Raw genomic sequence first — 57546 nt, 5'->3', positions numbered from 1 at the left:
CACCTACCAAAACCTGCTGACCGACTTGCAGGACCTGCGCCTGAATGCCACCACCGTGCTAGAGCACAGCAACAGCACCACCCGCATTCTGAGCGACATGAAGCGGCTGCTGCGCGAGAAGTCGCGCGAGTTTCTCGAAACCGACCTCAACATCTTTGTGGAGAGCCGCTTGCGCACCGTGCAGCAGGAGCTAAAGTCGGAATATAAGAACTTGAACGTGCAGGTGAATACCCGGCTTAGTGCCGCGCCGCTGCGGGTGCGCCTGCTGCCCTTCGAGCTGGGCGAGGCGCTGCAAGTCATTATCAGCAACGCCTACTACGCCATGCAGGAAAAATGCCGCCGCCTGCCGGGCTACGGCCCGGTGCTGGAAGTGAGCACCAGCCGGCTGCCGGGCCAGGCCGAGCTGCGCCTGCGCGACAACGGCAAGGGCATTGCCCCTGGCGAGCGCGCCAAGCTGTTTAGCCCCTTTTTCACCACCAAGCCTACGTCCAAGGGCACGGGCCTAGGGCTATTTATGAGCAAGGATATTTTGGAAGCCCACGGCGGCACCATTGAGCTGCTATCGCAGGAAGGCGAGTTTACCGAGCTGGTGCTGCGCCTCCCCCTACTTGATTACTAACCAATACCTACTACCCTATTCCCATCCTCTACCTCGCCGCCCCATGGACCCCAACCAAGTACAAGTAGCGGAGCCGGCCCCGCCCCCCGGCGCCTCGCCGGCTGATATAGCGGCCCTGCAGGCCCAGGTGGCGCAGCTCGACCGGCTGGCGGCCATTGGCCAGCTCACGGCCGGCATTTTGCACGAAATCAAGAATCCGCTCAATTTCGTGAGCAACTACTCGCGCCTCTCGGCCGACCTGGTAACCGAGCTGGAGGAGCTGAGCGCCAAGTGGGCCGCCACGCCCGAAGCCGCGGAGCTGACCGACGTGCTGGGCATGCTCCGGGGCAACATCACCCGCATTCGGGAGAACGCGCAGCGGGCCGAGCGCCTCATCCAGAGCATGCTGGCCCAAACCCGCAACGAGCCGGCCCACTTCGAGCCCACGGCCCTCAACGTGCTGCTGGAGGAGTTTACCAAGCTGGCCTACCAGGGTATCCGGGCCGGCGACAAGGAGTTTGTGGTGTCGCTGGTGTTTCAGCTCGACCCCAACATGGGCGAGGTGCAACTGGCGCCCTACGAGTTCAACCGCGTGGTGCTCAACCTGGTGCTCAACGCCTGCTACGCCGTGAACGAGCGCCGCAAGAAGCTGCTCGACGGCAGCGCGGGCGCCTACAAGCCCACCATCACCGTGTCGTCGCAGCGCTTCGCCGACCACCTGGAGGTGCGCGTGCGCGACAACGGCGAGGGGATGTCGGCGGCCGTGCAAGCCAAGCTGTTCACGCCCTTCTTCACCACCAAGCCCGTGGGCACCGGCACCGGCCTAGGCCTGGCTTTGAGCCGGCGCATCGTGGCCGACCTGCACCGCGGCTCGCTGGCCGTAGCCTCGGAGCCGGGCAGCTACACCGAGTTTACCATTCAGCTGCCGCTGCTAGCCTAGGGCTGGCCGGCCACCCCCTTTTCCTCCTCCTACAACCTATTAGGGCCATGACTATCAAAATATTAAGCGTAGACGACGAGCCGGACATGGAAATGCTCATCACGCAGCGCTTTCGCCGCCAAATCCGGGACAAGAGCTTCGAGTTCATCTTCGCCACCAACGGGCAGGAAGCCCTCGATAAGCTCGATGCCAACGAGGACATCACCCTGATTCTCTCCGACATTAACATGCCCGAGATGGACGGGCTCACGTTCCTGACCCACCTCAACGACCGCAAGAACCCATTTTTGAAAGCCGTGATGGTGTCGGCTTTCAACGACATGGACAATATCCGCACGGCCATGAACCGCGGGGCGTTCGACTTCGTGACCAAGCCCATCAGCTTCGAGGACCTGGAGGCGACGCTCAACAAAACCATCGACCACGTGTCGATGCTGATGCTGGCCCAGCGCGAGCACGACCAACTGCTGGCCATCCAGAACGACCTCAACATTGCGCAGGAAATTCAGCAGGCCATGCTGCCCAAGGTGTTTCCGCCCTTCCCCGAGCGCACGGACTTCGACCTCTACGCCATGCTGCGGGCGGCCAAGATGGTGGGCGGCGACTTGTTCGACTACTTCCTGATGAGCGAAGAGCGCCTGTTTTTCCTCATCGGCGACGTGTCGGACAAGGGCGTGCCGGCCTCGCTGTTCATGGCCATCACCAAGGCCATTTTCAAGAGCCACTTCTCTAGTAAGGACTGCGCGCCCATCCAGGAGGAGGTAATGCGCATCAACGGCTTCTTGAGCGAGGAAAACTACTCCATGATGTTCGTGACGGCGTTTGTGGGCATCCTGGATATCAAAACCGGGGTGGTCGAGTACATCGACGCCGGTCACGAAGCGCCCCTGATTTTGCGTAAAGACAACACCGTGGAGTCCTTGCCCAAGCGCGGCGGCATGGCGCTGTGCATCCTGGAAGACTTCCCTTACCAGGCGCAAACCTTCCAGCTGCAGCCCGGCGACACGCTCTTCACCTACACCGACGGCGTGCCCGACGCCAATAACAAAGCCGGCGAGCGCTTTGGCATGGCCCGCGTGAAAGCCCTGCTGGCCGCCCAAACCTCGGCCGCCCTGCCCCAGGCTATCACCGAGGCTACCTACGACGCCATCAAGAATTTCATCGGCGACAACGCGCAGTTCGACGACATCACCATGCTCACGCTGCGCTACAACGGCGCCTAGGCCCCGCCAGCTTCTTCAAGTTTCTTACCCACCCTTAACCACTTACTTTTATGATGCTTGACGTAGTACGCCAGCACTACCCTAGGGCCATTGATTCGGGCACGTTTGTGCAGCGCACGCTGGACGTGCTGCGGGACAGATACCAGCTGGCGCCTCGCCAAGTGCTGCTGGCGCACTCCATCTGCTCCGACGACGTGAACGCAATTGCCTACCCCGAGGAGGGCCGCCAGATGCTGGGCCCCTTCAACCTGGGCGGGCTCGATGGCTACCCCTTCGTGGGGCTCACCGGCCTGCTGGCTTTCGCCCACCACGTGCCCGACGACGGGGCGGCGCTCATCTTCTACGCCCCGCACATCGGCGTGACGGCGCAGGGCGAGCTGGGCAAGATTTTGCGCGTGGGCCAGCAGGGCGCCTCGGCCTGCTGCGGGGCCGCCGCCCTGGCCCTGCAGCACGTGCGCGACGAGGTGCCGCTGCCCGCCACCCCGCCCGCCGACAACTACCAGCAGCACACCCTCACCAGCCTGCTGCACGGCCAGCGCGACCGGGTGCTGGCCGCCGCGCAGCCCCTGCGCGAGGCCACCGAGGTGATTCTGGAAGCCTCGGACAAGCAGATTGACCACCTCATCCAGCATACCTCCTTCCTGGGCAAGTACCTGTTCGTGGTGAGCGCCGTCATCATCAATACCGACCGCGACTTCACTTCCTTCCAGGAGCTGCGCCGCTTCCAGCGCCTCGACGTCGATACCAAGGAAGTGCTGGAAGAATTGACTTTTTGATTGCCGCGCCCGCCAGCGCCGGCCCTAGGGCAACTGGCCGGCGCCCCGCCTCCTGGTTGCCCTCCTTACCTCCTCGTTTTCACTCCCTATGTACGTTCGCCGTAATATTCGCTTCGGTGTGTGGTTCAGCTTCGCCTGGAAAAACCTCTTTCGCCTCACCCTCTGGACCGCCCTCGTAACCGGGGCCTTTCTGTGGCTGCAGCCCCACGGCATTGATATCCGGCTGCCCTTTCTGCCCTTAAGTACCATCGGTATTGCGGTGTCCTTCTACCTAGGATTCAAAAACAGCCAGTCCTACGACCGCTTCTGGGAGGGGCGCAAGCTCTGGGGCGTCATCCTCACCCAGTCGCGGGCGCTGGCGCTGCAGTCGTTCAGCTACCTGCGGGCGCGCCACCCCGGCGAGTTCAGCGAGGAGGAGGTGCAGGAGCGGCGGCGCGAGGTGCTGTACCGCCAGCTGGCCTGGGCCAACATGCTGCGCCTGCAGCTGCGGCGCTCCACCATGCACGACCGCGCCAACATTCACCACACCCCCGACCTAGGCACCACCGCCGCCAACCCCGACGAGCCGCGGGTGCAGGATTTCCTGAGCCCCGAAGAGTACGAGGCCGTGCTGCGCACCGGCAACCCAGCCATGCAGCTGCTTAAAAACCAGGCCATAGCCTTGGGCCACCTGCGCCACGATGGCCTGCTCGACGAGTTTTACCAGATAGACATGATGCTGGCCGTGCGCGAGTGCGGCGGGGCCCAGGGCGGCTGCGAGCGCATCAAAAACACGCCCTTCCCGCGCCAGTACGCCTACTTCGCCAATCTCTTCGTCTGGATTTTCGTGCTGCTGCTGCCCTTTGGCATGCTGGGCGAGTTCACGAAGCTGGGCACCACGGCGCTGGTGTGGCTCAACGTGCCGGTGTCGGTGCTGGTAGCCTGGATTTTTACCACCTTCGAAATCGTGGGCGACAACAGCGAGGACCCCTTCGAAAACTACGTCAACGACGTGCCCATGACGGCCCTGTGCCGCAACCTAGAGCTGGACCTGCGCGAGATGCTGGCCGAGGGCAGCCTACCGCCCCGCCTGCAGCCCGTCAACGACATCTTGCTGTAAGGCACCGGCCTGCGCTTGTTTTCACTTCTCACCTAGCCCCTGCATGAGCCCCGAACCAACCCCTGCCGCCGTCCCTGATACGGCCGACGACGACCTGGCGACGCTGGCCGGCTACCCGCTGTTTGCGCAGGTACCGCGGCCGCAGCTAGCCTGGCTGCTGGCCACCGCCGAGCGGCAGGAGCTGGCCGCCGGCCAGCAGCTACACGGCCTGGGCGACCCCGTGGACCATACCCACGTGGTGCTGCATGGCGAACTGCGGCTCTTCGACCCCCAGCACCCCGGCCACGGCATCATCCGCTACGAGCCGGGCCAGGTGTCGGGCTACCTGCCGTTTTCGCGCATGACCACGGCCAAGGGCGTGGCGCAGGCCGTGCTGCCCAGCACCATTCTGGCTTTGCCGCGCCGCCTCACCCAGCAAATGGCCGCTCAGCACTTCGAGCTGACCCAGGCCCTGGTGGGAGTGATGACCACGCGGGTGCGCGAAACCACCGCCGTGCACCAGCAAAACGAGCGCATGGTGGCCCTGGGCAAGCTCTCGGCCGGCCTGGCCCACGAGCTGAACAATCCCATTGGGGCCGTGGCCAGCGCCGTGGGCTACCTCAGCCGCCACACCCAGGCCCTGCCCGACCTGACGACCCAGCTGCTGGCCGCCCGCGCCGCGCCGGAGGCCCTAGGGGTGGCCCAGGCCCTGTTTGCCCCCGCCGCGCCGCCCGCGCCCCTGGGCCGCCTGGCCCGCGCCACCCTCGAAGAAGACCTGGCCGACTGGCTGCTCGACCACGACGTGCCCCAGCCCGAGGCCCTGGCCGAGCAGCTGGCCGAAGTGGGCTGCACCGAGGCCCAGCTAGCCGCCGCCGCCCGGCAGGTGCCCGCCGCCCAGTTGGCCCTAGGGCTACAATGGGCCTACCACGGTCAGCAATTGCAGCGCCTGGCCGCCGATGCCCGCGAAGCCGCCGGCCGGGTGGCCGAGCTGGTGCGCTCCATCAAAACCTACACCCACATGGACCAGAGCCCCGCCCCCCAGGCGGTGGACTTGAACGAGGGCCTGCGTACCACCTGCCGGCTGCTGGCCCACAAGTTTCGCGAGGCCGGCGTGCAGCTGCAGCAAGAGCTGGACCCCGCGCTGCCCCTGGTGCTGGTGCTGGCCGGCGAGCTAAACCAGGTGTGGACCAACCTGCTCGACAATGCCCTCGATGCACTGCGCGGCCAGCCCGGCGCGCTGGTGCGCGTGGCCTCGCGCCACGACCCCAACTTCGTGCAAGTCACCATTACCGACAACGGCCCCGGCATTCCCACCGAGCTGCAAAGCCAGGTGTTCATGCCCTTCTTTACTACCAAGCCCCCCGGCCAGGGTACCGGCCTGGGGCTCGATTTGGTGCAGCGCATTACGCGCCAGCACGGCGGGGCGGTGCGAGCCACGTCGCGGCCGGGTTACACCGAGTTTGAGGTATGCCTGCCCCGGCAGGCGGCCGTGCAGGCCTAGGGCCCCGCCAGCGCCACTTTTTCCTTTATTCCTTTCCCGATTATGGCTAAGCCCACTATTCTCTGCGTTGACGACGACCCGCACGTGCTGCGGGCCATCGCGCGCGACCTCAAAGACCACTACCGCGCCGACTACCGGGTGCTGAGCGCCGCCTCGGGGGCCGAGGCGCTGGAGCTGCTGGCCGAGCTGAAAAAGGCTGGCAACCCGGTGGCTTTGCTGCTCAGCGACCACCGCATGCCCGACCTCAACGGCGTGCAGTTTCTCGACCAGGCGCGGGCGCTGTTTCCGGAGGCGCGCCGGGTACTGCTGACGGGCTACGCCGACACCGAGGCCGCCATCAAGGCCATCAACGACGTGCAGCTGCACTATTATTTACTGAAGCCCTGGGACCCGCCCGCCGAAAAGCTCTACCCCGTGCTCGACGACCAGCTGGCGCTCTGGCAGTTCAGCCACAACGCAGAGCTAGTGGGCCTCAAACTCATCGGCCACGCGTTTTCGCCCAAGGCCCACGACCTCAAGGACTTCCTGGCTGGTAACCTCGTGCCCTACCGCTGGCTGGAATACCCCAGCAGCGAGCAGGCCCGCGAGCTGGTGGAGCTGAACGCCATCGACCCGCTGCAGCTGCCGGCGCTGTTTCTGGAGGATGGCCGCTACCTGCTCAGCCCCACCCCGGCCGCGGTAGCGGCCAGCATCGGGCTGCACGCCGACACCCCGGCCGACCTCTACGACGTGGTCATTATCGGGGCCGGGCCGGCGGGCCTGGCGGCGGCCGTGTACGGCGCCTCCGAAGGGCTCAAAACGCTGCTCATTGACAAGCGCGCGCCCGGCGGGCAGGCGGGCACCAGCTCACGCATCGAGAACTACCTGGGCTTTCCGGCTGGCTTGAGCGGCGCCGAGCTGGCCCAGCGGGCTTCCAGCCAGGCCACCCGCCTAGGGGCCCAGTTCCTGATGCCCCAGGAAGTAACCCGCATCGAGCTGCGCGACGGCTACAAAATCCTGCACCTGCGCGATGGCAGCAGCTTGCAGGCGCGCAGCGTCATCATCACCACGGGCGTTGACTACCGCAAGCTCGAAGCGCCGGGCGTGCACGACTTCACCGGGGCGGGCGTGTACTACGGGGCCGCCACCACCGAGGCCAACAGCTGCCGCGACCGGCTGGTGTACGTGAGCGGTGGCGGCAATTCGGCCGGGCAGGGCGCGGTGTACTTGTCCCAATTCGCGGCCCACGTCACCATCCTCATCCGGGGCGAGAGCCTGGCCGCCACCATGTCGGCTTACCTGATTGAGCAAATCCGCACCATCCCCAACATTACCGTGCGCAACTTTACGGAGGTAGTGGGCGCGGCCGGCACCGACCACCTCACGCACCTCACCCTGCGCGACAACCGCTCCAACACCACCGAAACCGTGCCCGCCGACACGCTGTTCGTGTTCATCGGGGCCCGGCCGTTTACCGACTGGCTGCCGGCCGAGGTGCTTAAAACGCCGCAGGGCTTCGTGCTCACCGGCCGCGAGGCCCAGCTGCACGCCGACTTCCGCCAAAGCTGGCTGCCCACCCGCGAGCCGCACCTGCTGGAAACGTCAGTGCCCGGCATCTTCGCCGCCGGCGACGTGCGGGCCGGCGCCATGGCCCGCGTGGCCTCGGCCACGGGCGAGGGCGCCACGGCCATCAGCTTCGTACACCGCTACCTGGCCGAAACCTAGGCGCAGCAGTTCAGATAGTTATTTTCTGGTCGAAGTACGGGTCCCACGCCTAGGGCGATTACGCGCACTAGGGCAGTTAAAAGTCGCTGGCGCTGCGCTGGATTCGCGCTTTTTGCAGCGTCATGGCGGCCTCTAGGCCAGCCACAAGGGTGCGGGCGTCGCGCAGGGCGTCGGTTTTCAGTTCCGTCCACGTCTGGTAGCTGCCCAGGCCCCCGTAGCCGAACAGGCTGGTCCGCTTCTGCTCTAGGGCGCCGCCTGAGCGCAGGTTGGGTACCCCTTTGGCATCGTGCACAAAGTCGGTCAGCACGTACTTATAGCGCCCGTCCTTCACGTAGATGCTGAGCGAGTGGCGCACCACACCGGCGTAGGTGGCGCGCGGTACCCCCTGGTAGTCCTGGTACACCTGCGCCAGGCGGGTGCCGCGCAGCTGCAGCAGGCCGCTGGCCGCATCTTCGCGCTCTACTTCGGCGTTTTGCTGGTTGTAGGTTTGGCTCACCCAGCGGCGGGCCCGGTCGAAAAGGTCGGCCTGGCTGGCGCCGGGCACCTGCACCACGCCCTCGTAGGTGATGCGGTGGGTGGTGGCCGAAAGGGGCGGCGCGTCGGCATCAGCGGGGTTGTAGCCCACCAGCGCGGCGGCTGGCGTCAGGTAGCGGAAGCCCTCGCGCGCCACCACCACCCAGCGGGACGACAGCTCGCCCACCACGCTCACGGCCGCCTGGCTGGGCGCAAATACCTCGGCGGGGCGCAGCGTATCGGCGGCCCGCCGATACAGGGGCGCTCGCCGCAGCCCCACGCGGTACGTGACGGGCGGGCGTGTGGCTTCGGGCTGCTGCGCCAGCGCCGCCAGGGGCAGGGCGCCCAGCAGCGTCAACAAGAAGGTCTTCATGGGGGGCAAAGGTCGGTAGGCCCGCGCGATTGGCCGCCTGCCTAGCCAGTGGCCTAGGGCCAGCGCGCGGGCTAGGCGCCCGCCGCCCAGGCCCGCGCCTGCCCTAGGTCGGTAAAATGCCGGAACTCGTAGGCCAGGTCCGGCAGGGCCGCGCGGTATAAGCCGTCGATGGTGAGGCGGTTGAGGGCTTCCAAGGACTCGAGGTGGGCAAAGCGGCGCACGCCCAGCGCGCTGAGCGGCCGCAGCACCTGCTCGTGGGTCCAGGCCAGGTCTTTGGGGCGCACGGCCCCCAGGCGGCGGTCGTCGGCCACCCAGCCCGTTACTTTGTGCAGCCGGGCCAGGCGCATCGCCTCTACCAAAGCCGTCCGGAAGTCGTCGCTGCCAGCAAAGCCCAGCCACTCGGTTTCGAGCACTGGTACGGGGCCGGGGTGAAGCAGCAAATTCAGAAACGGGTAGGCGGCGAGCGTTTGGGGCATGGGTGGGCGGCAGTGAGGAGCTATTCTTCGCGGTGTACGGTGGCCGGGCTAAAAGCAGGCACGCACACCGACCAGTATTCGCATTCCTCGGCAAAAGGGTTGGCGTAGCGCACCCGCGCCCCGGCTTTAATCAGCAGCGACTCGCCCGCGCCCAGCTCCACTATTTCGCCGTCAATTTCGAAGCGCTTGCGGCCCCGCACCACTATCGTCACCTCGTCAAACTCGGGCCGCTGGGGCGGCTCGCTCCAGTGGGGCGGGGCCACCATGTGGGCCACGCTGTACTGCCCGGTGCCGGTGCTGGCCAGGCCCACGTGCTCCTCAATGAGCTTGCCATCGGTGGTGGGCACCACGAAAGGTGCGGTGTTGCGAACGTAGTTTTTGGTAGCGGCCATGCGGCTAAATAAATAAGTAATAAGTTGAAATACAGCGTATAGCGGGCGCGCCTGCCCACTGCGGCCTAGGCCCGCCGGGCTAGCGCGAGGCCGGTGGGGTAGGGCAGGCGCCCGCCCGGAAGGTGCGCACGCCCGCGTGGCCAGCTACGCAGGCATTGGAATACGTTTTGCCGTCGCAGCCGCACACCGGCTCGTACACCATGGGGCACACGCCGGTGGGGTCTACTTTGGCGGGGTCGATGCAAGCGCTGGTAGTGGGCGCGGGCCGCTGGCAGGCAGCCAGGGCCAGCAGGCCGGCGGCCAGGCCCAGGCGGTGACCCCGGCAAACAAGGAGAAAAAGCATATAAAAAGGGCTAGGGGAGGGGTGGCAAGGTAGGGCTAGCGGGCCAAAACCCCGCGCCGCCCGCTTTTTTGCGGCCCCTGCCAACCCCCCCGCCGCTGCCGCCGTATAGCCGCCATACGCCGAGCCTAGCTGCCCCCTAGGGCAGCTATTCGCTTGAACTTCAACTCACCTTCATTATTTTTCTTTCTCATGGCTTACAAAGAAGACAACAGCGCTGGCAAAGTTCTGCTCGCCGCCTTGGCAGGCGCGGGTGCTGGTATCATTGCCGGCATTTTGCTGGCCCCCGATAAAGGCTCCGTAACTCTCGATAGCTGGAAAGAATCGGCCAAGGACCTGGGTGACCAGCTGGGCGAGCAATACAAGAAATACAGCGCCGACCTGGAAGAAAAATTCAAAGGCATCAGCGGCAAGGTGGACGAGCTGACCAGCAACCTGCAAATCAAGGGCAACTGGGATGAAATTAAAGGCAAGCTGAAGCAGCAGTATGCGCAGCTGACGGACGAGGACCTCAACTTCAGCGATGGCAAGATAGACGAGCTGCTCGGCCGCCTCGAGCAGAAGCTCGGCCAAAGCAAGTCGGATATTGTGAAGCTGCTGAGCGATTTTAGCAGCAAAGCCAAAGACGCTGTGAGCAAGGCAACCGACACCGCCAAAGACGCGGCCAACAAAGCATAGAACTAGCGCTCCCACTGGCCGCACTAAGGCCCTAGGGCTAATAGTAGACACCGCTAACCAAAAGCCACCTTCCACGGAGGGTGGCTTTTTTGTGCTGCTACAACTGGCTAACCGGCCCGCAGCTTTTGCCGTAGCAGCCTAGGCTACTGCCTTGCGCAGGTAGTCTGGGTACCTTCGGGGCGGGGCTGGCCCCCGCCCGTTGGTCGCGCCAATTTCACGCTGACCGTTCACTGACGGACGTAAGCTAAACCCCGCTCTGATGGTACCCCGGAATATAAATTCGCCGTAGTTGATTTTCTACCCATTTAGCTCCTTACCCACCATGCCTATTAAAGACAACAACGGTAAAGTCATCGTCTCGCTGCTGGCGGGCGCCACGGCCGGCATCGTGGCTGGCTTGCTGCTAGCCCCCGAAACCGGCGAGGACACCCGCAAAACCCTGGCCCAGGGCGCCGACAAGCTCTGGAGCGGTAGCCTGGGCGACAAGGTGAAGGGCGCCCTGGCCCGCTTTACCGGTGCCGCCGCCGCTACCCCCGCCCACAATGCCGATAAGCAAGCCGCCGACGAGCGGCTGCAGAGCCTGAGCGCAGCCGAGCCCGGCGACCTTACCGCCCCCGCCGGCGCCGGCAACGGCCGCTCGGTAGGCGGCGATGAGGTATGAGGCTGCGTCTATAAAAATATTTCTCTGTAAATAAGTAAGTTAAGCGATTTGTTGAAAAAATAACGGGCTCCTCGTAACCCTAGGCTACCCGCCCCGTTAAAGACCTTACCAAACGATGTTGGAATTGCCAATTTCGCTGCTGTAAAATTGCCGGACGTAGGAGCTTCTGGCGGAATTGGTTTATCATTCCGCGCAGTAAAATCAGACGACCCATCGCAAGCTTCTGTCAGTGAGTTGTTTTTCCCATCTTTGGTAAAGAAAAGCCCGCTACCCTATCGGTAGCGGGCTTTTTGACGTGTAAGACCTAGGCCTTCCCGGCGCCGGCAGCGGCAACCGCCTAAGTGGTGCAGAGCAAGGGACCCAGCGCCCGCTCGATGGCATCGACGGACACGACAATGTTCTCATCCAGAGGGTGGCTGTAGCGGCCGGGGGCCAGCGCTTGCCGGCAGCCCGCGTAGCGCACGCCCCGCAGCTGCGCCAGGTAGTGAAAGTAGTCGGGGGCGTAGCCGGGCGAAAAAATCTCAAATAGCTGCGTGCCCGGCCGGCACCAGATGATGTTGGTAAAGGAGGCGCCGTGCGGGCCCAGGATAAAGGAGGCGCCGTGGTAAAGGGTAAGCTGCTCGGCCAGGCTGCGCGGCCGGTCTTCCACCACCGTGAAGCCGTAGGTGAGCAGCATCCGAACGAGGGCGTCTTCGTTGCTGATGCGGCGGCGGCCCCTGCGGCTGATATAGAGGCGGGGAGCGGAGGAGGCGTTGGGGTTGATGAGGGGAGCCAGGCGGTCGTGCAGCAGGTGCACGTCTGTGGCGCTCGGGTAGTACCCCCCGGCACCATTGCCAAGCACGCACGTGCTGAAACCTACCCGGTGGGTGCGGCTGTCAACGAGCTGAGCGGGCCCTAGGCCCAGGGCCGCCGCCAGCTCCTGCTCGTAGGTAGTATGAAAGAGCGGGTAGCTGACCAGCGCCTGCGCGGCGGCCGTGGCCGGCAGGGCCGCCAGCAGGCGGCACAGCTTGGCACCCACCAGCAGCAGGTAGTCGTAGTAGCCCCATATCTGCAGCGGGTGCTGGTAGTGGCTGAACGGCGCTAGTAGTATATCGGCCGTGGCGGCGCGGGGCGGGGCCGGGCGCCAGCAGTGGCGCCCCAGCTCGTGGATGGCATAATCGGGGCAAAGTATCGTGCGGCCTACGCGCACGCCCCCGTTGCGCAGCAGGGCGGCCCCCGCCGCAGCCGCCAGCTGCCACGTGTACTGCGGCTCCGTGACAATGGTGCGGGCCTCGTGCAGCAGCTGCGAACTTGCTACGGCGTCGGGCACGGCTGGTAGCGCCAGCTGCTGCCCAGGGTACTGCCGCAGCACCTGGGGCCGCAGGTAGTCCACCGTCTGCGCCTTGCTCAAGAAGCGCACACCCGCCGCGCTGGCCGCCAGCCGGGTGCCGCGGCGCAGGGCATTCAGCAGCTTCGCGCGGGCGTACTCCATGTGCTAAATCTACTAAGCCTACTAAGTTGAAAAGAAGCTAAAAGCCGCTTACTAGCTCAGCCTTTAGCAAATATAAAATACTAAAGTAGGGTCGATTATACACGTTGGCAAGTTCACGCGCCTCAGCCCGGCCTAGGGCCCATAAGCAAAGCCAGGCGCCGCGGCTTGCACCGCCACACCTGGCTTGGTTGGGTAGCGCGGAGCCTGGGGGTTTCGCGGGCGCCCAGGCCCTAGGCTGCGCTTATAGCGCCTCGGGCCGCATTTGCGGGAAGAAGAGCACGTCTTGGATAGAGTGCGAGTTGGTCATAATCATGCTCAGGCGGTCGATGCCGATGCCCAGGCCCGCCGTGGGCGGCATGCCGTACTCCAGGGCGCGCAGGAAGTCCTCGTCGAGCACCATCGCCTCGGTGTCGCCGCGCTTGCCCAGCTCCAGCTGATCTTCGAAGCGCTGGCGCTGGTCGATAGGGTCGTTCAGCTCCGAGAAGGCGTTGCAGATTTCCTTGCCGTTGCAGATGGCCTCGAAGCGCTCCACCAGGCCAGGCCGGTCGCGGTGCTTCTTGGCCAGCGGCGACATCTCCACTGGGTAGTCGGTGATGAAAGTGGGCTGGATGAGCTTGGGCTCGACATGCTCGCCGAAAATCTCGTCGATGATTTTTGATTTGCCCATGCTCGGGTCGAGGTGCACGTGCAGCTTGTCGGCCACCGCGCGCAGGCCGGCTTCGTCCAGCTCGCCGATGGCTTCGCCGGTGTACTTCTCGATGGCCTCGAACATGGTGTAGCGCTGCCAGGGCCGCTGGAAGTTGATGAGGTTGTCGCCCACCTGCACCTCGGTTTTGCCGTGCAGGGCCAGGGCCACGCGCTCCACCATCTCCTCCACCAGGTCCATCATCCAGGCGTAGTCCTTGTAGGCCACGTACAGCTCCATCTGGGTGAACTCAGGGTTGTGAAACCGCGACATGCCCTCGTTGCGGAAGTCCTTGGAGAACTCGTACACGCCATCAAAGCCGCCCACAATCAGGCGCTTGAGGTACAGCTCGTTGGCAATGCGCAAGTACAGCGTCATGTCCAGCGTGTTGTGGTGCGTGGTGAAGGGCCGCGCCGCCGCGCCGCCGTAGAGCGGCTGCAAAATGGGCGTTTCCACCTCCAGGTAGCCCTTGTCGTTGAGGTAGTTGCGCATGGCCTGCACCAGCTGCGTGCGCTTGATGAAGGTGTCGCGCACCTGCGGGTTCACCACCATATCCACGTAGCGCTGGCGGTAGCGCTGCTCGGGGTCGGTGAAGGCGTCGTAAACCACTTTCTCGCCGGTGGCTTCGTCTATCTTTTCCTTCACCACCGGTAGCGGGCGCAGGGCCTTAGCCAGCAGCTTTAGCTCGGTGACGTGCACCGAGATTTCGCCCACCTGGGTTTTAAACACGTGGCCCTTCACGCCGATGAAGTCCCCTAGGTCGAGCAGTTTCTTAAAGACGTTGTTGTACAAGGTCTTGTCTTCGCCGGGGCAAATCTCGTCGCGGTTGACGTAGAGCTGAATGCGGCCCGACGAGTCCATCAGCTCGGCAAACGAGGCCTTGCCCATCACGCGCACCGACATAAGGCGGCCGGCCAGCGCCACCTCCTGGAAGTTGTTCAGCTCGGGGTGGTAGTTGTCCAGAATCTCCTGGGCCGAGAAATTGACATCGAATAGCTCCGACGGGTAGGGCTCAATGCCCAGGGCGCGCAGCTCGTTGAGCTTGTGGCGGCGCAGTTGTTCTTGTTCGCTAAGGACCACAGATTTAACTGATTTAACGGATTTCGCAGATACGCCCCGCTGGTGCGAGGCTGACTATGCTTATGGCGCGGGCTTATTGAGGAATGCGCCTGGTTATGGAGTAGTTGCAGCATTCTCCTAGGCATCCTGTAGACTCCCTACCAGTAAGCGAGCCGCAAAAGTACGTGTAAAAAAAGGCCACCCCGAAGCGAGGTGGCCTTTAATACAAACTGCGTAGCCGGCTTGTCAAGCCAAGCATATCGGCGCAATCCGTTGAATCTGTTAAATCTGCGATTTAAGCGGCCATGCGCAGCTCGGGCGTGGGCTCGGCGCCCAGCAGGGTAGGCTGCACGCGGGTGCGCAGGCGCTCCTGCACGAAGCCACCCTGCAAGTGCAACGGCAGCTCGCGCACCAACTGCTCGTAGCGCGCCAGCCCTAGGGCCTTGGCCACGTAGGTTTCGTGCACGCCGTTGAGGTAGCTCACAATGTTGAGCAGCGAGGTGTGGAAGAGGCGGAAGTCGATGTCGGCCTCCACGTAGCGCTCAATCTCGCGGCTGGTTTGCGAGATGCGCAGGCGGCCCAGCAAATCGAAGATGGTGGTGTAGCCCAGGCGCCAGGTAATCTGCTGCCAGTGGCTGGCGGTCCACTTATCGAGCGGGCGGCCGGTTTTCTGGCTCCGAATGGCGGTATTGGGGTTGGCTTGCACCTGCTGGCGCACGCCAATGGCGCGCTGCTTGCGCGTAGTGCGCAAAAACTGGCCAATCTGGGCCTGCGCATCAATCTCCTGCGCCGCAATGTGCAGCCCCGCCTTGTAGCCGGCCAGCGGCAGGCGGTGGATGCTGAAGTCACCGTAGGCCCCGGCGGCGTAGAATGATACCGGGCGTGGGTAAGCGTTCTTCACCACCAGCCGGCCCACCTCGCGGCGCACCACCTGCGCATTGGTGGTGCGCACGCCGGTGGTGTACAAAAAGGCCTGCAGGCCCGACAGGATGGTGTGGTAGGCCTGCGGGAAGGTCCAGTGCAGGGCGTTGCGCAGGAAGTTCTCATCGCCCAGCTCGGCGGTGGCGCGCAGGGCGTACTCGGTACTCCAGCAGGTGTGCAGCAGCTTGGTGAGGGCGGCCACGTCGGCGTCGCCCAGCTCGGCTTGGTGCTGGCGGAAGTACGGCAAGTTGCCCAGGCCGCCCTGGGGGGCGCCGGCCTCGTCCTGCAAATGGTAGTTGATAGCGAAGAAGTAGTTGAGAAACACCTGCGCCGGAATGCTGCGGCGCCAGGTTTCGTCGGCCTGGCGCTGCTGCTCCTGCTCCTCGGGCGTGAGCATGGCTTCCGCCAGGGTCGAGGTGCTCTCCACGGGGGCCGAATACATTTCGGCCGGGATGAGCGGAATAATGCGGGCTTCGGGTTTCGTCGTCATACCAGGATAACACCTAGGCCAAGGTTTTTAGTTCTTGTTTGCTAAAAATAATCGCAGATTTAACGGATTTAACGGATGGCGTAGATACGCCGCTGGCGCGGCTGGCTACGCGGTTTTGGGCGTGGCTGAGCCTAGGGCCGCCCGACGCGGGAAAGGGAGAAAGGTATGGCTATTTGCTAAAGTGAATGGCTAAAAAAAGAGCCACCCCTAAAGGTGGCTCTTGCTACTCGCTCGCAAAGCGGCGTATCCGTTAAATCCGCTTAGTTTGCGGTCTGGTCCTTCACCACGTTCACGGCCTCGTTCACGGTCAGGTCCTTGTTGAGGCCTCTGGTGAAGCGCATGGCGCGGCTGATGTTGGTCGTGTCGCTGCCCAGGGCCTGGCGGTCGGCGGCCAGGGGCTGGATGGTGAGGGGCTTAGCTGCCTTCTGGATGGTGTCGTACTTGTCCGACTCTTCCTTGAGCTGGTGCTGCGAGGCGCGGTAAGTGGTCAGCTTCAGCGACACTACCGTTTCGTCCTTGCGCTTGCGCAGGGTTTGCACAATCTCAGCCAGCTGCTGGAAGGCCGGGTTGGCCGCCACGCGGGCTTTGCTGTTGGCTTCGAGCTTGGCGTAGTTGGGCTGGTCGTCCCAGGGGCGGTAGCTGGCGGGCTTAATCTCGTCCCACTTCAGCGGGTAGTCCGACTCTTTCTCGCCCCGGTCGAGGTAGGAGAGGGCGTCGGGAAGCACGATGTCGGAGGCCACGCCCTTGAACTGGGTCGAGCCGCCCGTCACGCGGTAAAACTTCTGCATCGTGAACTTCAGCGAGCCGAAGGGCTTCAGCGAGTTCAGCTCGGTAGGCAACGTTTCGTCGAGGTCGATGATGCGCTGCACCGTGCCCTTGCCGTAGGTGCTGGTCGAGCCCATAATCACGCCGCGCTTGTAGTCCTGAATGGCGGCCGCCAAAATCTCGGAGGCCGAGGCGCTGTAGCGGTTCACCAGCACCACCAGCGGGCCGGTGTATTGCACCCTAGGGTCCTTGTCGTTCAGCACGTTGGTAATGCCCTGGCTGGTGCGCACCTGCACCATGGGGCCGCTGGGCATAAAGAGGCCCGCCATTTCCACGGCGTCGTTGAGCGAGCCGCCGCCGTTGTTACGCAAGTCGAAGATGACGCCCTTTACGCCCTCGGCGTTCAGCTTGGCCAGCTCCTTCTTCACGTCTTCGGCCGACGAGCGCCCACCGTTGTCGTTGAAGTCGGCGTAGAACGTCGGCAGGCGCAGGTAGCCGATTTTCACGCCGCTCGGGTCGTTAATCACCGCCGACTGGGCGTAGGTTTCGGCCACCACCACCACGTCGCGCACGATGGGAATAACCTTGGTCGAGCCGTCGGGCCGCTTCACCGTCAGGCGCACTTCCGAGCCCTTCTTGCCCCGAATGAGCGTCACGGCCTTGTTGGTGTGCCAGCCCTCGATGCTCACGGGCTCGGCCGCGCCCTGGGCCACGCGCAAGATGGCGTCGCCTTTTTTCAACTCGCCCTGGCGGTACGAGGCCGAGCCGGGCACGATGTCATCAATGTAAATCAGGCCATCCTTCTCGCGCAGCGTGGCCCCGATGCCCTCGAAGCGGCCGGTGAGCTGAATATCGAACTCCTCCTTGTCCCGAGGGGCAAAATACTCGGTGTGCGGGTCGTAGGTGTTGGCGATGACGTTGGCGTAGCTGGTTAGCACCTCGCTGGCGTCGGGCTGGTCGGCAAACTGCTCGTCGTAGAACTTAAGCACGCGCTTGCGGGCTTCCTCCTCCATCTGGGCGGGGGTGCGGTCGGGCTCGGCCGTGGCGGGCTCTTTGCTGAGGCTGGCTACCCGGCTGCGGTCGTGGCGCTTGTCCTGCTCGTCCATCATCTCGGCCACGCGCACCAGGGTCTCGTATTTCAGCAGCTTGCGCCACTGCTCGCGCTGGTCGGCGGCGTTGGTCGGGAAGGTCGCCTTCTCCCAGTCGCTCTGGAAAGTTTCCTCGTTGTCGAAGGTGAAGGGCTTGGCCAGCAACTCGTGGGCGAGCGCCTGCATCTGCTTGGTGCGCTCGGCCATCAGCTTGGTGCTGAGGTCCAGAAACTCGTGGGTGCCGCGCTTGGTTTCGTCGTCAATATCAGTCTGATACTTCATCAGCTGCGCGATGTCGGACTGCAGCAAAAACTTCTTGCGGTAATCTAGGCGCTTGAGTGAGAGGTCGAACACGCGCTTGCTAAAGGCATCGTCGATGCGCTCGGGCTGGTAGTGCGCCTGGGTGAGGCCCTGCACGATGGTGCCCACCAGCACCTGCTCTTTGCCGGGCACGGCTTCGGGCCCGCTGCGTTGGTAAAACCGGTACGACGCCAACCCAAACACGGCAGTTACCAGGCCGGCGTAGGTGCTAATTTTGAGGCGGGAAGGAGACATTCGGAAGGGAGAGAGTAAGAAAGTCAAATGTAGGGGCCGCGCGCAACAAGAACTATCGCCCCGGCCAACATACGAGAAAAACACCGACTAGGCGCGGAATAGTGCCGCCCAAAACCCCTGGTTGGTCGGTAAAGTATGGCTGCTTATACGGAATTACCCGCAAAAGAGTAGCCCGGCCCAGCCGGCCCCTATTTTTGGGTTCCTTCACGCCCCGCTACCCTGCCGCCTATGCCCGCCACTGCCACCGCCGCCCGCGCTGCCCTGTTGGGTTTGGCCGTGGGCGATGCCCTAGGGGTGCCCGTCGAGTTTGCGAGCCGCGAAGCCCGCCGCCGCGACCCGGTGCTCGGCCTGCGCGCCTACGGCACCCATCACCAGCCCGCCGGCACCTGGTCCGACGATTCTTCGCTCACCTTTTGCCTAACCGAAACCCTGGCCCGCTCCGGTGGCCTGGCCGGCGCGCCCGACCTGGCCGACTTCGCCCGCCGGGCCATCAACTGGCTGGATAACGCCTACTGGACGGCCACCGGCGAAACCTTCGACGTGGGCAATGCCACCCGCGCGGCCATCGACCGCCTGCGCCGGGGCACGCCGCCCACCCAGGCCGGCCCCCGCTCCGAGCACGACAATGGCAACGGGGCGCTCATGCGCATCCTGCCCCTGGCTTTTCACCGTGCCTGGCAGGCCGCGCCCCTGGACCTGGCTGCTGCCTGGGCGCTCACCGAAGCTGTGGCGTGCGTCACGCACGGCCATCCGCGCTCCACGCTGGGCTGCTTCTTGTACCTGCTGGTGGCCCGCGGGCTGCTGCAGGGCCTAGGGCCGGCCGAGGCCTACGCGCAGCTGCGGGCGCTGGCCAACGAGTGGCTGCAGACGCAGGCAAAGGCACCGGTATTTTATGAGTGGCCCAAGTATGGCCGCGTGCTCGACGGCAGCCTGCCCATGCTGCCCGAAAGCGAAATCAGCTCTAGCGGCTACGTGGTGCATACTCTGGAGGCAGCCCTGTGGTGCCTGCTGCGCCACGATAATTACCCCGCTACCGTGCTGGCCGCCGTGAACCTGGGCGACGATACCGACACCACCGGCGCGGTAGCCGGCGGCCTGGCGGGCCTGGCCTACGGCGAGGCCGGCATTCCGGCCGAGTGGCGGGCCGGGCTGGCCCGCCGCCCCGATATTGAGGCGCTGGCCGAACGGTTGGCCCACGCCGCCACGACCTAGGGCGTGGCTACCCAAGCGGCCGGAAAAGCAGTGGGGCCGCGCCGGCAGTCGTGAACAACTGCTGGCGCGGCCCCGTGGATTGGTGCTGGTGGCCCTAGGCGGGCTGCGGACTGGCGGCCGACGAGGCCAGGGTCAGCGTCAGGCCCAGGGTGCGGAGCTGCTCGTTGGCTTGCTGCTGCGTGAGGTGGCCGAGCACGTACTGGGTCAGCACCTGCAGCTCGGGCGGAGTGTAGGCGGTGCGCGCACGGCGGGCCAGTGCTTGGCGCACGGCCGTGGCGCGGGTCGTTTGCGATTCCATAAAAGAGAAGGGGTAGAGGGTAAAGTAGTAAAGAGCGAAAGGCAGCAGCAAAGTAAGCGGCCGGCCAGCACTCATGTAGCTACATTCGTTTTAAGTACGCCGGATTCTAGTTAAATGCCCTGCTTACCTAGCTGAAGAAGCGGGCGCGCTACCGCCGAGCTTAAACGCCCCTGCCCTCAGCCGGGCCCCTAGGGCCGCTAGTGTGGCCCCGCCGGGATGCGGGGCGCCCGAAAAAACGTATCAACCTGGCGGTTAAACTCCCCTGCGTGCTCCTGCAGCGTGGCGTGGCCGCTGTGGGGCACTATCCAGAGCCAGGCCCGCGGCAGGTGCCGGTAAATGGCCAGCGTGTGCGCCAGCGTAATCACGTCGTGGTCGCCGGCCACCACCAGCGCTGGGGCTCGCACCCTGCGCAGCGCCCCTAGGGGTACGTTGGGCTGAAACACGTCCAGCTTAAATACTTTCCACTCGTTGCGCTTAACCGGGTCGGTGAAGACGCGGTTTTTGTTTTCGAGGTAGCCGCGCTGCTGCTGCTGCCACAGCGCGGGCGTCAGGGCCAGCGAGTCGGGCGAAAAGTTGGCGCCCGTGGCCACCAGGCGCTTCACCTTTTCGGGGTGGCGCAAAGCCAGCAGCACCGCCCCAATGCCGCCGTCGCTCCAGCCCAGCACGTAGGCCGAGTCGAGGCGCAGGTGGGTGAGCAGGGCGGCAAAGTCGTCGGCCAGCTGCTCGAAGCTCAGCGAGTCGGCCGGGTCGGCCGAGCGGCCGTGGGCGCGGCTGTCCACGGCGATGACGCGGTAGTGGTGGGCCACGAAGTAGGGGATGTTCTGTTGAAAATCGCCCATGCTGCCCCCGTTGCCGTGCAGCAGCAGCAGCGGCGGGCCCGCCCCGTAGCTCTCGTAGTACAGCCGGATGCCGCGCACCGCCGCGTAGTGGCCGGCCGCCGGGTTGTGGCCGTAGGGCACGGGCTGCCCCAGGGCCGCCCGCCCGGCCAGCAGCAGAGCCAGCCAAAAAAGAACGTGTTTCATAGCGCGTTAGCTTTCACCAAAAGCTTGTCCCAAAGCTAAGCCAGGGCCCGGCCGGTTTGGCAGGGCCTCCGCGGGTACGTCAGCTTGCACCCCGGCGGCCAACGACGGGTAGCTAACGGGCGCGGCCCCTAGGGCAGCCGGACCAGCCAGCTGCCCTAGGGGCCGCGCGTTCGTTTTGGGCGAGCGCAGCGGGGGCAACCCGGTTAGTCGCCCAGCGCCTCTTGCAGGGTCATGCGCTCGCGCCGCTCGGCGCGGCTGCTGGTGCGCAGGCTGTCCACCAGCAGGTTGCTGATGTATTCGGCCGACTCGCCCTCGGCAAAGCCCATGGCCTGGGCCAGGCGCGTGGCCTGGGTGGCCAGCTGCAGGTAGCGCGGCCGCAGCGTGCTGGCCGGCTCAAAGGCCTCGGGCTCCAGGCCCCGGTCGCCCATCTCCTGAATCAGGCGCGTGAGGCGTTGCAATAAAATAGTAAGCTCAGATTTGGTTCGTTGCGTAGCGGATGGTACCATAGAGAGAAGTAAATAGACTAAAAAAAGGCAGATGGTGAGTGAGTTAGGCGTTAGGTTATTCTTGAGGTAAAAGTAAGAAATAGCGCTTTAAACTCGGCTATTGGCTGCCGTTTTTTCGCTCCCAAAAAAGCCCCTGCCCGCCGCCGCCAGGTAGGGGCGCGGCGGCGGGCAGGGGCTGGGCCAGGGTAGGCGCGGGCCGGGGTGACTGGGGTGCCGCTGGCGGGGCCTAGGGCCTGGGCTGCGGCGTGAGGACGCGGGTGGGCTACTGCGCCAGGACTACTTGCAGGGGCTGCTGGTCGGCCACGTCTTCGCTGCCGACCTTGAGCACCACGTCGCCGGCCTTAAGCGGGCCGAATACCTGCACCTGGCCGTTGTTTTCGTCGCCCACCTGCACGTCTACCAGCGCGGTGCGCCCGCCCGCCACCCGAATGACGTAGGTGCGCTCGGAGGTGGTGACCACGGCCGTTTTGGGCACGAACAGGCTGCTCTGGGGCCGGGTGATGGGAATGTTGGCCGAGGCAAACATGCCGGGCTTTAGCTCCTCCTGCGGGTTGGGAATGTCGATTTCGACCTGCTCGGAGCGCGTGGCGGCCTGCACGCTGCCCGCCAGCCGGTTGATGCGGCCGGTGAAGGTGCGGCCGGGATACGACTTGACCGTGAACTGCACCGGGCTGCCCGGCCGCAAGTCGGCCACGTAGGCTTCGGGCACGGCCACGCGCAGGCGCAGCCGGCTTAGTTGCCGCAGCCGCAGCAGGGGCAGCGCGCCGGGCGTGCCCGCGCCCACGGCCGCGCCGGGCGAGATGTTGCGCTCGGTGATGACGCCGGCGAAGGGCGCGGTGAGGTGCAGGTAGGCCCTCATTTGGGCGGCGGCGCGGTAGTGGGCGCGGGCGGCCAGCACGTTGAGGCTGTCGGAGGTGGCCTGGGCGCGGGTTTGGTCGAGCTGCAAGGGCGACACGGCGCCGGCCGTGCGGGCCGTTTGGCGCAGGCGGCGGTAGGTGCCCCGGCTGGCTTGAAACACAGCCTCGGCGGCCCGTTGCTTGGACTGGGCCTCGTTGAGGGCCGCCGTTATTTCGGGGGCGTCGAGGTCGGCCAGCACCTGGCCCTGGCGCACGTGCGAGCCAATATCGACATAGAGCTTCTTGACGTAGCCCCCCACGCGGGGCAGGATGTCGGTTTGGTAATAGCTTTCCAGCTCGCCGGGCAAGCTCAGCGACTGCGCTGGCTGGCTGGCCGTTACGCGCACGGCCGCGGGGCGGCTGGCCGCCGGGGCGGCGGTGGGTGCGTCGGGGCCAGTGGCGGCGTCCGCCGACGAATCGGACGACGAGCAGCCGGCCAGCACGGCCGCGCCCAGCAGTAGGCCAGTGAAAGAAAGAGAGCGGGAAAGCATAACGAAGAGAGATTATAGACTAGGTGTTTGGTGGTGGCCCGTTACACCAAGCTCCTGCTTGGTGCCTCGTTGAGCAACTTGTTCTGGCGGCGCACCAAGCCGGAGCTTGGTGTTACGGGCCTTTTAGTGCGCCACCAGCTCGCGCTCGGCGGTGGGCACGGCGGCCCCGTCGTAGGTGGCGCTGGCGGCATCGTCGGGGTCGAGCGAGACGGATACGAAGCTGGTTTTGCGCTGCACGGCGGCGAACACGACCGGCAAAATGAACAGGGCGGCCACCGTAGAAGCCAGCAGCCCACCAATGACGGCGCGGCCTAGGGGGGCGGTTTGCTCGCCGCTCTCGCCCAGGCCCGAGGCCATGGGCAGCATGCCGGCAATCATAGCCACCGAGGTCATGAGGATGGGGCGCAGGCGGGCGGCGCCGGCCACGCGGGCGGCGGCCACGGCGTCGCGGTAGCGCAGGCGCAGGCTCTCGGCGTTGGTGACGACCAGCACGGCGTTGGCCACCGACACGCCCACCGACATGATGAGGCCCATATACGACTGCAGGTTCAGGGTTTGGCCCGTGGCTAGCAGCAGCGCCAGCGAGCCCGCCAGCACGGCCGGCACCGTCACGAGCACCACCCCGGCTACTTTAAACGACTGGTAGTTGGCGGCCAGTAGCAGGAAAATGACCACGATGGCCAGCCCTAGGCCGGCTTGCAGGCTGCTGAGCGTTTCTTGCAGCAGCTGGGCCAGGCCGCGCATCGTCACCACCGTGCCCTTGGGCGGCGTGCCCAGGTGGTCGATGGCGCGCTGCACGGCTTTGGTGGCCGTGCCCAGGTCGCGGCCCGCAATGTTGGCCGATACCGTGACGATGCGGCGCGGGCCGATGCGGTCGTACTCGCCGGGCACGGTGGTGGTGCGCAGGGTGGCCACGTCGCCCAGGGTGGGGCGCAGCTGGCCCGGCACCAGCGGAATGTTCAGCATGTCGGCCTTCGAGTTCATATCGCGGGCCGCCAGCTGCACCTGCACCTGGTACGAGAAGCCCTTGCTTTGGTCGAGCCACAAGTTCTTGGCCGTGAAGCGGCTGCTGCTGGTGGCGGCCACCAGCGAGCGCGAAATCTGGTCGGGCGTGAGGCCAAACTGGGCGGCGCGCGCGCGGTCAATCTGCACCTGCACGGTGGGGTAGCTCAGGGGCTGGTTGATGCGCACGTCGCGCAGGTACGGAATGCGCCGTAGGCTGGCCACCAGGCGCTCGGCGTAGGCCTCGCCCTCGCCCAGGTCTTTGCCGCCCACCAGCACCTCAATGGGCGTTTGGGCGCCCTGGCTCATGATTTTGTCGGTCAGCTCAATGGGCTCGAAGCTGAGCTGCACGTCGGGCACCTGCCGGGCCACGGCCTGGCGAATCCGGTCCTTGAGCGCGTCGAGGTTCTGGACGTGGTAGTGCTCGGCCAGGTTCACTTGCAGGTCGGCCTCGTGGGGGCCGGCGTTGAACACGTAGAGCGCGCTGGTGCCGTAGCTGCTGGGCGTCATGCCCACGAAGGCCGAGGTGATGGCCACGTTCTGCGGCCCTACCAGCTGGTTGATGATGTTGATTATCTGTTTGGTGCGCGCCTCGGTGCGCTCGAGGCGCAGGCCCTGCGGCGCCACGATGCGCACCTGAAACTGCTTGGAGTGCGTGATTTTGGGCATCATGTCCTGCCCAATGAAGTAGAAGCACAGCCCCACCGTGGCGGCGCACACCGTGCCGTACACTGCCAGCACCAGGGCCCGGCGGGCCAGCAGCTTATCCAGCAGGCGCAGGTAGCCCAGCTTCACCCGCTCGAAGCCGTCCACCTTTTCGGGGTGGGTGGTTTCGTAGGCTTCTTCTTGGTGCTCCGTGCTTTCGGACAAGTCAGGCAAAATGCTAGCAGCGTGCGGCGCGGCGTGCGCGTGGCCCTTCAGCCACCAGTTGGCCACCACCGGCACGAAGGTTTGCGAGAGCAGATACGAGACGATGATGGAGAAGCCCACCGACAGCGAAAGCGGAATAAACATGCCCCTAGGCACCCCCGTCATCAGAAAGGAGGGCGCGAACACGGCCAGGATGCTGAGCGTGATGAGCAGCAGCGGAAACGACACCTCCTGGCTGGCGTCGAGGATGGCGCGGGCCTTGGGCTTGCCCATTTCCAGGTGCTGGTGAATGTTCTCAATCACCACCGTGGCCTGGTCAACCAGGATGCCGATGGCCAGCGACAGCCCCGAGAGCGTCATCAAATTGATGGTTTGCCCGGTGAGCTGCAGGAGCAGGATGGCGGCCAGAATGGAGGCCGGAATGGTGAGAATAACGATGAGCGACGAGCGCAAGTCGCGCAGAAACAGCAGCACCACCAGGCCGGTGAGCAGCGCCCCCAGGCCCCCCTCGAAGGCCAGGCTGTGCACGGCCTGCGTCACGTACACCGACTGGTCGAACTCGTAGCTCAGGTGGATGTTGTCGGGCAGCAGGGCCTGCATTTCGGGCAGCTTGGCGCGCAGGGCCGCCACCACGCTCATGGTGGAGGCGTCGGCCGACTTGGTGACGGGGATGTAGACCGAGCGCTTGCCGTTGATGAGGGCGTAGCCCACGGGCGTATCGGTGGCGTCTTCCACCCGCGCCACGTCGCGGATAAACACGGTGGGCCCCACGCCTTGGCGCAGCGGAATATTGAGGAAATCCGGCACCTGGTTGATGGTGGTGTTGCTGGGCGTCAGCACGGTGTAGTTGCCCATGCTCACGGCGCCGGCCGGCGACACCTGGTTGCTGCGCACGATGGCCGCCACAATCTCGTCGGGCGTGAGCTGGTAGCTTTTCATGCGCTCGGGGTCGACGCGCACCACGATGGTGCGCTCGTTGCCGCCGAAGGGCGAGGGCGCCGAGGCCCCCGGAATCTGCGAAAACAGGGGGCGCACCCGCGTCGAAGCCAGGTCCTGCATCTGCCCTAAGGTGGCGGTGCTGCTGCTAAACACCAGCTCGCCCACCGGCAGCGACGAGGCATCGAAGCGCACCACGATGGGCGGCACCGTGCCGGGCGGGAAGTAGTTGAGTACCCGGCTCACCTGCGAGGCCACCTCGCCGGCCGCCTGGGCCATGTTGGTATCTTCGTAAAACGTGCACTTGACCAAGCACAGACCCTGGATGTTCTTCACCTCCACGTTCTTAATGCCCGACACGTAGAGCATCTGGTTTTGGTAGCGCGTGGCGATGAAGCCCTCCATCTGGGCCGGCGTCATGCCGCCGTAGGGCTGGGCAATGTAGATGGTGGGCAGGTTGAGCCGCGGAAAAATATCCACCGGAATGCGCGTGAGGGCCAGCCCCGCAAACACGAGGATGCTCAGCAGGGCCACCACTACGGCAATGGGTTTAGTAAGCGCGGCTTTTAACATGATAATGGCAGGTTTAGTAGCTTATAATGGAACGTCATGCTTCGACTCCGCTGCGCTGCGCTCAGCATGACCGCCTCTTTTCATTTATAGTAGCCCTAGGGTAGCTGGCTGGTAAACTCGCCTAGGTCGCCGCTGGTGGCGGCGCGCAGCACTAGGGCGCGCCACACGTTGCTGGTGGCAATGGCCTGGTCGGTTTCGGCCCGGTTGAGCACCAGCGTGGCTTGCGTGAGCACCACCAGGTTGTCGAGGCCGGCGTTGTAGCGGGCCTGGGCCTGGGTGTAGGCCCGCTGGGCGGCGTCGAGCTGGGCGGGCGCGGCCAAGGCGCTTTGCTGGGCCAGCTCGAGCTGCAGGCGGGCATTTTGCTGCTCGGTGCGCAGCTGCAGGGCCTGCTGGCTGTAGTCGGCGCGGGCCTGCTCGGAGCGGGCCAGCTGGGCGGTGGCGGCCCGGTGGCTGTGAATCAACTCGGTGAGGCGCCAGGTCAGGGCCGCCCCCACGGCGTAGTTATACACCTTGAAGGGCAGGCCCGCCCCTAGGCCGGGGTCGATGGCGTAGGTGCCGTCGGGGCGGGCGGCGCTGGCCGCGCCCGAGCCCCGGCCCCAGGTGGCGCCCACCACCGACAGCGTGGGCCGGTTGCCGGCGGCCAGGGCGCGGGCCAGCGCGTCGCTGGTGGCCACGCGCCGCTGGTAGGCCAGCAGGGTAGGGTGGCGCAGCAGGCTGCCGGTATCGGCGGCGGCGGGCAAGGCGGGCAGGCGCGTAAAAAACCGGGTGGAGTCGGTGAGGGTGAAGGACTGGGTGGGCACGCCCAGCAAACCCGCCAGGCGCACGCGCTGCTGCTCGGCCTGCTGGCGGCTGGCCAGCACCTGCAGCCGGGCCCGCGCCGCCTCGGCGTTGGCCGTCGAGCTGTCGATGCCCGCCTGAATGCCCGCCCGCGTGCCGGCCAGCACAATGCGGCGCAGGGCCAGCGAGCGTTGCAGGTTGGCGGCTTGCAGGGCCACGGTTTTTTGGGCGGCCAGGGCCAGCAGGTAGGCGTCGGCCACCTGCACCTGGTGGGTAAACAGCTCCTGGTCGTAGGCGGCCTGGGCCTCGCTCACGCTGGCCTCGGCCCGCTGCACGTCGGCCCGGTAGCGGCCAAACGTGACGGCCGGCCAGTCGATGTAGAGCATGCCCTGGCTGGCCCACGAGGCCTGGTAGCTGGTATAGTCGCGCACCCCCGACACGTTGGGCCCCACGCCGCCCAGCAGCGCGCCGCGGGCTTGGTTGCTGGTGCCATCCAGGGCCTGCGCCTGGGCCGTGAGCTGGGGTAGGTAGTTGGCGCGCACGGTGCGCACGTCGGCCGCGGCGGCGGCCACGCCGGCCTGCCGGGCCCGCAGCGCGGGGTAGTTGGTGCGGGCCAGCTGCAGGGCCTGGGGGAGGGTGAGCGGTGCGGCCCCCTGGCCCCAGCCCGCGAGCGGCAGCCCCAGCCACCCCACCAAAAACAAACGGAATACGCGCATGATGCCGCAAAGCTCCCCCGGCGGTATTAACCTGGCATTAGCAGTAGATTAGAAGTTATTAGAATGGCCCCACCCCCGGCACTAGTGGCAGCTCTACTTCAGCCACGGTGCCGCCGCCGGGCCTGGGGCGCAGCCACAGCTGGCCCTGGTGCAGCTGCACAATCTCGCGCGCCAGCGTCAGGCCGATGCCGAAGCCGCTGATGTGCTGCACGTTGCTGCCGCGGGTGAGGGGCTGGTAAATGCGCTCGGCGTCGGCCGGCACGATGCCAATGCCCTGGTCGGCGATGGTGAGGCGAATGGCCTGGTCGGTGTGCATTTCGAGGCCTAGGGCCACCGGCTGGCCGCCCGAGTACTTGCAGGCGTTGTCCACCAGGTTGGTGAGGGCGGTGCGCAGCAGGTGCCGGTTGCCCAGCAGGGTGGGGGCGGCGGCCTGCTGCTGCACGCCTTCGCCCACCGCCAGGGCCAGGCGCTGGCCCGGCCGCTGATGCTGCACGGTATCAATGACGTCGAGCAGCACGTCCATCACTTCCAGCGGCTGGCGCTCGAGGCGAGTGCCTAGGCCCTCCAGCCGGGCCAAGTGCAGCAGCCCGTTGGCCAGGGCCGTGAGCTTATCCAGCTCCTGGGCCGCCTGGCGCATGCCCTCGCGCAGGCTGGCGGCGTCGGCGTCGTAGGTGAGCGAGGTTTCCAGCCAACCCTTAATGGTGGTGAGCGGGGTGCGCAGCTCGTGCGAGGCCTGGGCAATGAACGCCTGCTGGCTTTGGGCCAGCGCCTCCTGGCGGGCCAGCAAGTCGTTGAAGGCCTGGGCCAGCACCCCGGCTTCGTCGTGCGGGTGCAGCGGGCGCAGCCGGAAGGTGCGGGCCGCCCCCGGCCGCCGCAGCTGCCCAATCAGCCGGTCGAAGGGCAACAGCGCCCAGCGCGCAAACAGCAGCCCTAGGCCTACCACCACCACCACGGCCCCCAGGTAGCCCGAGAGCAGCGTCCACCACAGCGTGCGCTGCCGCTCCAGGCCCGTTTGGTCGTAGGCCGTTACCAGGGCCACGTAGGTGCCCGGCTGGCCGGCCCGGCGGTAGGCCAGGGCCACGCCCGCCTTGTCGTAGGCGTGGCCAGGGCTGGCAAACTCAAACGCCACCTGGCACTGCTGCCGGGCCTGGGCCAGCAGGGCCGGGGTAGGCTGAAAATCACCGGAGTTGTCGCTGGCGTAAAGCGGCTGGTTAACTGGGCCGTATACGTAGCCGGCCTGCTCGGGCAGGGTAGCCAGCGCCTGCGCCACTCGGCTGTCGTCCAGCACCTGGTTCATGAGCGCCACCTTGCGCACTAGCCGCTGCCGAAAGGCCTGCTCCCGAAACTCGGCGTAGTTTACGTACACGTAGCCCGAAAAAGCCAGCAGCAGCCCGCTCATCAGCCCCGCGAACCAAAGCAGTAGTTTATGGCGAATTTGCATTTTTAGCGAGGGGCAGTGAGCAATAAAGCCCGTCATGCTCATCTGGCGTCCGCTTGTCGAAGCATCTCTCCCGAACGATACCCTAGGGGCGTGGTAGAGATGCTTCGACAAGCGGACGCCAGATGAGCATGACCGCCTGTTTTACTCCCTGCTCCCTGTTCATTTATAGTTGCTAACGCTAGCCCTGCAGCAGGTAGCCCATGCCCACTACCGTGTGCAGCAGCTTCTGGTCGAAGTTCTTATCAATTTTTTTGCGCAGGTAGTTGATGTACACGTCGATAACGTTGGTGTTGGTGTCGAAGTGCAGGTCCCATACCTTTTCGGCAATGTCGATGCGGCTCACGGTCTTGCCCTTGTTTACGAGCAGGTATTCGAGCAGGGCGTACTCGCGGGTAGTCAGCTCGAGGCGCTGGCCGGCGCGGGTCACGGTGCGCGCGTCGGTGTCCATCACCAGGTCGGCCACTTGCAGCAGGGCGTGCTGGCCGGCGTAGGCGCTGCTGCGCCGCGCCAGCGCCCGAATGCGCAGCAGCAGCTCCCGAAACTCAAACGGCTTCACTAGGTAGTCGTCGGCGCCCGCCCCGAAGCCGCTTTCCTTGTCGGGCAGCCCATCCAGGGCCGTAAGCAGCAGCACCGCCTGGCGCGGCGAGTGGCGCTTGATGTAGCGGCACAGCTCAAAGCCGTTCAGGCCGGGCAGGTTCACGTCGAGCACTACCACGTCGTAGGGCTGCTGCGCAAACAGGCGCTGGCCCATCACCCCGTCGTAGGCCACCTTGATGTCGTAGCCCTCGGCGGCCACGCCCTTCTGAATAAAGGAGGCCAAACTGGCTTCGTCCTCAACCAGTAAAATCGTCATGCCGCAAAAGTCGGCCCACCAAGACGGTTATTGAATGAAGGCCCCTAGGGCTGGCGAGAAGCACCAGGGGCCGGTACGCCGCCCATTGGTGCAACGTGCGGGCAGCCCCCGCATCCTTGTTAGCCCAGCTTGGCCCCTAGGGCCCCGGCCGGCCCGGCAGCCCGGCGCCGCACTAAAGAGCTGGCCCTTACCTTCGCTGCTGTACAATTCCCACTTCTAGTATCATGAAAGGTTTCTTTTTGACGGCCCTGGCGGTTGGCGCGGTGTGCAGCCAGGTAGCTACCGCCCACAAGCCCCTGGCCAAGCCCGCGCCGCAGTCGCTCTTCGACGGCAAAACCACCAAGGGCTGGCACACCTACCTCAAGCCCACCGCCGAGCCCGCCTGGACGGCCGTTGATGGCACGCTCCGGCTCGACCCGAAGGCCCCCGGCCAGGGCGACCTGGTGACGGACAAGGAGTACGAGAACTTCGAGCTGGCCCTGGAGTGGAACATCTCGAAGGGCGGCAACAGCGGCATCATTTTCGGGGTGCACGAGGACCCGGCCTTCCACGCCACCTACGAAACGGGGGTGGAGATGCAGGTGCTCGACAACCAGGAAGCCGAGGACAACAAGAAGCCCACCCACCTGGCCGGCTCGCTCTACGACATGCTGGCCCCGGCCAAGGACGTGGCCAAGCCCGCCGGCCAGTGGAATGCCATTAAGCTGCGCAAGCAGAACGGCCACCTCACCTTCTTTATGAACGGCACCCAGACGGTGGACATCCAGATGGGCGGCCCCGAGTGGAACAAGCTGCTCGAAAACAGCAAGTTCAAGACCTGGAAAAACTTCGCCGCCTACCCCAAAGGTCACATCGCCTTGCAGGACCACAACCACGAAGTAGCGTTCCGCAACATCACCCTCACGCCGCTCTAGGAATAATAAGCCGCCCCTAGCGCGGCTTTTTTGCGGCAATTTGCTTAAACGTTTAAGCAGAGCGATTGACTTGTCGGCGGTGGGCAGTAACTTGCCAGGCCGCCGTTCATGGGTTGGCCCGTACACTCTTTTTCCCATCCCCTAAGTACCTGATGAGCACTTTTGAAATCAAGAAATCACCTACCGTTTACGACGCCATCATTGTGGGCTCGGGGGCGGGGGGCGGCATGGCGGGCTACGTGCTGGCCCACGCCGGCCTGAAGGTGCTGATGCTGGAAGCCGGCCCGTTCTTCGACCCGGCCAAGGACGCGCAGCAGCTCAAGTTCCCCTACGAGTCGCCGCGCCGGGGCGCCTCCACGGTGCGGCCCTTCGGCGACTTCGACGCCGCCTACGGGGGCTGGGAGCTGGAGGGCGAGCCCTACACCACCGCCGAGGGCACGAAGTTCGACTGGTTTCGGGCCCGCATGCTGGGCGGGCGCACCAACCACTGGGGGCGCATTTCGTTGCGCATGGGCCCCAAGGATTTCAAGAGCCACGACATCGACGGCCTGACCGACGACTGGCCCATCACCTACGCCGACGTCAAGCCGTTCTACGACAAGGTTGACCGCCTGATTGGCATTTACGGCACCGTGGAGGGCCTAGAGAACGAGCCCGACGGCATCTTCCTGCCCCCGCCCAAGCCGCGCCTCAACGAGCTGTTTATCAAGCAGGGCGCCGAGAAAGCGGGCGTGAAGGTGATTCCGGGCCGCGGCTCGGTGCTGACGGAGGCCCTGCCGGGCAACAAGGACCGGGGCGCCTGCTTTTTCTGCGGGCAGTGCGGGCGCAGCTGCAAGGTATATGGCGACTTCTCGGCCTCGTCGTGCCTGGTGATTCCGGCCCTCAAAACCGGCAACCTCAAGGTGCTGCCCAACGCCATGGTGCGCGAGGTGCTGACCGGGCCCAACGGCTTGGCCACCGGCGTCTCGTACGTGGATAAGAACAACCTGCAAGAGTACCAGGTGAAGGGTAAAATGGTTATCCTAGGGGCCAGCGCCGGCGAAAGCGCCCGCCTGCTGCTCAACTCGGTATCGAGCCAGCACCCCGGCGGGCTGGCCAACAGCAGCGGCGTGGTGGGCCGCTACCTGCACGACTCGACCGGCGCCAGCGCGGGCGGCTTCCTGCCGCAGCTCATGGACCGCAAGCGCTACAACGAGGACGGCGTGGGCAGCGTGCACATCTACACGCCCTGGTGGCTGGATAACAAGAAGCTCGACTTCCCGCGCGGCTACCACATCGAGTACGGCGGGGGCATGAACATGCCCTCCTACGGCTTCGGGCGCGGCATCCAGAACCTGAACGGGCTGGTACCCGGCCGCGACGGCAAAATCAAGGAAGCGGGCGGCTTCGGCGCCTCGCTCAAGGACGATTACCGCCGCTTCTACGGCACGCAGGTGGGCATGGCGGGCCGCGGCACGGCCATTGCGCGCTACGACAACTACTGCGAAATCGACAAGGACGTGGTGGACAAGTATGGCATTCCGGTGCTCAAATTCCACTATAACTGGACCAGCGACGAAATCAAGCAGGCCAAGCACATGCAGGAAACCTTCCAGTCCATCATGCACGAGATGGGCGCCATCGTGACCTCAAAGCCGCACGGCGCCGACACCAACTACGGGCTGGAAGCGCCGGGCCGCATCATCCACGAGGTAGGTACGGTGCGCATGGGCGACGACCCCAAGAAGTCGGCTCTCAATAAGTGGTGCCAGGCCCACGACTGCAAAAACCTATTTGTGGTGGATGCCGCGCCGTTTGTGCAGCAGGGCGACAAAAACGCCACCTGGACCATCCTGGCCTTGGCCATGCGCACCAGCGAGTACATCCTAGACCAGCGCAAAAAGCTTTCCGTTTAAGTGCCCGCCTAGCCCTATTCTAGCCATGAAAAGACGCGAATCCCTCAAGGCCATCGGCCTTACGGCCCTCTCGACGGGGCTGCTGCTCGACGCCTGCAAAAGCGAGCCCGCCCAGCAAACCGAGCAGGCGGCCGTTATCGAAGCGCCCACCGAGACGGCCGGGCGCCAGGCGTTTGAATTAGAGCGCGACAAGAAGCTGCACGCCGAAACCTTCTTCACGCCCCACGAAATGGCCACCATCACGGTGCTGGCCGATATTATTATTCCCAAAGACGAGCACTCCGGCAGCGCCTCCGATGCCAAGGTGCCCGCCTTTATCGAGTTCATCGTCAAGGACATTCCCGAGCACCAGCTGCCCATGCGCGGGGGCCTGCGCTGGCTGGACTTGCAGTGCGCGGACCGCTACGGCCACGCCTTCGTGGACTGCCCGGCCCCGCAGCAGCTGGAAATGGTGACGGCCATTGCCTACCCGGCCAAGGCTAAGCCCGAGCTGAAGCAGGGCGTAAGCTTCTTCAATCGCATGCGCGACCTGACGGCCTCGGGTTTCTTCACCAGCAAAATCGGCATTGCCGATATTGGCTACGCCGGCAACGCGCCCAACCGCTGGACGGGCGTGCCCGCAGACGTGCTGAAGCAGTACGGCATGGAAAACGTGACTGTATAGCGCCGGCTGCTACTGGCAAATCAGCCCTAGGGCACCCACTGGCCAGTGGGTGCCCTAGGGCTGATTTGCTACCGCAAACACGGGCCGGGCGGGCTGCCCAAGCACCCAGCGCGTGAACAGCCGCACCGCCTGCAGCAGCTGCGCCTCGGCCCCGGCCGGGCGACGGGGCGGGCGGCCCGGCCGCGCCAGCCGGCTGCGCTGCAGCCAGTCCACGGCCATCTCCACATCGTCGAAGAAGGTGATAGGCACCGGGGGCAGGCGGTAGAGCAGGTCGTGCACCACGTCGTGGCCCCTGGTCGAGCGCCCGCTCACCCAGGCCACGCGCTCGATGCCGGCCGTCACTAAGTAAGGCAAAAAGTAGCGCGCCAGCCAGGCTGAGGCATCCCAGCTGATGCTGGTGAGCTGCGCCTGGCTGTTGAGCACCCGCGGGTAGTGGCGCGGCAAACACACCAGGGCCAGCTCGAGGCAGGCGAGCTGCAGGGCGGGCAAATCCAGCTCACCCTGCCAGTCCAGAAAAAGCCAGTCGTTGCAGCTGTCGTAGTAAATAGAAATTTGGGGCGTAGCGCGGAGTAACTGTAGCGGCATTAAGCGAAGAAGGATAACGGACGGATAGCGAACAAACCAGAATAGTGTAGTAAGATTTAGAGGGTTAGCAGCGTGGCGGGCACGGGCAGGGGCAGGTGCTCGCGCAGCAGCTTCAGCTGCTGGCTGATGCCGGCCTGCTGGCTGCGCTGCTGGCGCAGGGCAAAAAAGCTGAAGCAGAACTGCGCGTAGGCCTCAAAGCTGAGCAGCTCGGTAAGCTCGGGCGACTCGGTGGTGAGCAGCGAGTACTCTAGCAGGAAGCCGTTGAGGAGGTCGCGGCGTTCGGGATAGTGGTCGAGGGCGTGACTGGTATCCATGAAAGTTGCTTTAATAGGTAGAAGGTAAGAGAGCGTAGACGGCGGCAGTAACGCCGCGCTGGCAAAGCCGGGAGGCCTGCCAGAAATAAAAATAAGCTCTGCAATTTATTTGCAAGCAATTGATAAATAAAAAAGTAAATAAATACAAAAGGCCCTTGCTATTAGCAGCAAGGGCCTTTTTGGGGGCCGTACGAACTAAAAGACTCGCCGAATGAACCAGTATTGGTGGTAAGCGCCTCCTACAGTTGGCCGCTGGCAGGGGGCCTAGGGGGCCGCAGCTGCCCAAACCGATACTGCACACCCGCCAGCAGGTGCGAGGATAACTGGCTGCTGAGAGGCGCGGCCAGCGTGTAGGGAAAGCCGGAAAGGTAGAGCTCCGCCAACGCATTGGCCGCCAGCTCCAGGCGGGGCGTCAGGGCGTAGCGCACGCCCGGCCCGAGGGTAAGGCTGGCCTGCGTTTCTACGTAGCTATCGGTGCCGCTGCGCGTGATTTGCCCCTGGGTGGTTTGCAAATAATTGCGGTGCGTAACGTAATAGTAGATGGTAGGGCCAGCTAGCCCGTCTACGTGCCAGCGGCCAGCGGGCCTGGTGAGCGTGGCGCGCAGCAAAATAGGGACGGTGAAGGTGTGGAGCCGGGTGTCGTTGTCTTCCACCACCAGCCCCACGTTGGTGGTGTAGGCGCCGTGGTAGGCATCGCGCCGCCAGACGTAGGCACTACCAAGCTGCAGGGCCAGCCGCGGGTTAAGCTCGGCGCCCACCGTGAAGGCGGGGCCCAGCCGGGTGCTGGAATAGGCGTTAAAAGGCTGGCTGGTTTGCACCGACAGGCTGGCGCCCACGTAAGGAATGACCGCGCGGGGAGCTGCCTGCGCCCAGCAAAGAAGTGGCGAGCCAGCCCAGCCAGCTAGTAGTAAGGCGCTGCGCATGAGGGAAAACGAAAAGTTTCGCGAACTTAAGCAATTCTTCATGCGCTACGCACCCCTAGGGGCCGCCGCCGGGCAGTGAGGCCCGAGCGGCCGCGTGATGATGGCTAGCAGCTACTATTAGCTGGGCGCTTGCCTACCGCGCAGCCTCGCGCCAGGTGGCCAAATAGCACCAGCGGCCGCCGACTAGCTTTAAAAGGTCGCGCTTGATTTCCACCCGCTTCAGCTCAGCGCGTAACTGGTTGGTTTCCTCGCGCTCGGCGCTGCTGGATACGGTCTGCTCCCAGGCGCTACGTACGCTGCCAGCGGCCAAGCAGGGCGGGCGCGATGCCCGGCGCACGGGCCCCGGCGGCTTGCCGCGCCCCGGCGACTTCCTGGCGGACGCACTTGGCCTTGGAAGCCGGCGTGTAATTCTTGCGCGTGACGGACTGACCGCCAACGGATTTCTTTTCGGGCATAGACAAGGGACGTTAAGACTGCTCCTTGTCCGTTGCTACTCGACCACTTCCTCGTACCCGAAGACTGCGCGATGATTTAGGTAGCGCTGGTGGCGCCTAAGTTTTAGTTGTTCTTTTCATAATCCTAAAGCATAACCCTAGGGTCATACTCCGATAATAAGCCTGCAAGTGCTTTGTGGTGCCAAAAACAGGCACTCCCGCTAAGGATTTGCGCTTATGAAAAACGAGTATTCTATTGTGTGCCCCGCGCCCGCGGGCTGGCGCCCAGGGGCCCTAGGGCTGGGTATGCTACTGGCCCCCACGCTGGCCCTGGCCCAGCAAACCATCAAGGGTACCGTCACCGACGAGCGGAACGCGGCGCTGCCCGGCGTGACGGTGCGCATTAAGGACAGCAGCGTGGCCACCGCCACGGCTAACGACGGCACCTACAGTCTGAAGACGAACAGCTCGGCCGACGTGCTGGTGTTCTCGTTCGTGGGCTCGGTGACCAAGGAAGTCATTGCCGGCACCCAAACTACGCTCAACGTGACGCTGCTGCCCAATGCGCAGGAGCTGAAGGACGTGGTGGTAATCGGCTACGGCACCCAGAGTAAGAAGGACGTGACGGGGGCGGTGACGTCCATCAAGGCCGACGAGTTTAACCCCGGCGTGCTCACGACGCCGGCCGAGGTGCTGCAAGGCAAGGTGGCGGGCCTCAACATCACCAAGAGCGGCGACCCCAATCAGCGGCCCTCGGTGGTGCTGCGCGGCCCCAGCACCATCCGCACCCTCAATGGGGGCGTGACGGAGCCGTTTTACGTGATTGACGGGGTGCCGGGCGCGAGCATCGACCTGCTGGCGCCCGACGACATCGCCAGCATCGACGTGCTGAAAGATGCTTCGGCCACCGCCATCTACGGCACGCGGGCGGCCAACGGCGTGATTATCGTGACTACCCGGCGGGCCAAGGCGGGCCAGACGCGCCTCACCTACAGCGGCTACGGCGCGGTGGCTACCGTGTCGAAGCGCATCGACATGCTGAGCGGCGACGAGTTGCGCCAGTACCTGGCCACCAACAATGCCCGGCCCCTGACCAAGCCCACCGACGACGACGGCTCGAACACCAACTGGCAGGACCTGGTAGAGCGCACCAGCTACTCCACCAACCACAACGTGTCGTTTAGCGGGGCGGCCAACGCCACCGACTACGGCGCTAGTATCAACTACTTCCGCAACAACGGCGTGCTGCGGCGCACCTCGCTGGAGCGCGTGGTGACGCGCGGCTTCATCAACCAGAAGTTCTTCGACAACCACCTGAAGCTGGGGCTGAACATCATCAATAGCTCGACCACCAGCAACGACATTCCGCAGACCAACGTGCTGCAGAACATGCTGTTTTACCTGCCCACGGTGAGCCCCTACAACGCCGACGGCAGCTACAAGGAAAACTACACCCGCACCGGCAGCGGCCCCCTGAACCCGCTGTCGCTGGTGAACAACAACACCTACGTTACCAAGGACAACAAAACCCTGCTTAACGGCCTGGTGCAGCTCGACGTTATTACGGGCCTGCGCCTGACTTTGAGCGGCTCGAGCCAGCGCACCCAAACCAACTCCAACAGCTACTTCAACAGCCAGTCGGGCCTGGCCGTGAACCTGGGGGGCGTGGCCCGCCGCGCCGAGTACGAGAACACCAACACCGTGCTGGAGGCCTACGCCAACTACGACCGCGCCTTCGGCCAGCACAACGTGCAGCTGCTGGGCGGCTACTCGTACCAGCAAGACCGCGTGAACGATGGCTTCGGCATCACGACCCAGGGCTTCGCCAACGACGCCCTAGGGTACAACAACCTGTACCTGTCGAACCCCTCGTCGCTGGCGCAGATTGCCTTCGACAACAACCCGATTTCGACGCTGCGGCTGGCCTCGCAGTACGCGCGGGCGCAGTACCAGTACGCCGACCGCTACCTGGCGCAGGTGTCGCTGCGGCGTGATGGCTCGTCGGCCTTCGGCGTGAACAACCGCTACGGCTACTTCCCCACGGCGGCCCTAGGGTGGCGCATCATCGCCGAGCCGTTTATGCAGAGCCTGCCGGCGGTGAGCGACCTGAAGCTGCGCGCCGGCTACGGCGTATCGGGCAACAGCCAGGGCTTCGACGCCTTCTCATCGGTGCTCATCTACGGCACGCCGCCCGGCAGCAGCAAGTACCTCAACAACGGCACCATCGCCAACGTGGTGAACGCCGTGCGCAATGAAAACCCCGACCTGAAGTGGGAAAGCACCGCCACCACCAACATCGGCGTGGACTTCGGCTTCTTGAAGAACCGCATTTCGGGCTCGGTGGACGTGTACTATAAGAAAACCAGCGACTTGATTGACGACGTGCTGCCGGTGTCGAGCACCGAGTTTCAGTACACCACCTACACGGCCAACGTGGGCAGCATGAGCAACCGCGGCATCGAGGTGGTGCTGAACGTGGTGCCGGTGCAAACGGGCAGCTTCACCTGGCGCTCGTCGGTGAACTTCTCGCACAACACCAACCGCATCGAGAACCTGAGCACTGACCGCTTCACGATTCCCTACATCCAGACGGCGCAACTGGGCGGCAAAGGCCAGAGCGGCAACTACAGCCAGATTGTGCAGCCCGGCTCGGCCCTAGGGACGTTTAAGCTGTGGCACTACCTGGGCAAGAACGAGGCCGGCGTGAGCACCTTCCAGAAGGCCGACGGCAGCGTGACGGCCACCCAGCCGCTGACCACCGACATGGTGGAAGTGGGCAACGCCCAGCCCAAGCTGATTTACGGCTGGGTCAACAACTTCAGCTACAAGGCCTTCGACCTCAACTTTTTGGTGCGCGGCGTGCTAGGCAATAAAATCCTGAACGCCACGCTGGCCGGCCTCAACAACCCGGCCGATGCGCGCCTACAAAACATCCCGCGCTTCACCCTGGGCGAGTCGCCCAACGACATCAACGCTTACCTGATTTCGGACCGCTTCCTGGAGAGCGGCTCGTACCTGCGCCTCGACAACGCCACCCTAGGGTACACGCTGCGCCCCAGCACCCAGTTCGTGAAGAGCATCCGCCTCTACCTAACCGGCAGCAACTTGTTCGTGCTCACTAAATACCGCGGCATCGACCCCGAGGTGAACATCGGCGGCCTTACCCCCGGCATCGACAACAACAATTACTACCCCAAGACACGCACCTTCACCCTCGGGCTGAACGCGACTTTTTAGGGGCGTGGACCCCACCCCCGGCCCCTCCCCTCCGGGAGAGGGGAGCCACGGCAGCGCTGCCGTATGCAGTCGTCAGGCTCCCCTCTCCCGGAGGGGAGGGGCCGGGGGTGGGGTCCACGCCTGGGCATCCTCTCTAAATAACCATCATGAAAAAATATATCCTCTTCGCCCTCAGCACCCTAGGGCTCGCCACGTTCTCGTGCAACGTGCTCGACGTGCCAGTAGAGTCGCAGTTTGTGAGCAGCAACTTCCCCAAGACGCTCAGCGACTACAACGCCTCGGTGGGCGCCATCTACTCCAACCTGTCGTCGCAGTTTGCCGTGCCCTACTGGCGCATGCAGGAGCTGAGCACCGACGAGGCCATTTTGCCGGCCCGCGACGGCAACTTCGACGACGGCGGGCAGTACCGCCAGCTGCACTACCACACCTGGACGCCCGACCATCCCAACGTGCTCACCATCTGGCAGTGGGCCTACGGCGGCATCCAAACCTGCAACCGCCTGCTCAACATCACCAGCTCGTTTGGTTTCTCGGACCAGGAAAAGGCCAACCGGCTGGCCGAAATCCGGGCCATGCGGGCGCTCTACTACTTCTTTTTAATGGATTTGTACGGCAACGTGCCGCTCATCACCGACTACCCGGCGCCCGCCTCGCCCGCCACCAAGCCCCGCGCCGAGGTATACAAGTTCATCGAGAGCGAGCTGACGGGCCTGACGGGCAAGCTGCCGGCCAAGTCGGGCAACAGCGCCACCAACATCCAGCAGTATGGCCGCCCCACCAAGGGCATGGCCTACGCGCTGCTGGCCAAGCTCTACCTCAACTCGGAGGTGTACACCGGCACCCCGCGCTACCCCGACGTGGTGCGCATGGCCGACAGCGTGCAGGCCAACGCCAACTACAGCCTCGACACCCGCTACCGCGACATCTTCCTGCCCAATAACGGCCCGCAGATTAAGGAAACCATTTTCGCCATTCCCTACGACCAGCAGATTCCGGGCAACCAGTTCACGCGCTTCGGCTTCTTCTACTACCTCACCCAGGCCTACGGCTTCAACGTGGGCCTGAGTATCGCCATGAGCACCACGCCGGAGTTCTACAACCGCTTCAACCTGCCCGGCGACTTCCGCACCACCACCTGGCTGGCCGGCCCGCAGTACGTGCCCGATGGCAACGGCGGCTTCACCAACACCCCGGTCTACTACCCCAACTCGACCACCCAAATCAACATCAACCCGGTGCTGACGCTGGTGCCGCCCAAGCCCATGGACCTGGGCAACACCCAGGCCAGCCAGGCCTCGGGCGTGCGCTCCATCAAGTACTACCCCGATGCCAACATCATCCAGGCCACCCGCCTCAACAGCAACGACGTGCCCCTGCTGCGCCTCGCCGACGTGCTGCTGATGAAGGCCGAGGCCGTTTTGCGCGGCGCACCGGCCACCAGCGTAGGCGGCGAGCTGCAAACCCCGCTGGTGCTGGTCAACAAGGTGCGGGCCCGCGCCGGCGCCCAAACCGCCACCAGCATCACCCTAGGGAGCATGCTCGACGAGCGCGCCCGCGAGCTAAGCTGGGAGGCCTGGCGCCGCGACGACCTGCTGCGCTTTGGCCAGTTCGAGGCGGAATACCCCCTGCCCAACGACGTGCTAAAGATGGACAAGAGCAGCTTCCGCCGCCTCTACCCCGTGCCCACCATCGAGCTGCGCCTCAATACCAACCTGGTGCAAAACCCAGGCTACTAACCCTAGGGCTCTTGTGCATTACACAACGTTCTAAAAAGCAGTCACGCTGAGCTTGCCGAAGCATCTCTACCGCGTAAGCACTTCTAACGATTGTACTTAGCTGCGCGGTAGAGATGCTTCGGCAAGCTCAGCATGACGTTCTTTCAGTATCCTTTTCCTATCCTATGAAAATCCTGCTCCTCCTCGCCGCCGGCGCCGCCAGCCTGGCCCTGCGCCCCTTAGGCCCCCCGGCGCCCCCCGAGCTGCTGCTCAACCAGATTCAAGTCATCGGCTCGCATAACAGCTATAAGCAGGCCATCGACCCTCGGCTGTTCAAGACGCTGCAAAAGGCCGATTCGGTAAGCATGAGCCGCATCGACTACGAGCACCAGACCCTGAGCCAGCAGCTCGACCGGGGCCTGCGGGCCCTGGAAATCGACGTGTACGCCGACGCCCAAGGCGGCAAGTACGCCCACCCCAAGGGCCTGGACCTGGCTCCCGGCCAGCCCGCCTACGACGCGGCCGGCCTCATGCGGAAGCCTGGCTTCAAGGTCTTTCACATCCAGGACCTGGACTTCCGCAGCAACGCGCCCACCTTCCAACTGGCCCTGCAGGAGCTGAAGCGCTGGTCGGCGGCGCACCCCACGCACGAGCCGGTATTCATTACCATGAACGCCAAGGACGAGCCCCTCAAGCAGCCCGGCCTCACGGTGCCTGAGCCCTTCACGGCCGCCGTGTTCGACGCGCTGGACAAGGAAATCCTGGGCACCCTAGGGGCCGACAAGCTCGTCATGCCCGACCAGGTGCGCGGCTCCTACGCCACTCTCGAAAGCGCCGTGCTGCACCGTCACTGGCCCACGCTACGCGCCGCGCGGGGCAAGTTCGTGTTCGTACTCGACGAGAAGGGCGACAAGCGCGCCGCCTACATTCAGGGCCACCCCTCGCTCAAGGGCCGCGTGCTGTTCACCGACTCGGAGCCGGGCACGCCCGAGGCCGCCATCCACATCCTCAACAACGCCAAGCAGGACCAGGCCGCCATCAAGGCGCTGGTGGAGAAGGGCTACATCATCCGCACCCGCGCCGACAGCGACACCCAGGAAGCCCGCCGCAACGACCGCAGCGCCTTCGAGGCCGCCGAGCAGTCGGGCGCCCAAATCATTAGCACCGATTACTACCTGCCCAGTACGCACTTCCAGTCGCCCTACGCCATCAGCTTCCCCGGCGGCACCTACTTCCGCTCCAACCCGGTGCTGGCCAAGCAGTAGGGCGTTGCTGAGAAGTAACAAAAGCCCGTCCTGCTCATCTGGCGTCCGCCTGCCGAAGTATGACGGGCTTTCTACTACTTTCCTCGCCCCTGACGCTCTGAAAAGTTGCTTCCCGTTATGCGTATGTAGTTGAGAAATCTTTGCCGGCCCGGCCCGCTAGGCCTGCTCATCGGCGCCCGCCTGTCCGCCCTGGGGCAAGCCCCTCATACCAACCCCTGGGTGCCCGCCGCGCTGGCGCCGCTGCCTTCCGTGGCCAGCCTCAGCGGCGGCGTGTGGCTGAAAGGCGACTTGCATCTGCCTTCGCCTCACAACAAGGGTGCCTCGAATAACCCAATGAGCAAGATTATCGCCTTTGCACAGGCGGTGGGCATGGATTACTTGGGAATTACCGACCACGACAACCACGTGAGCAGCGACGTGGCGCACCACAACCGGGTAGAAGTGGAAAGCCCGGCTGTGCCCCCAGGTGCCCGCCGCGCTCAAGCTGACAGGCAAGGTGCTGGCCCTGTCCAACCCGCTGTACTTCAACTTCGACCCGAATTTTTAAGCGCGGGTTAGGAAACGCAAGAAGCCGGATGAGCAGGGCGGTTCTGCGGGTCGTTTTCGCAAAAAAATAAACGCTTATCTAATCCCAATTGAGTAGTATCGCCAGGCGCTCAATTCCCCTCCTTAGCCAAGCAGGGGATGCTTCGGCGACGCCGAAGCGGGGGTGATTGAAGTTGTTGAACGACCCGCTGGGCAACTCGTTCAACGCCCGCAACCACCCCCGTTGGCACTTCGCGCCAACATCCCCTCCTTAGCCAAGGAGGGGAATCGACCACCTGGCGATACTACTCAACTTGAGCTAGCTAGGCAAGTGTAACGCCGCAACATAGTGCGGCTTTGTTTTTAGTCATCATCGTCGTCATCGGCGGGGCCGGTGAGGGCGGCGGGGTAGGGCTGGCGGCCCTTGGTGGCAAACCAGATGATGCGGTTCAGCACGTCGTCGCGGCCGTTGTCGATGTGGTCGAACTCGGAACTGAGCGAGAGGCGGCCGTAGCGCCGGGCCGCGCCGGTGAGCTTGCTCAGGCTGGGGTTGAGGCGGTCGAGGCGCACGCGGTTGGGGCGGTGCTGAAAGGGCCTAGGGTCGGGGCGGGCCGTGAAACACTCGAACATGGGCAGGGCCGTGGCATCCACGATGTTCATGGGCGGGATGCCCAGAATCTGCTCAATCGAGCGCACCATGCAGGTCTGGTTGTAGTTTTTATGCACCGGCCGGCGCAGGTGGCTGTAGGCACTGAGCACGAAGCCCGTGGTGCGGTAGGCCGACACGTGGTCCCAGCCGGCCTGCGAGTCGTCCTCGGTCACGAATACCACCGTATTTTTCCAGAACCGGCTCTTGGTCAAGGCTTCCAGCATCCGGCCCAGGGCCAGGTCGTTGTCGGCTACCATGGCGGCGGGTGTGGGCATACCGGGCCGGGTGCCCACCGTGTGGTCGGTGGACAGCGCCATCACCGACAGCTCGGGGAAGTGGTCGCCGGGCTGCTGCTCGTACTCGTGCAACTCCTTGATAAACGCCGACGCCCGAATCTGGTCGGTAATGCGCAGCTCGTCCGAAGCCGGGTAGTTGGGCGAGAGCAGCGGGCGCACCCGCGAGATGGTGCTGGAGTTGGTAAACTGCAAGGGCTTGCCAGCCTGGTAGTTGCGGTAGATGTCGAGCCAGCTCAGGCGGTTGTCGTAGTGGGGCTGGCTGGCCTCGCCGTAGATGCGCACCGTCTTGCCGTGGTCGGCGGCCTGGTTCCAGATAAAGCCGGTGGGGCTGTACACCAGGGCGTCTTCCTGCACGTGGGGGTAGGAGCGAAACCAGGCCCGCACGTTCTTCTCTACGTAGTCGCTCACCATGCCCGCATCGGTCCACTGGTGCCCCTCGGCCGACGACTTGCCCGATACGTAGTAGTTGTCGAGCACCTGAAACTCGCGCGCCAGCTGGTGCTGGTTGGGCGTCACGCTGTCGCCGAACACGCACAGCGCCGGCTCGCCCCGGCCCTGGGGCAGGTCGCCGAGCACCTGGTCGTAGGTCCGGTTTTCCTTGATGATGTACACCACGTGCTTGAACACCGAGGGCTCGCCCAGGCGCTCGGGCAGCGGCACGGGCGCCTGGCCTGGCCGCGGCAGCTGCTGGGCCAGCTCCTTGCGGAAGGCGAAGCTCAGCTCGCGCACCCGCGTGGTGTAGCGCGCCAGCTGGGCCGCGGTGGGCAGCGCAATCAGCGACACGGTGGCCCGCTGATGGTGCGAGTTGTAGGCGGCCGGGGCGCTTGGCAGGGGTGCCTCCAGCTGGCCCCCCTCCCGGGCAATGGCGCGCGTATCGACGCGGGCGCCCTCGCCCTCCAGGTTGGCCACGAACAGCGAATGGGCCCCTAGGGCCAGCCCGCCGGGGTAGGCCTCGGTGGGGATGAAGCCGCGCAGCTGGCTGGGGCCGGGCGCGCCGGCGCGGGTGGCGGCCGGGCCCAGCGCCACCACCGCCACGGCGTTGTCGAGGCCGTTGGCGACGTAGAGCGTGCGGCCGTCGGCACTCAGGGCCAGCGCGTTGGGTGAGTCGCCGCCGTAGCCGGGTGGGCCGGGCAGCAGCTGCACCGCAATGGTTTCGCGCACGCGCAGGCTGGCCGCGTCGAGCACGCTCACCGCGTCGCTGTTGCCGTTGGCCACGTACACCGTCTGCCCGTCGGGGCTGGCCAGCACGGCGTTGGGGTGCAGGCCCACGGGCACCTCGCCGGCCGGTTGCCCGGTGGTTTGGCTGAGCACCGTCACGGTGCCTTGGCTGAGGGCGCCGGTCCTAGGGTCGATGTAGGCGCGGCCGTAGGGCACGCCCGCCACCTCGTGGTGCAGGGTATCGGTGGGCAGCGGCCCGCCCCAGTTGCTGACGAATACCCGGCCGCCGGCTACGGCCACGCCGTAGGGCGCCACGCCGGTGGCCTGGGTCCAGACGCGCTGCCCGGTGGCCAGGTCGAGCTTGGCGAGCTGGTTGTTGCCATTGAGCACCACGTAGAGGTAGCGCCGGCCGCCCTCGGTGGTCAGGGCCAGGTCGTTAGGCAGGGCGAGCGGCGCCTTTGCCGGGGCCATTGGCAACACGCGCTGCACATGTAGTCGCCCGCCGGCGTACTCGGCCTCCAGCACGCCGCCCTGGCGGGTTTGGCCGTTGTCGGCGCTCCAGTACAGGCGGGTGGTGGCGCCGTCGCGTAGCACCTTCAGGCCCGCGTAGGTCGTGACCATGCCCTTGGTGCGCGGGTCGTCGGCGTAGGTCCAGCGCGTGAGCACGGCCCGCCGCGCCGTGTCGATGATGGCCACGCCGTAGCGGTCCTCCACGGCCAGCAGCGGCGTGTCGGGCACCAGCGCCACGTCGAGGGCGTGGTTTTCGACGTCGGCGCTGCCGTAGGCGACCACGTGGCCAGCGGGGTCGAGCAGGCGGTTGTAGGGCATGAGCACCGGCAGGTGGGTGTTGTGCAGGGTGCTGTCGTCGTAGAGGCTGTGCTGGGTGGCCTGCTCCGGGCTCAGCCGGCCGGGCTTTTGCTGCGGCCCCGAGCAGCCCAGCAGGCTCAGCAGCAGGCACCCTAGGGCCCCGGCATATGCGGTACGTTGTGTAGTCATGGAGGCAATGAGTTCAGCCGGCGGGTTTATTACCGCTGGCCCTAGCCCTAGGGGCCACGTGGGCGCAAAAGTGGCCCAAAGACGCCCGCCGCCCGTCAAAGTCGCCTAACGGGCGCGGACAGTGGGGCTAGCGGTGCAGCTTGCGCTGGCGCAGGTAGGCCAGCAGTTCGGCGGGGCGGTCGGTTTGGAGGAGGGTGGCGCCGTGGGCCAGCAGCCAGCCCCAGCCGTCGGCGGGGCGGTTTTCTTCCACGCTGCGCTCGTCGTCGTGGCCCGCGTCGAGGCTAGCCCAGAGGCTATTGTACCAGATTTTGGAGCCCGTGGCCGGGATGCTTTGGTAGGCGGAGTGCAGCAGGGCGCTGTCGGTGGGGAAGTTCAGCTCGTAGGCCACGGGCCGGAGCTTGGTTTCGTACTCGCGCAGCACGGCAGTGGCCTCGGGCTTCTGCAAGTCCACGATGGGCATGTACAGCAGCTGGCTGGTGAGTAGGGCGCCGTGCTCGGCCTTTACCTTGTCGTAGGGATAAGCCGACTTGATGACGGCGTGGTCTACGGTGCCGGTTTTTACCAGCACCTCGTAGGCTTCCTGGAAGTAGTCGTAGCCCTTGTCGATATTCACCATCACGCGCCCCTTGGCCGCCAGCATACACTGCTCGAAGCTGGGGATGCGCTGCCGGGTGGGGCCGCCGTGGGCACTCTTGAGGGTGAGCTGCTGCAACTCGGCCCAGGTGTAGTCGGCCGGGCGGCCGTGGCCGCTGGTGGTGCGGTCCAGGGTTTGGTCGTGCAGCAGGATGAGCACGCCGTCCTTCGACTTTTTCAAGTCAATCTCCACCATATCGACCCCTAGGGTAATGGCCGACTCGATGCCGCGCAGCGAGTTTTCGGGCTCGTGGCGCCAATCGGCGCGGTGCGCCACCACCAGCACCTGCTTGCTCTTGGGGTCTTTGAGGGTGCGAATGATGGCCTGGACCGGTTGCTGCGCCAGGGCCGGACCGCCTAGCAGGCTCAGCAGCAAGCCGGCCGCTAGTAGATAACAAGAACGTAGCATGTAGGTGGTGGTAGTCGCTCAGCGCGGAGAGATGTAGCGCCAAGCTCCAGCTTGGCAGCCCGTGGAGGGCGAGTCGTTCAACGATTCACCAAGCTGGAGCTTGATGTTACACCCCGGCTCGCCCGTCCGCAACTCACTAATACCCCGGATTTTGGTACATGCCGGTGGGGTTGAGCTTGGCCTCGTTGAAGGGGATGGGGTAGTAGTAGTCCTTGAGGCCGAAGTTGCTGAGCTGCGCGGCGCCGTAGTCGGCCTGGCTTTTCGCGCGGAAGTAGTCGGTCAGCTCCTGCGGGGTGAAAGTGCGCAGCAAATCAAACCAGCGGTGGTTTTCGAAAGCCAGCTCCACGCGGCGCTCGTGCAGGATGGCCAGGCGCAGGGTGGGGTACTTGGCGCTGTAGGCGGGGTTGGCGCTGGCGGCGGCGTAGCTGGGCAGCCCGGCCCGGTTGCGCACCTGGTCGAGGTAGCCGATGGCGGTGGCCGCGTCGCCGAGGTAGTTGTTGACTTCGGCCAGCATCAGGATAACGTCGGCGTAGCGCAGCAGCAGCCAGTCGTTGCCGCCGTAGCCGCTGGTGCCGGCGGCGGCGCTCACGTCGCGGTACTTGGTGATGAAGTAGTCCTTCACCACGGCCGCGTTGGCGTACTTGATGGAGAAATCCTTGCGCAGGTCGCCGGCTTCGTAGTCTTTTACCAGGTCGGGCTTCACGTTGCCGCCCACGCCGGTGTTGGTGCGCTGCGAGTTAATGGTTTCGCCCTGCGCCTGGTAGTTGGCCGCAATGCGCGACGAGTAATTGATGTCGCCCTGCCGGTATACGATGCGGAAGATGGCCTCGGGGTTGCTGGCCTTCTTGCTCACGTCGAACACGTCGGCGTAAGCAATTTCCTTCAGCAGCCCAAAGCTGCGCTTGCTGTAGGCGGCCGTGAGGTAGGTTTTGGCCTGGTTGAGGTTGGTGGTGCGGCCCGCCTGGTCGAGGGTCAGGGCCATGGTCAGGTACACCTTGCCGAGCAGGGCGTTGGCGGCCACCTTGGAGGCGCGGCCGGTGTTGGCAGCGGCTTGCACGTCGGGCAGGGGGCTGGCGATGACGTCCTGCAAGTCCTTTACAATCTGTGCGTACACCGTCTCTTTCTTTTCGCGGAAGGTGTTAGTCAGCACGGCGTCGGGGGTGGTGAGGGGCTGCGTCACCAGCGACACGTCGCCCCACTCGCGCACCAGCCGGAAGTAAATCAGCGCCCGCACAAACTTGGCCTCAGCCTGGTACTGCGCCTTGGTGGTGGGCTGGCCGTAGGGCACGGTTTCGGAGCCGGCCAGCACGAAGTTGGCGCGCGTGATAATCTGGTAGAGGGCCGTCCAGTGCGACTGCAGGTAGGAGTTGGTGGGCAGCAGCGAGAAGTTGTTGAACTGAAAGGGCTCGCCGGCGTTCGACTGGGTGTCGTTGGTGCCGGTGTTGTCGGAACGCTGCTCCGAGTACAAGTCGCTGCCCTCGGCCACGCCGCTGTTGTCGCGCAGGGCCGCGTACACGCCGTTGAGGGCCAGCAGCACGTCGTTCTCCGACTGGAAGTAGCTGGCGGCGGGCAGGGCGTTGGGGTTATTCTCGACCAGGAAGTCCTTTTTACAGGAGCCCAGCAGCAGCAGGCCGCCCAGCAGCCCTAGGGAGGTGATAGTAGGTAGAAAGCGCATGGGGTATAGTTGTTTATAGTTCAGGCTGAAAGCAGGCGGCGGGACCCCACCCCCTAAAAAGACACCCGCACGCCCACGTTGTAGCCGCGCGCCAGCGGGTACTTGCCGTAGTCCACGCCGGGGGCGAGGTTGGCGCCGTTGTTATAGTCCACCTCGGGATTGTAGCCCTTGTATGTGGTGAGGGTGAACACGTTATTGGCGTTCAAGTACACGCGCAGGGCGCTCACCCGCACCCGGCTCAGCAGGCTGGTGGGCAGGTTGTAGCCTAGGGTGAGGTTGGAGCAGCGCAGAAACGAGCCGCTCTGCAGGTAGAAGGTCGAGAGGCGGGTGCTGTTGCTTTGGGTGCCGCCGCGCGAGGCCCGGTACACGCGCCCGTCGCCGGGCTCGGCCTCCGAGCGGTAGCGGTTGGCCACGTCGGCGTACTGGTTGCCCGAGCCCTCCATGTTGTAGAGGTAGTAGTCTTGCCCGTCGAGCACCTGGTTGCCGTACACCCCGTTGAAGCCGGCGTTGAAATCCAAGGCCTTGTAGCTGGCGCTCAGCGAGAAGCCGTAGGTGAACTTGGGGTAGGGCGAGCCGATGACCTGCTTGTCGGCGTCGTTGATGACGCCATCGCCGTTCACGTCCTGGAAAATCAGGTCGCCGGGGCGCAGCGGGTTCGTGGAGGCCGTGGAGCGGGGCGGGCCCTTGCGCTCGTAGCCGGCCGGGAACGACTGGGTGGCGGCGTTGTACACGGCGTTGTCGGCGGCGATGTTGGCCACGTCGGCCTGGCGCACCATGCCCACCACCCGGTAGCCGTAGAACATGCCCACCGGCTGCCCCTGCTGCGTGATGTGGGTGAGGTAGGAGCGCTCGGCCCCGGCCACCGTGATGGTGTTGGCCCCGCCCATGTCCTGCACCAGGTTGCGGTTGAAGGAGATATTGCCGCTCAAATTCAGGTTGAAGTCCTGGGTGGCCACCGCCCGGCCATCCACCTGAAACTCCAGGCCCTGGTTGCGGATGCGCGAGTCGCGCAGGTTGGTGAGGATGCTGGTAGTGCCCGAAATAGCCGAGATGGGCTGGTTGAACAGCAGGTTGTAGGAGTGACTGAGATAGGCGTTGGAGATGATATTGAGCCGGTTGTGCAGCAAGCCCAGGTCCAGGCCCACGTTGAACTGCGAGGTCGATTCCCACCCTAGGCGCTGGTCCTTAATGGCGCCGGGGTAGTAGGCAGTCTGGATGGTGCCCGTGCCGAATACCGCGCCCGTGGGGCTGACAATGGTTTGCTGGTAGCCGTAGAGCGGAATGTTGTAGTTGCCGGTGAGGCCCCAACTGCCGCGCAGACGCAGCGTGGAGGCCTCGCCCAGCCAGTTGTGGTAGAAGCTCTCGTTGGAGATAGTCCAGCCCGCCGACAGCGAGGGGAAGCTGCCGTAGCGGTTCTGGGGCCCGAAGCGCGATGAGCCGTCGGTGCGGAAGGCGGCCGTCAGGAAGTAGCGCTCGTCGTAGTTGTACTGCACCCGCGCCAGGTACGAGAGCAGCGTTTCTTCCTGCTTGCCGGTGCCCGTAAAGCCCACGCTGCTGGTGGTGGCGCTCTGGAAGAAGTTGGTGGGGTCGGCGCCCTTGGCCGTAATCTCCTGGATGGCGTCGTTCTGGAAGCCCTGCGCCGACACGCTAATCTGGTCGAGGTTGGTTTGCTGGGCAGTGTAGCCCACCAGGCCGTTGAGGCTGTGCTTGCCCAGCTGCTTGACGTAGGTGGCCGTGAACTCCCCTAGGACGTTCTGGGTGTTGAGCGTGAGGGCCGTAGCCGTGGCCGCCGCAATGGCCTGGGGCGAGTAGGGCGGGTTGTTGCCGCTGCTCAGGCTGGTGGGCAGGTAGTACTCATACTTTTCCGAGTAGGTTTGCAGGCCCACGTTGGCCTTGGCCACCAGGCCCGGCAGAATCTCGAAGCTGGCCGTGCCGTTGTAGGTGCCGCGCAGGCCCTTGCGGGTGATGTTGGTTTCCTGGGCCAGGGCCACCGGGTTTTCGATGGTCTGGTAGCCGTAGGCCGACTGCTGGGCGGCCACCTCGTTCTTCACCAGGTTGCCGTTGTCGTCGTAGGCCCGGAAGGTAGGCGGGTAAATCAGGGCCCCTAGGATGGGCCCCTGGTTGAAACGGCCCTCCTGCACCTCGCGGTTGTTGGTGGAGGTCACAAACAAGTTAGCGCCCACCTTGAACCGCTTGCTCACGTCGGCGTCGATGTTGGCCCGGAAGTTCACCCGGTCCTGCTTGGTGGCCACGATGATGCCCTGCTGGGTCTGGTAGTCGCCGCTGAGCAGGTAGCGCACCCCGGCGTTGCCGCCCGAAAACGTGAGATTGTGGCGGTTGAAGGGCGCCGTGCGGTACAGCTCGTCCTGCCAGTCGGTGTTGTACTTGGGCGTAATCAGCGACTGGGTGGCGAAGTTGTAGATGTCGGGCGGGATGCTCACCGAGCTGGCGTTGCCCACCCGCGCGATGCGCGTGGCGTTGTCGTCCGAGAACATGGCGTCGGTCCAGGGCTGGCCGCTGTTCTGCACCAGGTCGCGGTAGGTGTTGTTGCGCCCGTCAATCATGAGCTGCGCAAAGCCGCTGGCGTCGAGCAGTTTTACCTTGTGTGCCAGCTGGTTAAGGCCGAACTGGTACTCGTAGTCGAGCCGACCCTTGCCCTCTTTGCCGCGCTTGGTAGTGATGAGCACCACCCCGCCCGAGGCCCTGGAGCCGTAGATGGCCGCCGAGGCCGCATCCTTCAGGATGTCGATGCTCTCGATGTCGTTGGGGTTGATAAACACGTCGTTGGCCGCCGGGAAGCCGTCGATGACGTAGAGCGGGTCCGAGCTGGCGTTGATGGAGCCTACGCCCCGCACCCGGATTTTGGGGCTCACGTAGGGCGCGCCGCTCACCTGCGAGGCCTGCACTCCGGCCAGCTTGCCCACCAGCGCCTGCCCTAGGGTGGGGGCGGTGGTGTTCAGCTCCTTGGCCTTCACGTCGGCCACGGCCCCGGTCAGGTCAGAGCGGCGCAGGGTCTGGTAGCCCACGGCCACCACCTCGTTGAGCTGGTTCACGTCGCCCTTGAGCTGCACGGTGAGCGGGCTTTGCGCACCCACCACCACTTCCTGCGCTACGAAGCCCACCGACGACACCACCAGCGTAGCACCGGGCGCTACTTCGAGCGCGAACTTGCCGGCTGCGTCGGTGGCCGTGCCGTTGTGGGTTTGCTTCTCAATCACGTTGGCGCCGGGCACGGGCTGGTTCTGCTCGTCAACCACGGTGCCGGTAATGCGCACCAGCGGCCGGGCCGGGCGGATGAGTTGGATGCCGCCGGCGCGGGCAGCGGCGGGCAAGCTGCCCACGGAAAGCAGCCCCAGTAGCAGCGGGCCTAGGGCACGGGTGTAGCGTTGCATGTCAATAAAAGTGAGGGAGTTAGGTTGCAAAAAAGGGTGGAGCCGCCGCGAGCGCGGGGGCGGACCGCGCTACCAGGCCAGGCGCACGAAGTGCGCATTGGCCGTGCGCGAGGAGGTGACGGCCAGGCCCCGGGCCTCGTCGCCGAGCAGCGTGAAGCCTTCCAGCTCGTCGGTTTTGTCCACGTCCACGACCTGGCGCACGACTTCGTGGCCGGCCGCCATCGACTGGGCCAAGTCCACGAACGTGAAGCGCCAGCGCCGGCCCTCCACCTGGTTCTGGATGAGCACCAGCGTGCCCCTGGCGGGCACCCACAGCATGTTTTGTACCCAGGGCGAGCAGGTGAACTTGCCCGCCAGCACGCCCGGCTCGCTGGTGCGGTGCGCCTGAGCCAGCCGGGCCGGGTCGTAGAGGCGCACTTCGTTGCCGTGGTTGCCGTAGTCGGCGGTGGCCACGTACCACTTGCCCCGGTACTGCACGTACTCGGGCCGCGAGCCCTGGATAGCCGCGTCATCCTCAATGGTTTGGCGCAGGTTGCCATCGAGCGTGCCGGTGCGCAGCAGCCCCGCCCAGTCGAGGCAGTAGATAACCGCCCGCCACTGCGTGCCCTCCGGGTTGAGGCGGATGCTATTGCCTAGGAAGGTGGGCCCCTGCCCGTGCCAGGCCAGCCCGGTGGGGTGGTTGATGACGTCTTGGCCGCCAACCGTCAGCTTAATTTCCTGCCCGGTGTAGCGCAGCGAGTCGGGCCCGGCCGCGTAGGCCCGAATGACGCCCACCTCCCGGTCGCCGTAGAGGTAGAGCCGGCCCTGCTGGTAGCTGGCACCCTGGCAGGCCCCTAGGGCCGGCACGGTCATGGAAGTCTGCACGGTAAGCGCGACCGGGCTAAGAGAGGAAAAGAGGCCCGCCAGGCTGGTTAGGAAGGGGAGGAGTAGCTTCATAGGCTAGCGCTGCGTAGGGTCGTTCCGCTCGGTTCGTCTGCTCGTGGCTCTGCGTACTAGCTGGCGCCGTTTGTGGGTGCAAAGGACTTTAGCCGGGATTACTTGAACTTTATCCGGGTATTGCCCCGCCGTTATGTTTGCGTCGGCGCCCCCAAAAGGCTCAACTACCGTAGGTGGCGGCCGTAGTGGGCAGTAGCGGGCGCGGGCCAGCCGGCGCAGCAGCCGGCTGGCCCGCGCCCCGCATTTCGCTGATGACCCCACGTTTTCTACCCGCGCTGCTTAGCCTGCTGCTACTGAGCCGCCTGGGGGCCGGCCAGCCGGCCGTGCCGCACCCCGCCCCAGCCCGCGCCGACTCCCTCATTACTGCCAAGGCCTTTCCGCTGCTGGCGTGGTTTGAAGCCCGGCCAGCCTTGCAGCAGGCGCTGCGGGCCGCGCCGGGCTTGCAGCAGGTGGCGCGTCGGCAGGCGCAGCGCAGCGCGCGGGCCCTGGCCCAGCCAGTAGCCTCGCACTACGCCGACTCGCTCACCTGGCAGCCAGCCGAGGTGCGGGCGGTGGGGCAGCAGCTGCAAGCGCTCTACAGCGGCCAGCCCGCGTTTCGGGCGGCGATGCTGCCGGTGCTGGCCCGCTACCCGCTGTATGCCGGCCAGCCCGATACCGCCGTGCTGCGCCACGCCTGGCAGGATGCCGCCTTAGGCCTCAACCGCATCATGCGGGTGTACTTGGCCAACGCCGCCCCGCGCTACCCGGCCATTGATTCCAGCAGTTTCCCGCGCCACGATGCCGCCCTGGCCCGGCAGGTAAGCCAGCAAGTAGCCCCGCTGGTCAGTGCCAGCCGCCGCAAGCCGACCTTATTCTACGCGCTGCCGCTGCAAGCTGCCTTGCTGGCCCTGCGCCTCAACGGCCGCGATGAGGCCGCCCGCTACGAGCCGCTGCGCGGCGGCCTCAATGCCGCGCCCAGCGCCGCGGCGGCCCGCACCGCCTGGGCCCGCTACCCCTACCAGGCCATCCTGGTGCCGGGCAGCGGCCCCGAGCAGCCGGGCATGGCCCTCGACTCGGCCGGGGCCTACCGCTGCCGGCTGGCGGCGGCCAGCTACCGGGCAGGGCAGGCGCCATTCGTGGTGGTGTCGGGCGGGCACGTGCACCCCAACAAAACGCCCTACTGCGAGGCCGTAGAGATGAAGAAGTACCTGGTGGGCACCCTGGGCCTGCCCGCCGCGGCCGTGTTCATCGAGCCCCACGCCCGCCACACCACCACCAACCTGCGCAACACCGCCCGGCTGCTGGCCGCCGTGGGCGCCCCGCCCACGCAGCCGCTGCTCGTCGTCACCGATGCCGCCCAGAGCCGCTACATTCTGGGCATGGAGGCGCGCTGCCGCCGCGAGCTGGGCTACGTGCCTTACCGCAGCTTACAGCGCCTTTCCGAAACAGCCAATAGCTGCTTGCCCATGCCCGAAGCTGCCCAGCCCGACCCTTTCGACCCGCTCGACCCCTAGAAGTGTAAATTAGGCAGCGTATTTATCGTTAGGGCTCTCAACTGCACATACTAGGAATAGGTATTTTTTGCGTGTGCCGCCACCACATTGGTGTACCCAGAAATCGCAGAATCTGCAGCAACGTGTTCGGAACACAATGCTTTTAACAAATCAAAGCGTCGTAGACGTGAGGGATAAGGCAGTAAAAGCTGGGTGAGAATAGTAGTTTACATGTTTTACCTGTAAGCAAAAACGCCCTGTAAATACACGATTTACAAGGCGTTTCAAGCATGTGGTGGTAGTCTGGACGGGGAGTTTATTCGCTTAGTTCCCCGCGCCAACCTCCTCTAAAACCTGCGTAGGCTGTCAAGGCTCTTTTGGCACGCCCGGCTACTCGCTACCGGGCGGAGCTAGGCAGGCCGTTGCCACCCTTTTTACTACCCGTTTGGCCGCTTTTACTCCACTACTAGCTTGCTACTGGTACCGCCGGCGCGCACGTGGTAAAGGCCCGCGCTCAGACTGCTAATGTCAAGGTGCCCTTGCGCGGGTACCGCGGCCTGTAAGCAGCAGCGGCCCGTTACGTCAAAGATGCTCACCGGGCTGCCGGGCGCCAACTGCGGCAAGTGAACTTGGCCACGAGCGGGGTTGGGGTAGAGCGGTAGATTGGCAGTGGCGGTAGCAGCGCGCGTAGCCAGGGCAGTAGCGGGGAAAGCGTAAATACTTACGTCCGTATCCGTCACGGCATAAACCAAGTTGTTAGCCGCGACCAGCGCGTTAGCGCCCTGGCTGGCAGGGTCCGTGGCCACGATGGGTGCCCCGCCGCTGGCCGGCAGGTAGTAGGCGCGTAGGGGCTCGCGGCTGCTGGCTACGGCCGGGATGTAGGGGCTGGTTTCGCCCACGGTGTAAGCGAATTGCCCCTGCAGGGCCACGCGCGTACCGTAGGAGCCCGGCAACTCGCGGATAAGGGCGGGCTGCAGGAGCGTAGCCAGTGAATATATGCGCAGGGTATTGCTGGGCACGCTGCCCACGTACTGCGGCTGGGCCAGACCCACGGCCAGCGCCCCGCTGGCCGCGCTAATGGTACCAACCCGCGTAGCAGACGAACTGACGGGCGCAGCAGGATTGGTAATATCCACCGTGGCAAACACGCCGTTGCCGTACTGCACGTACAGCGTATTGCCACTAGCGCACAGGCTTAAAATGCCACTTAGTGAGTAAGGCAAGTTGATGTTCTTGACCTCGCTCAGGTAGGAACTGTAAATGGGCCCCGTGCGGTTGTAGACGCGCAAAATAAGGCCGTTATCGCTGACGGTGTAGAGGTAATCGCCACTGGCCGCCAAGTGCGTTTCGTCCCCGCCCACGCTTAGTACGTGACCAATGAGAGCGGGGGCACTCGGGTTTTGCACGTTGAGGGCCAGCGTGGACTCCGAATGGGGAGTCGTATACGAGGTGGGGTAAGAGCTAACGTAGAGCGTGTGGTTGCTAACTACGGCGTAGCGAAAGGGTAGCGGGGGCGTATTTGCCGTTGGCAAGGCAAGGCGACTAAGCTGGCGCGGGCTGGCTGGCGTGCTCACGTCGTAGGTGAGCAACTGCGACTCGCCGGCGCTGGCCGTCAGCACGTAGGCTGTGGTGCCGTCAACGGCCAGCGCGGTGCCGATGGTCGGGAGCGAAATGCTGCCGAGCTTTTGGAGCAGGGCCTGGGCGCGGGCGTTGAGCCCGCCGGCAAGTAGTAAGGGAAATAGGAGGTAGCGTAGACGCATAGGGAAAAGGAAAAGGTGGTAGGATAGAGGCTTTCTGAAAGCAAGGATTAGGCTGCCTGCGAATGCGTTGCATCGGGTGGGGTCGCGCTCGGATTTTTGGCCACCTTCCAAGCCGTTTTGCGGTAGGTTTCTACGAGTTCCACCTCGTCCCCACCGGCGTAGCGGTTGAAGCTGTTCTCCGTCTTATGGCCAGGCCTAGGGGGCAGCACTTCTCGATAAGGGCCACCGGCCGGAATACGTCGTCGTCGAAGGAAAAAATTACGCACACCTTCTGGGTCTTGCCGGCCTTGAGGCGCACGACGTGGTGCACGTAGTCCAGCTGGCACGGGGCCAGGCGGTTAGCATCGGAGATGCGCAGGCCCAGGTAGGCGCATGCAAAAACTTGTCGCGGGCGCGCTCCAGCGTGCGCAGGCGCTCCGGCACCCGGTAGTCGGCCACCTGGCTGCGGCGTTGGCCTCGGCGGCGGGGCTGCTGGCTGGCCTGCTCATCAAAGCTAGCGAAGCCCTGGCACACCAACTCGCGCGCCTCAGCCGTGTAGAAGTCCAGCGCCGCGATGGCCAGCAACTCGGCTTGGGTGAGGGCGTCGGTGCCGGTGGGCTCGTCGGGCGCCTCAAGCTTGTGCCACTTGCTGCTTACCTCCAGGCCGTTGTCCTTGCACCAGGCCAGAAAAGTTTTGAAGCCCCAGCTGTGCTTGCCGAAGGTGTTAAGACCCTGACCCCGCTGCTGGAAAAAGCACTCCTGACCCCGCTGGTAAAAGGCCTTGGTCATGCCCAGTAGCGTCAGCTCGTGGCCGGTGGCCTGGCTAAACTCCAGCAGTACGGCCAGGGTGTTGGCTAGGCTATCGAGGTAGACCTTACTCAGGCGCTGGCCGGTGCGCAAATCCATTTGCCGGCTCTGCTCGCCCAGCCACTGGTCGTAGTAGCTCGTGAAAGTGGGTGGGGGCGGGGCCGGCAGCGGGGGCAACTCCGCTACCTGAGTGGTTAGCTGGCGTAGCGGCGCAGAATCTCAGTCTTCACGGCGCTGGGGCCAGGTGCTAGCCGGCAAGCAGGACCTCGTGGTGGGCTGCGTGCTCGGCGTCGGTGTAGGCTTGCAGCACGGCGTTGGCGGTGTCTGCCTAGCGGCCGGCCGTGCCCATTTTGGCCTTAGGTGGCTCGCGTTTGGCGTCCCAGTCGGCCGCGAAGCACTTCTGGCCGCTGCGCAGGCACTTCGAATCCTGGCAGAAGGTGAGCTGGATGCGAGCCTGGCTGGTGCGACTGGCCCGCTCGGTAAGTAGTTGGCGGATGACTTCCATATGGGGGGCAGGCAAAGTACGCGCGCTGGCGCTACCCGGTGCAAATCAGCCGCTAGGCGGCGTGAACGCTGGCCGCGCGCTCGAGGGCGGCCAGCACGTCCTGGAGTTTAGCCTGCGCGGCGGGCGTTCGGGCAGCGGGCTGGTGTAGGCTGTCCCGGCGCTGGATGAGCCAGCTCACGGCGTCTTCCACATCCGTGAAGATGGTAGCCTCAAGCCGGGGCAGCCAATTCATCACGGTTTTGATGAGCGTCAGGCCCGCAAGTTCGGGCGAGCACACCCAGGCCATGTGCCGTACGCCAGCCAGCGGCAGGTGGGGCATAAAGTGGAAGGCCAACCAGGCGCCGACCTCCAGGCCCACGCCCGTGAGCGAGGTGTTGTTGTTGAGCACCCGCGCGTAAGGCCGCGTGAGGGTGCAGCGCGCCAACTCCGCGCAGGCTCGCTGCGCCACGGGCAGGGTAATCTCGCCCTCCCACTCTATGTAGAGCCAGTCGTTCCAGGTGTCGTGATAGATGCTGACTTGAGGGACGC

General features: G+C 64.9%; 47 protein-coding genes (2 of these 47 running past the window's edge). 18 read left to right on the top strand and 29 right to left on the bottom strand.

Annotated features, from left to right (window positions below; translation table 11 throughout):
* The 7 genes from HHL22_RS04130 to HHL22_RS24330 all read left to right on the top strand — a co-directional run.
* Positions 1–619 carry the final stretch of an ATP-binding protein gene (locus HHL22_RS04130; RefSeq protein WP_169529690.1) on the top strand. It extends 3098 nt beyond the left edge of the window, so the window shows 619 of its 3717 coding nt (coding positions 3099–3717); the start codon falls outside the window, past its left edge; the stop codon is at positions 617–619.
* Between the two features lie 43 nt (positions 620–662).
* Positions 663–1538, top strand: a complete 876-nt coding sequence (locus HHL22_RS04125; protein WP_169529689.1) for a sensor histidine kinase — start codon at positions 663–665, stop codon at positions 1536–1538.
* A 47-nt stretch (positions 1539–1585) separates the two neighbouring features.
* On the top strand, positions 1586–2761 hold the full coding sequence (locus tag HHL22_RS04120; protein ID WP_169529688.1) for a PP2C family protein-serine/threonine phosphatase: 1176 nt from the start codon (positions 1586–1588) through the stop codon (positions 2759–2761).
* Positions 2762–2811: 50 nt separating this feature from the next.
* Complete coding sequence (locus HHL22_RS04115) at positions 2812–3537, top strand: hypothetical protein (RefSeq protein ID WP_169529687.1); 726 nt, start codon at positions 2812–2814, stop codon at positions 3535–3537.
* An 88-nt stretch (positions 3538–3625) separates the two neighbouring features.
* A complete protein-coding gene (locus tag HHL22_RS04110; protein ID WP_169529686.1) occupies positions 3626–4636 on the top strand; it encodes a bestrophin family protein in 1011 nt (336 codons plus the stop codon).
* A 43-nt stretch (positions 4637–4679) separates the two neighbouring features.
* The gene (locus HHL22_RS04105) at positions 4680–6116 is read left to right on the top strand and encodes a sensor histidine kinase (protein ID WP_169529685.1); all 1437 of its coding nucleotides are present in this window, start codon (positions 4680–4682) and stop codon (positions 6114–6116) included.
* 42 nt (positions 6117–6158) lie between these two features.
* Complete coding sequence (locus HHL22_RS24330) at positions 6159–7820, top strand: FAD-dependent oxidoreductase (protein ID WP_169529684.1); 1662 nt, start codon at positions 6159–6161, stop codon at positions 7818–7820.
* 76 nt (positions 7821–7896) lie between these two features.
* On the opposite strand, the gene HHL22_RS04095 is transcribed toward HHL22_RS24330, so the two are convergent.
* The 4 genes from HHL22_RS04095 to HHL22_RS04080 form a co-directional block, all read right to left on the bottom strand.
* A complete protein-coding gene (locus HHL22_RS04095) occupies positions 7897–8706 on the bottom strand; it encodes a DUF4468 domain-containing protein (protein WP_169529683.1) in 810 nt (269 codons plus the stop codon).
* A 71-nt stretch (positions 8707–8777) separates the two neighbouring features.
* Positions 8778–9182, bottom strand: coding sequence for a hypothetical protein (locus HHL22_RS04090; RefSeq protein ID WP_169529682.1), 405 nt, complete (start codon positions 9180–9182; stop codon positions 8778–8780).
* Positions 9183–9202: 20 nt separating this feature from the next.
* Positions 9203–9574 (bottom strand): cupin domain-containing protein, encoded by a 372-nt coding sequence (locus tag HHL22_RS04085; protein ID WP_169529681.1) that lies wholly within the window; start codon positions 9572–9574, stop codon positions 9203–9205.
* 79 nt (positions 9575–9653) lie between these two features.
* Positions 9654–9917: a Kazal-type serine protease inhibitor domain-containing protein gene (locus HHL22_RS04080; protein ID WP_169529680.1), complete on the bottom strand. Its 264-nt coding sequence runs from the start codon at positions 9915–9917 to the stop codon at positions 9654–9656.
* A gap of 189 nt (positions 9918–10106) precedes the next feature.
* Between HHL22_RS04080 and HHL22_RS24325 the strand changes: the two genes are divergently transcribed.
* Together HHL22_RS24325 and HHL22_RS04070 are read left to right on the top strand one after the other, a co-directional pair.
* On the top strand, positions 10107–10592 hold the full coding sequence (locus tag HHL22_RS24325; protein WP_169529679.1) for a CsbD family protein: 486 nt from the start codon (positions 10107–10109) through the stop codon (positions 10590–10592).
* 322 nt (positions 10593–10914) lie between these two features.
* Entirely contained in the window at positions 10915–11253 is a 339-nt protein-coding gene (locus HHL22_RS04070; RefSeq protein ID WP_195809220.1) for a YtxH domain-containing protein, read from the top strand.
* Between the two features lie 337 nt (positions 11254–11590).
* On the opposite strand, the gene HHL22_RS04065 is transcribed toward HHL22_RS04070, so the two are convergent.
* The 4 genes from HHL22_RS04065 to HHL22_RS04050 all read right to left on the bottom strand — a co-directional run bounded on the left by HHL22_RS04065 (position 11591) and on the right by HHL22_RS04050 (position 18287).
* Positions 11591–12724: a glycosyltransferase family 61 protein gene (locus tag HHL22_RS04065; RefSeq protein ID WP_169529678.1), complete on the bottom strand. Its 1134-nt coding sequence runs from the start codon at positions 12722–12724 to the stop codon at positions 11591–11593.
* A 241-nt stretch (positions 12725–12965) separates the two neighbouring features.
* The gene (gene lysS, locus HHL22_RS04060) at positions 12966–14489 is read right to left on the bottom strand and encodes a lysine--tRNA ligase (protein WP_169529677.1); all 1524 of its coding nucleotides are present in this window, start codon (positions 14487–14489) and stop codon (positions 12966–12968) included.
* A gap of 274 nt (positions 14490–14763) precedes the next feature.
* Positions 14764–15879 (bottom strand): hypothetical protein, encoded by a 1116-nt coding sequence (locus tag HHL22_RS04055; protein ID WP_241737961.1) that lies wholly within the window; start codon positions 15877–15879, stop codon positions 14764–14766.
* A 260-nt stretch (positions 15880–16139) separates the two neighbouring features.
* Positions 16140–18287 (bottom strand): carboxy terminal-processing peptidase, encoded by a 2148-nt coding sequence (locus HHL22_RS04050; protein ID WP_169529676.1) that lies wholly within the window; start codon positions 18285–18287, stop codon positions 16140–16142.
* Positions 18288–18515: 228 nt separating this feature from the next.
* Between HHL22_RS04050 and HHL22_RS04045 the strand changes: the two genes are divergently transcribed.
* Positions 18516–19499 carry an ADP-ribosylglycohydrolase family protein gene (locus tag HHL22_RS04045; RefSeq protein ID WP_195809219.1) on the top strand — a complete coding sequence of 328 codons (984 nt, stop codon included), beginning with the start codon at positions 18516–18518 and terminating at the stop codon, positions 19497–19499.
* Between the two features lie 94 nt (positions 19500–19593).
* On the opposite strand, the gene HHL22_RS04040 is transcribed toward HHL22_RS04045, so the two are convergent.
* The 8 genes from HHL22_RS04040 to HHL22_RS04005 all read right to left on the bottom strand — a co-directional run bounded on the left by HHL22_RS04040 (position 19594) and on the right by HHL22_RS04005 (position 29880).
* A complete protein-coding gene (locus tag HHL22_RS04040; RefSeq protein ID WP_169529675.1) occupies positions 19594–19797 on the bottom strand; it encodes a hypothetical protein in 204 nt (67 codons plus the stop codon).
* Positions 19798–19994: 197 nt separating this feature from the next.
* Positions 19995–20819 (bottom strand): alpha/beta fold hydrolase, encoded by an 825-nt coding sequence (locus HHL22_RS04035; protein ID WP_169529674.1) that lies wholly within the window; start codon positions 20817–20819, stop codon positions 19995–19997.
* Positions 20820–21022: 203 nt separating this feature from the next.
* Positions 21023–21277 (bottom strand): hypothetical protein, encoded by a 255-nt coding sequence (locus tag HHL22_RS04030; RefSeq protein ID WP_169529673.1) that lies wholly within the window; start codon positions 21275–21277, stop codon positions 21023–21025.
* A gap of 310 nt (positions 21278–21587) precedes the next feature.
* Positions 21588–22712 (bottom strand): efflux RND transporter periplasmic adaptor subunit, encoded by a 1125-nt coding sequence (locus HHL22_RS04025; RefSeq protein ID WP_169529672.1) that lies wholly within the window; start codon positions 22710–22712, stop codon positions 21588–21590.
* Between the two features lie 123 nt (positions 22713–22835).
* Positions 22836–26093 carry an efflux RND transporter permease subunit gene (locus tag HHL22_RS04020; protein WP_169529671.1) on the bottom strand — a complete coding sequence of 1086 codons (3258 nt, stop codon included), beginning with the start codon at positions 26091–26093 and terminating at the stop codon, positions 22836–22838.
* 95 nt (positions 26094–26188) lie between these two features.
* Positions 26189–27586: a TolC family protein gene (locus HHL22_RS04015; protein ID WP_169529670.1), complete on the bottom strand. Its 1398-nt coding sequence runs from the start codon at positions 27584–27586 to the stop codon at positions 26189–26191.
* A 58-nt stretch (positions 27587–27644) separates the two neighbouring features.
* Positions 27645–29027, bottom strand: coding sequence for a sensor histidine kinase (locus HHL22_RS04010; protein WP_169529669.1), 1383 nt, complete (start codon positions 29025–29027; stop codon positions 27645–27647).
* A 178-nt stretch (positions 29028–29205) separates the two neighbouring features.
* Positions 29206–29880, bottom strand: coding sequence for a response regulator transcription factor (locus tag HHL22_RS04005; protein WP_169529668.1), 675 nt, complete (start codon positions 29878–29880; stop codon positions 29206–29208).
* Between the two features lie 224 nt (positions 29881–30104).
* Here HHL22_RS04005 and HHL22_RS04000 point away from each other — a divergent pair, with 224 nt between their 5' ends.
* The 3 genes from HHL22_RS04000 (at position 30105) to HHL22_RS03990 (ending at position 33353) form a co-directional block, all read left to right on the top strand.
* Positions 30105–30794 carry a 3-keto-disaccharide hydrolase gene (locus HHL22_RS04000; protein WP_169529667.1) on the top strand — a complete coding sequence of 230 codons (690 nt, stop codon included), beginning with the start codon at positions 30105–30107 and terminating at the stop codon, positions 30792–30794.
* A gap of 152 nt (positions 30795–30946) precedes the next feature.
* Entirely contained in the window at positions 30947–32689 is a 1743-nt protein-coding gene (locus HHL22_RS03995) for a GMC family oxidoreductase (protein WP_169529666.1), read from the top strand.
* Positions 32690–32714: 25 nt separating this feature from the next.
* On the top strand, positions 32715–33353 hold the full coding sequence (locus HHL22_RS03990; protein WP_169529665.1) for a gluconate 2-dehydrogenase subunit 3 family protein: 639 nt from the start codon (positions 32715–32717) through the stop codon (positions 33351–33353).
* A 54-nt stretch (positions 33354–33407) separates the two neighbouring features.
* On the opposite strand, the gene HHL22_RS03985 is transcribed toward HHL22_RS03990, so the two are convergent.
* From HHL22_RS03985 to HHL22_RS03970, 4 genes are all read right to left on the bottom strand, one after another.
* The gene (locus tag HHL22_RS03985) at positions 33408–33938 is read right to left on the bottom strand and encodes a hypothetical protein (protein WP_169529664.1); all 531 of its coding nucleotides are present in this window, start codon (positions 33936–33938) and stop codon (positions 33408–33410) included.
* A gap of 56 nt (positions 33939–33994) precedes the next feature.
* Positions 33995–34252, bottom strand: coding sequence for a hypothetical protein (locus HHL22_RS03980; protein ID WP_169529663.1), 258 nt, complete (start codon positions 34250–34252; stop codon positions 33995–33997).
* A 239-nt stretch (positions 34253–34491) separates the two neighbouring features.
* Positions 34492–35175 carry an outer membrane beta-barrel protein gene (locus HHL22_RS03975; RefSeq protein WP_169529662.1) on the bottom strand — a complete coding sequence of 228 codons (684 nt, stop codon included), beginning with the start codon at positions 35173–35175 and terminating at the stop codon, positions 34492–34494.
* A gap of 287 nt (positions 35176–35462) precedes the next feature.
* Positions 35463–35630: a hypothetical protein gene (locus tag HHL22_RS03970; RefSeq protein ID WP_169529661.1), complete on the bottom strand. Its 168-nt coding sequence runs from the start codon at positions 35628–35630 to the stop codon at positions 35463–35465.
* Between the two features lie 216 nt (positions 35631–35846).
* Here HHL22_RS03970 and HHL22_RS03965 point away from each other — a divergent pair, with 216 nt between their 5' ends.
* The 4 genes from HHL22_RS03965 (at position 35847) to HHL22_RS03950 (ending at position 42384) form a co-directional block, all read left to right on the top strand.
* Positions 35847–38846 (top strand): SusC/RagA family TonB-linked outer membrane protein, encoded by a 3000-nt coding sequence (locus HHL22_RS03965; protein ID WP_169529660.1) that lies wholly within the window; start codon positions 35847–35849, stop codon positions 38844–38846.
* Positions 38847–38992: 146 nt separating this feature from the next.
* Entirely contained in the window at positions 38993–40582 is a 1590-nt protein-coding gene (locus HHL22_RS03960; RefSeq protein ID WP_169529659.1) for a RagB/SusD family nutrient uptake outer membrane protein, read from the top strand.
* A 164-nt stretch (positions 40583–40746) separates the two neighbouring features.
* Entirely contained in the window at positions 40747–41826 is a 1080-nt protein-coding gene (locus tag HHL22_RS03955) for a phosphatidylinositol-specific phospholipase C1-like protein (protein ID WP_169529658.1), read from the top strand.
* 129 nt (positions 41827–41955) lie between these two features.
* Complete coding sequence (locus HHL22_RS03950; protein ID WP_169529657.1) at positions 41956–42384, top strand: PHP domain-containing protein; 429 nt, start codon at positions 41956–41958, stop codon at positions 42382–42384.
* A gap of 330 nt (positions 42385–42714) precedes the next feature.
* On the opposite strand, the gene HHL22_RS03945 is transcribed toward HHL22_RS03950, so the two are convergent.
* The 5 genes from HHL22_RS03945 to HHL22_RS03925 all read right to left on the bottom strand — a co-directional run bounded on the left by HHL22_RS03945 (position 42715) and on the right by HHL22_RS03925 (position 52495).
* A complete protein-coding gene (locus HHL22_RS03945; protein WP_169529656.1) occupies positions 42715–45450 on the bottom strand; it encodes a bifunctional YncE family protein/alkaline phosphatase family protein in 2736 nt (911 codons plus the stop codon).
* Between the two features lie 127 nt (positions 45451–45577).
* Positions 45578–46492 carry a glycerophosphodiester phosphodiesterase family protein gene (locus HHL22_RS03940; protein ID WP_169529655.1) on the bottom strand — a complete coding sequence of 305 codons (915 nt, stop codon included), beginning with the start codon at positions 46490–46492 and terminating at the stop codon, positions 45578–45580.
* 136 nt (positions 46493–46628) lie between these two features.
* Entirely contained in the window at positions 46629–48167 is a 1539-nt protein-coding gene (locus HHL22_RS03935; protein WP_169529654.1) for a RagB/SusD family nutrient uptake outer membrane protein, read from the bottom strand.
* A gap of 53 nt (positions 48168–48220) precedes the next feature.
* A complete protein-coding gene (locus HHL22_RS03930) occupies positions 48221–51559 on the bottom strand; it encodes a SusC/RagA family TonB-linked outer membrane protein (protein WP_169529653.1) in 3339 nt (1112 codons plus the stop codon).
* A gap of 69 nt (positions 51560–51628) precedes the next feature.
* Positions 51629–52495: a hypothetical protein gene (locus tag HHL22_RS03925; protein WP_169529652.1), complete on the bottom strand. Its 867-nt coding sequence runs from the start codon at positions 52493–52495 to the stop codon at positions 51629–51631.
* Between the two features lie 251 nt (positions 52496–52746).
* Between HHL22_RS03925 and HHL22_RS03920 the strand changes: the two genes are divergently transcribed.
* Positions 52747–53988, top strand: coding sequence for a YdcF family protein (locus tag HHL22_RS03920; protein ID WP_169529651.1), 1242 nt, complete (start codon positions 52747–52749; stop codon positions 53986–53988).
* Positions 53989–54422: 434 nt separating this feature from the next.
* Here the strand turns inward: HHL22_RS03920 and HHL22_RS03915 are convergent, their stop codons facing one another.
* The 4 genes from HHL22_RS03915 to HHL22_RS03900 all read right to left on the bottom strand — a co-directional run.
* Complete coding sequence (locus HHL22_RS03915) at positions 54423–55727, bottom strand: T9SS type A sorting domain-containing protein (RefSeq protein ID WP_169529650.1); 1305 nt, start codon at positions 55725–55727, stop codon at positions 54423–54425.
* Positions 55728–55985: 258 nt separating this feature from the next.
* Complete coding sequence (locus HHL22_RS03910) at positions 55986–56690, bottom strand: hypothetical protein (protein WP_169529649.1); 705 nt, start codon at positions 56688–56690, stop codon at positions 55986–55988.
* A gap of 151 nt (positions 56691–56841) precedes the next feature.
* On the bottom strand, positions 56842–57018 hold the full coding sequence (locus HHL22_RS03905) for a hypothetical protein (RefSeq protein ID WP_169529648.1): 177 nt from the start codon (positions 57016–57018) through the stop codon (positions 56842–56844).
* A 52-nt stretch (positions 57019–57070) separates the two neighbouring features.
* Positions 57071–57546: the 3' portion of a SpoIIAA family protein gene (locus HHL22_RS03900; RefSeq protein WP_169529647.1), read on the bottom strand. 22 nt of this gene lie beyond the right edge of the window; the window shows 476 of its 498 coding nt (coding positions 23–498); its start codon lies off the right edge, out of view; its stop codon occupies positions 57071–57073.

Origin of the sequence: Hymenobacter polaris, from assembly GCF_012927305.1 — a bacterium.
GTDB classification, from domain to species: Bacteria; Bacteroidota; Bacteroidia; order Cytophagales; family Hymenobacteraceae; genus Hymenobacter; species Hymenobacter polaris.
This window is presented reverse-complemented; position numbering and strand designations above follow the sequence as displayed.

Bases quoted from the DNA above. Each gene is read 5' to 3' on its own strand.
- HHL22_RS04050 (WP_169529676.1), bottom strand. From the start codon at position 18,287: ATGTCTCCTTCCCGCCTCAAAATTAGCACCTACGCCGGCCTGGTAACT.
- HHL22_RS04065 (WP_169529678.1), bottom strand. From the start codon at position 12,724: ATGGAGTACGCCCGCGCGAAGCTGCTGAATGCCCTGCGCCGCGGCACC.
- HHL22_RS03980 (WP_169529663.1), bottom strand. From the start codon at position 34,252: ATGGATACCAGTCACGCCCTCGACCACTATCCCGAACGCCGCGACCTC.
- HHL22_RS04110 (WP_169529686.1), top strand. From the start codon at position 3,626: ATGTACGTTCGCCGTAATATTCGCTTCGGTGTGTGGTTCAGCTTCGCC.
- HHL22_RS03930 (WP_169529653.1), bottom strand. From the start codon at position 51,559: ATGCAACGCTACACCCGTGCCCTAGGCCCGCTGCTACTGGGGCTGCTT.
- HHL22_RS03960 (WP_169529659.1), top strand. From the start codon at position 38,993: ATGAAAAAATATATCCTCTTCGCCCTCAGCACCCTAGGGCTCGCCACG.
- HHL22_RS03915 (WP_169529650.1), bottom strand. From the start codon at position 55,727: ATGCGTCTACGCTACCTCCTATTTCCCTTACTACTTGCCGGCGGGCTC.
- HHL22_RS03925 (WP_169529652.1), bottom strand. From the start codon at position 52,495: ATGAAGCTACTCCTCCCCTTCCTAACCAGCCTGGCGGGCCTCTTTTCC.
- HHL22_RS03945 (WP_169529656.1), bottom strand. From the start codon at position 45,450: ATGACTACACAACGTACCGCATATGCCGGGGCCCTAGGGTGCCTGCTG.
- HHL22_RS03935 (WP_169529654.1), bottom strand. From the start codon at position 48,167: ATGCGCTTTCTACCTACTATCACCTCCCTAGGGCTGCTGGGCGGCCTG.
- HHL22_RS04035 (WP_169529674.1), bottom strand. From the start codon at position 20,819: ATGAAACACGTTCTTTTTTGGCTGGCTCTGCTGCTGGCCGGGCGGGCG.
- HHL22_RS04005 (WP_169529668.1), bottom strand. From the start codon at position 29,880: ATGACGATTTTACTGGTTGAGGACGAAGCCAGTTTGGCCTCCTTTATT.
- HHL22_RS03940 (WP_169529655.1), bottom strand. From the start codon at position 46,492: ATGCTACGTTCTTGTTATCTACTAGCGGCCGGCTTGCTGCTGAGCCTG.
- HHL22_RS04000 (WP_169529667.1), top strand. From the start codon at position 30,105: ATGAAAGGTTTCTTTTTGACGGCCCTGGCGGTTGGCGCGGTGTGCAGC.
- HHL22_RS03995 (WP_169529666.1), top strand. From the start codon at position 30,947: ATGAGCACTTTTGAAATCAAGAAATCACCTACCGTTTACGACGCCATC.
- HHL22_RS04070 (WP_195809220.1), top strand. From the start codon at position 10,915: ATGCCTATTAAAGACAACAACGGTAAAGTCATCGTCTCGCTGCTGGCG.
- HHL22_RS03905 (WP_169529648.1), bottom strand. From the start codon at position 57,018: ATGGAAGTCATCCGCCAACTACTTACCGAGCGGGCCAGTCGCACCAGC.
- HHL22_RS03990 (WP_169529665.1), top strand. From the start codon at position 32,715: ATGAAAAGACGCGAATCCCTCAAGGCCATCGGCCTTACGGCCCTCTCG.
- HHL22_RS03955 (WP_169529658.1), top strand. From the start codon at position 40,747: ATGAAAATCCTGCTCCTCCTCGCCGCCGGCGCCGCCAGCCTGGCCCTG.
- HHL22_RS04020 (WP_169529671.1), bottom strand. From the start codon at position 26,093: ATGTTAAAAGCCGCGCTTACTAAACCCATTGCCGTAGTGGTGGCCCTG.
- HHL22_RS04080 (WP_169529680.1), bottom strand. From the start codon at position 9,917: ATGCTTTTTCTCCTTGTTTGCCGGGGTCACCGCCTGGGCCTGGCCGCC.
- HHL22_RS04090 (WP_169529682.1), bottom strand. From the start codon at position 9,182: ATGCCCCAAACGCTCGCCGCCTACCCGTTTCTGAATTTGCTGCTTCAC.
- HHL22_RS24325 (WP_169529679.1), top strand. From the start codon at position 10,107: ATGGCTTACAAAGAAGACAACAGCGCTGGCAAAGTTCTGCTCGCCGCC.
- HHL22_RS04095 (WP_169529683.1), bottom strand. From the start codon at position 8,706: ATGAAGACCTTCTTGTTGACGCTGCTGGGCGCCCTGCCCCTGGCGGCG.
- HHL22_RS04120 (WP_169529688.1), top strand. From the start codon at position 1,586: ATGACTATCAAAATATTAAGCGTAGACGACGAGCCGGACATGGAAATG.
- HHL22_RS04025 (WP_169529672.1), bottom strand. From the start codon at position 22,712: ATGCTTTCCCGCTCTCTTTCTTTCACTGGCCTACTGCTGGGCGCGGCC.
- HHL22_RS04105 (WP_169529685.1), top strand. From the start codon at position 4,680: ATGAGCCCCGAACCAACCCCTGCCGCCGTCCCTGATACGGCCGACGAC.
- HHL22_RS04010 (WP_169529669.1), bottom strand. From the start codon at position 29,027: ATGCAAATTCGCCATAAACTACTGCTTTGGTTCGCGGGGCTGATGAGC.
- HHL22_RS04040 (WP_169529675.1), bottom strand. From the start codon at position 19,797: ATGGAATCGCAAACGACCCGCGCCACGGCCGTGCGCCAAGCACTGGCC.
- HHL22_RS04085 (WP_169529681.1), bottom strand. From the start codon at position 9,574: ATGGCCGCTACCAAAAACTACGTTCGCAACACCGCACCTTTCGTGGTG.
- HHL22_RS04015 (WP_169529670.1), bottom strand. From the start codon at position 27,586: ATGCGCGTATTCCGTTTGTTTTTGGTGGGGTGGCTGGGGCTGCCGCTC.
- HHL22_RS03920 (WP_169529651.1), top strand. From the start codon at position 52,747: ATGACCCCACGTTTTCTACCCGCGCTGCTTAGCCTGCTGCTACTGAGC.
- HHL22_RS03970 (WP_169529661.1), bottom strand. From the start codon at position 35,630: ATGCCCGAAAAGAAATCCGTTGGCGGTCAGTCCGTCACGCGCAAGAAT.
- HHL22_RS04055 (WP_241737961.1), bottom strand. From the start codon at position 15,879: ATGACGACGAAACCCGAAGCCCGCATTATTCCGCTCATCCCGGCCGAA.
- HHL22_RS04125 (WP_169529689.1), top strand. From the start codon at position 663: ATGGACCCCAACCAAGTACAAGTAGCGGAGCCGGCCCCGCCCCCCGGC.
- HHL22_RS03985 (WP_169529664.1), bottom strand. From the start codon at position 33,938: ATGCCGCTACAGTTACTCCGCGCTACGCCCCAAATTTCTATTTACTAC.
- HHL22_RS24330 (WP_169529684.1), top strand. From the start codon at position 6,159: ATGGCTAAGCCCACTATTCTCTGCGTTGACGACGACCCGCACGTGCTG.
- HHL22_RS03965 (WP_169529660.1), top strand. From the start codon at position 35,847: ATGAAAAACGAGTATTCTATTGTGTGCCCCGCGCCCGCGGGCTGGCGC.
- HHL22_RS04045 (WP_195809219.1), top strand. From the start codon at position 18,516: ATGCCCGCCACTGCCACCGCCGCCCGCGCTGCCCTGTTGGGTTTGGCC.
- HHL22_RS04115 (WP_169529687.1), top strand. From the start codon at position 2,812: ATGATGCTTGACGTAGTACGCCAGCACTACCCTAGGGCCATTGATTCG.
- HHL22_RS03975 (WP_169529662.1), bottom strand. From the start codon at position 35,175: ATGCGCAGCGCCTTACTACTAGCTGGCTGGGCTGGCTCGCCACTTCTT.